We start from the raw sequence: 42,869 nt of genomic DNA, 5'->3' as shown, positions 1-42,869 counted from the left end.
CTTCCACTTCAATTAACTTTTCATTGAAGATTTTTCAAGCCAAAAAGGGGCTGCCTGAAGGTCAATTTTCGACTTTCTGGACAGCCCCTTTTAATTCATATTTTTGTTATAAATGAATACTTGATTATTAGTGGGAATCATTGTATAGTTGTCAAGATTATTATCTTACTTATAGAAGGGAACACCAATTCAAGATGAAACTTGGAGCCCGAATGATAAAAACGGGATTAGCCATCACCATGGCCATTTATTTAGCCATGTTTTTCAACCTGAGTACACCTGTCTTTGCTGCAATCGCAGCAACATTTGCCATTCAGCCATCGATCTACAGGTCCTATCAAACCATTATTGAGCAGGCTCAGGGTAATATAATCGGAGCATTCTTTGCCATCGTCTCGGTCCTTTTGCTGGGCAACAGCCCGTTTGTCATCGGATTTGTAGTCGTTATTGTCATCGCTGTAAACTTAAAGATGAAGAATGAAAAGACCATTCCCCTTGCCATCGTGACGGTTATTGTCATTATGGAAAGTCAGACACCTAATTTTATATCGTTTGCGATGGGCCGTTTTCTATTGATCATGCTGGGCGTCGTATCAGCTTTTCTTGTCAATCTGATTTTTATGCCGCCAAAATATGAAACAAAACTTTACTTCAGTATCTCTAATCTGACAGACGACATCATCAAATGGATCCGTATGATTATCCGGCATGCCTCTGATTATTCTGCCATCAAGGATGACATAGGGACAATGAAAGAAAACAGCTTTAAAATGGATCAGCTCTATCTTTTATACAAAGAAGACCGCACTTATTTTAAAAACAATCAATTTACCAAAGGCCGTAAGCTTGTACTCTACCGGCAGATGATTTTTACGACTAAAAAATCTCTCGAACTGCTAAGAAGTCTTCACCGCCATGAGAATGAAATGCTCTGCATGCCTGAAGATCTTCAACATCTGATCACGGAACAGCTTGACTGTCTGACCAATTACCATGAACAAATCCTTTTGAAATACACTGGTAAAATCCGTTCACAGCATTCTGTTGGCATGCTTGATGAGCTATGTGAGAATAAAAGTTCTTTAATGCAGTCGTTCATGAGTTATTATACGACTCCCCATAATGATCAATGGATGCAGCTGTTTCCTGTTTTCGCCTTAATAATCGATTACAGTGATCAATTGGAGCATTTGAACCGGCTCGTTGAGAGCTTCAAAAACCATCACACCGATGACAATGAGCTAACGATTAAAGAACAGAAAATAGATTAGAATATTAGTCCGTAAAAGAAGCCTGACATTTTCATGTCAGGCTTCCTCTATTAGTTTTTCATTCTTGGATCAAGCGCGTCACGAAGTCCATCACCCATCAGGTTAAAGCCCAAAACTGTAAGCATGATCGCTATACCCGGGAAGATAACGGTCCACGGCGCCTGGATGATAAAGTCCCTGGAATCCGCGAGCATTTTTCCCCACTCAGGAGTTGGAGGCTGTGCCCCAAGTCCTAAAAACCCTAAGGCAGCTGCCTCAATGATTGCTGTTGCAATGGCCAAGGTCCCTTGCACAATGATAGGCGCCATGCTGTTTGGAAGCACATGGTGTATCAAAATTCTGGAATCCCTCATACCAATCGCCTTAGCCGCTGTGATATACTCTTCTTCTTTTACACTCAGAACCCTCGACCGTACAAGACGTCCAAATATCGGCACATTAATGATGGCAATAGCGATAAGCGCATTTCTTAAAGATGGCCCCAATACAGAAACGACCGCAATAGCGAGAAGAATACTCGGAAACGCCAGCAGGATATCAAAGATCCTTGAGATGATTCCATCAATGAATTTTCCATAATAGCCTGCGATGATTCCAAGGGCCGATCCTACAATGACTGATCCGGCTACAGAGACGAAGCCCACCCATAATGAAATCCTTGCCCCGTATAAAACTCTGCTGAAGATATCCCGTCCGAATTCATCTGTTCCAAACCAATGCTCTCCCGAAGGCGCCAGATGCTTGTCCGCTAGATGCTGATCCGAAAAGCTATAAGGCGCCAAAACAGGAGCCAGAATAGCGATTAAAATAAAGAAAATAACAATTCCCAGTCCGACCATCGCTAATTTATTCTTCTTGAATGAACGCCACGCATCCTTCCAGGGAGAGATGACTTTGTCGTCACCTTGTTCCACTTTCGGCGGGTTTGTTAACGGTGGTGTTGTTCTTGCTAATTCAGCCATAATAAACTCCCCCTATCAGTATTTGATGCGCGGATCAATGGCCGCATACAAAATATCAACAAACAGATTGATGAGTACAAACAGTGTGGCCACTACCAGAATTCCAGATTGGATGACGGGATAATCACGCGACTGAATGGCTTCATAAATATATGTGCCAACCCCTGGCCATCCAAAGATGGTCTCTGTCAGAATGGCACCGCCGAGAAGCAATCCTGTCTGCAGACCGATTACCGTGACTACAGGAATCATGGCATTTTTCAATGAATGCTTGTACACTACCCAGAACATCTTTAACCCTTTTGCCTTTGCTGTGCGGATATAATCCGATCGCATAACTTCAAGCATGCTTGATCTTGTCATCCTTGCGATGATTGCCATTGGAATCGTGCCAAGTGCAATTCCCGGAAGGATTAAATGCTTAACGACTTCAATAAACTGATCAAATCTGCCCTCCAGTAATGTGTCAAGCAAATACAGATGTGTGATGGCCTCTACCGGCATCCTGATATTGTCCCTGCCTGTTGTCGGCAGCAAGTCCCATTTGATGGAAACAAAATATTGTTCCATCAATCCTAGCCAGAAAATAGGCATGGATACTCCGATCAATGCAATAAGCATAACTCCATAATCGAACCAGGAATTTTGGAACCAGGCAGAGATAATGCCTGCATTGACTCCGACGACCACTGCAATCAGAATTGCGACCAGTGAAAGTTCGATTGTAGCGGCAAGATACGGCCAGAGCTCCTCGCTGATCGGTGTTCTTGATTTCAGCGACATTCCAAGATCACCTTGAAAAAGACCGGTTAAATAATGAACAAACTGGGAGTACCATGGCTGATCCAGTCCCAATTGCTTTGTTAATGTTGCGATAGCCTGCTTTGAAGCCTGCTGGCCAAGGATCAATTGAGCAGGATTCCCCGGAATTGCCCTTATCATCATAAATACAATAAACGTCATCCCGAGAAGCACCGGGATAAGCAAACCAATCCTTCTAATGGTATAAGAAAACATGTCCACACCTCATTTACGCGTAGTTGTCGTTATAGCACCCTGATGTTTTTCTCCAAAACAAAAGGGGAGCATGCAAGATACTCCCCAATTTCTTCATTACTTCATGGAAACATCAACAAATGACTGAGACCCTTTTGGATGCGGGTAGAATCCTTTAATTGAACTTGTACCTGCAAGCTGTGGCTTAGCATGCACTAGAGGTACCCATGGAGCATCTTCATGGATGATCTCCTGTGCTTTTTTGTAAAGCTCTTCACGTTTTCCTTCATCTGCTGTTGATTGCGCTTCAATCAATAGCTTATGAACTGGCTCACTCTTATAGCGTGAATAGTTGTTAGAATCGATCGTGTCTTTATCAAGAAGAGCGTATAGGAAGTTATCTGCGTCTCCGTTATCCCCTGTCCATCCAATCAAGAAGGCAGGTGCCTCACCTTTACGGAGTTTTTCAAGGTACGTACCCCATTCAAATGTAACGATGTTTGCTTTAATTCCAACCTTGGCAAGGTTTGCCTGGATCGCTTCAGCAATCTTTTGTCCGTTTGGCATATAAGGACGTGATACCGGCATCGCCCAAAGGTCCATTTTGAAGCCTTTTTCGTATCCAGCTTTTTTCAAAAGTTCTTTTGCTTTTGCTTCGTCATATCCATAATCCTGGATATCCTTGTTTTGTCCTGCAATGGAAGAAGGAAGCGGCGTAGTAGCCGGTTCAGCTGTTCCGTTGTAGAAGTTTTTGATCAATTCGTCTTTGTTTACTAAGTGGCTGATCGCCTGGCGGACTTCTTTTTTGTTAAACGGAGCTTTTTCAACATTGAAGCCAAAGTAAGCAACGTTCATAGAAGGACGCTCAAAAATTTGAAGCTTGTTATCCGCTTTGATCTTATCAATATCACTCGGGTTTACTCCGTCAATCAAGTCAACTTCGCCTTTTGTAAGAGCATTTAAGCGTGAAGAGTTATCTTTGATGACTTTGAAGGTTACCCCATCAAGTTTTGGAAGCCCTTTTTTCCAATATTTATCGTTTTTCACAACTGAAATGGTATCCCCGCGTTTCCACTCTTTAAACTTGAACGGTCCTGTTCCTACAGGATGCTCGCCATATTTGTCGCCGTATTTGTCAATCGCAGCCGGGCTGGAAATGGCAAACGGGCTCATCGCAAGGTTTTTAAGGAATGGAGCTTGTGGGCGTTTCAATGTAAATTCAACTGTAGTGTCATCAATAGCTTTAACTTCTTTAATGACGTGGCCAGGATCCTTTTTATATCCACCGAACATGGATGCGTAATAAGGGAATTTAGCAGCATCACCGTTCATCCAGCGGTCAAAGTTCTTAACAACCGCATCAGCGTTGAAGTCAGTTCCATCTTGGAACTTAATGCCTTTTTCCAACGTAAATGTGTACTTCTTTCCGCCATCTTCAATCTTCCAGCTCTTCGCAAGTTCAGGAACAACATCTGTATTTTCTTTTTTGTATCCAGTTAGTGTTTCCATCACTTGCTCAGTAACGATGAAAGATTCACCGTCTGTTTCATGAGCAGGATCCAGTCCTACTGCATCACCGCCGCGCCCGTAGATCATGACGCCGCCACCGCTGGAACTTCCTTTTCCGCCGGTGCTTTCGCTTGAGGATTTACAGCCAGCCAGTCCTAAAGACAGGACCAGGATTAATGCAAGAGCTGTCAATATACTTCTCTTCATCTTCTTTCCCCCATTTTTTATATAGATTTTTGCCTCTATTTATGTGTACGAGCTGCCATCAATAAAGATGACAGGCAACGTAGTGGCCCTTCTCAGCTTCCTTAAATACCGGACGCTCTGCAGCGCATACATCCATCGCTTGAGGACATCGCGTATGGAACGCACATCCTTTTGGAGGGTTGGACGGGCTTGGGACATCACCTTTTAAAATGATGCGCTCCTTTTTTACTTCAACATCGGGAATAGGTACGGCAGAAAGCAAGGCCTGTGTATAAGGATGCATAGGATTGTCATAAAGCTGTTCGCTGTCTGACAGTTCTACGATCCTGCCGAGATACATGACACCGACTCTGTCGCTAATGTGTCGTACGACTCCAAGATCATGGGCGATAAAAAGGTAAGTAAGCCCGAATTCTTCCTGCAAGTCTTGCAAAAGGTTCAGTACTTGCGATTGGATGGATACATCCAGCGCCGAGACAGGTTCATCAGCGATGATCAGTTTAGGGTTAACAGCCAGTGCACGGGCGATGCCGATTCTTTGCCTCTGCCCACCGCTGAACTGATGGGGATAGCGTTTCGCATGATAACTGCTTAATCCTACGACTTCAAGCAGCTCCTTCACCCTTCTCTGGCGTTCTTTTGTGTCCTTTACTCCGTGAACGATCAGCGGTTCTTCCAGTATTTTTTCAACGGTATGCCTCGGATTAAGTGAAGCAAAGGGATCCTGAAAAACCATTTGCATCTCTCTTCGCATCTTGCGCATCGCGTTCGAAGAAAGCGCAGTCACATCTTGCCCTTCAAAATAGATCTTGCCGTCACTCGGTTCGAGAAGCCTGAGCAGCATGCGTCCGGTCGTAGATTTCCCGCATCCGCTCTCACCGACAAGTCCCAGAGTTTCACCTTTTTGAATGGTAAAGGATACACCGTCCACTGCTTTTACTTCTCCGACTGTTTTCCCAAGCACTCCGCCTTTAATCGGAAAGTGCTTTTTTAAGTTCTCAACTTTAACTAATGGTTCGGTCAACGATGTCTACCCCTTTCTGATCCTCATACAGCCAGCATCTTACTTTTTGGCCGCCTTCAAGGGTTTCAAGCGCTGGTGTTTCGCTCTGGCAGCGCTCATAGGCATGGGCGCATCTCGGAGCAAACTGGCACCCCGCTTTCACAGATCCGGGTTTTGGCACATTTCCTGGGATGGAATAAAGACGTTCTTTTTTATCCCTCATATCAGGAACAGATTGAATCAGGCCAACCGTATATGGATGTTTCGGACTCGTGAAAATCGTTTTTACATCTGCCTCTTCAACGACTCTACCTGCATACATAACGACAACGCGCTGGCACATTTCAGCAACTACGCCCAAATCATGGGTGATCATCATGATGGCTGTGTCGGTCTCATCGTTCAATTTTTTCATAAGCTCAAGAATCTGAGCCTGAATTGTCACGTCTAGCGCGGTGGTCGGTTCGTCTGCGATCAGCAGTTTCGGGGAACAGATCATGGCCATTGCGATCATGACACGCTGGCGCATTCCCCCTGACAGCTGGTGGGGAAAGTCCTTCATCAGTTCTTCCGCCCGTGGAAGCCCAACCATTTTAAGCATTTCAACGGCATGTGCCTTTGCCTTCTTTTTTGGCCATTTCTTATGTATTTGCAAAGCCTCGATCAGCTGGCTGCCGATAGTAAACACCGGATTTAGACTGGTCATCGGCTCCTGAAAAATCATTGCTATCTCATTCCCGCGAATCTGGCGCATCCTTTTCTCAGATGCTGAAGTAAGATTTTCCCCTTTAAACAAAATATCTCCTTCAACTTTCCCCGCAGGTGTTGGAACGAGTCCCATGACCGATAATGAAGTAACACTTTTGCCGCATCCCGATTCTCCTACAATTCCAAGTACTTCACCGGAATTGATCTGGAAATCGATGTGATTGACAACCGAAACTTCCCCATCATCCGTCTGAAAAGAAGTCCTTAATCCTTTTACTTCCAAGACTGGACTGCTCACTATCCCACCCCTTTCTTCGTGATGACATTTACTTACAGCGTGAACAATTTGTAGGACACTCTATTGAAATTATGACACTAGTCTAATAATTTGACAATATTAAAATTTCTAAAAATTTTTAATAATCTTGTCGTTTGTTAGGAAACCCGGGTCCTTTCTAACACAAAAAAAGAACGGAAGCCTTTGGCTGCCCCGTTCTTTTTTCTTATGGCATGTTATGCAATTGCAACTTTCTGCCCATCAATTACCAATTCAATCACCAAGCTGCTGAACCGTAAACAGGTTGTAGTACACTCCTCTTTTTTTCATTAACTCATAATGGGTTCCGCTTTCAGCAATCTCACCGTTATCGACAACTACTATACGGTCTGCGTGGGTGATGGTTGCTAGGCGGTGTGCAACGATAAAGGTGGTACGGTCTTTTGCAAGCTTTTCAAGCGATTCTTGAATGAGGTGCTCGCTTTCCAAATCAAGGGCGGAAGTCGCTTCATCAAGGATTAAAATCGGCGGATTCTTCAGGAAGACCCTGGCGATGGCAACCCGCTGTTTTTGCCCTCCTGAAAGTTTAACTCCCCGTTCACCAATTTTCGTATCATATCCTTGGGGCAGATTCATAATGAACTCATGCGCATTTGCTGCTTTTGCAGCTGCAGCAACCTCTTCATCAGATGCTTCAGGATTTCCCATCAGGATATTGGCCTTAACCGATTCACTGAACAAAATGTTATCTTGAAGGACCATGCCAATCTTATCCCTGAGCGAACGCACTTTGAAACTCCGGATATCTTCCCCATCGAGCAGGATGCTGCCCTTCGACACGTCATAAAACCTGGGGATAAGGCTGACAAGCGAGGATTTCCCGCCACCGCTCATCCCTACGAGGGCGATCGTCTGCCCTTGTTCTACTCTAAGATCGATTCCTTTCAGAACGTACGGTTCATCCTCATTGTACCGGAAATATACTTCGTTAAACGACAGCTCTCCTTTTACATCCGTAAGTTCCCTTGCTTTCGGCTGATCTTTAATATCATATTCCTCATCCATAAATTCGAAGACCCTGTCCATGGACGCGAGTGACTGTGTAAGGGTTGTCGATGAATTAACCAGCCTTCTGAGCGGATTATACAGCCTGTCCATATAGCCGGCAAATGCGACCACTTCTCCGACAGATATATGGCCTCCTATCGCCCTATATGCCGCAAAACCGATAACTAGAAGCGGTGCTATATCTGTAATCGTATTTACAACCGCAAACGTTTTGGCGTTCCAGGTTGTCTGATCCATCGCTTTGTTCAGAAAATGGGAGTTTCTTTTATCAAACTGAACTTGCTCATAATCCTCAAGAGCAAAGCTTCTGATGACTGACATCCCCTGGACTCGTTCATGCAGATGCCCCTGCACTTCCGCGAGCGCCTGCGAACGCTGTTTCGTCAGACCTCTTAGCCTTGTATAAAAATATTTAACGGAGAGGCCGTAAAACGGCAGCATCGCCAATGCGACAACCGTCAGCCATCCATCCATCGTTGCCATGATCACAATCGCAATCACAATCGTAAACATATCAAGCCAGACATTCATTAAGCCTGTGATGACAAAATCCTTCGTTTGCTCAACGTCATTGATTACCCTCGATATGATTTCACCCGACTTGTTATTGGAATAAAAACGTAAGGAGAGCCGCTGAATATGTCCATAAAGCTTATCCCTGATATCATATAGGATTTTGCTTCCGACCCATTGTGCGTAATACTGCCGATAATATTCGATCGGCGGACGAAGCACACCGAAAATGAAGAATGAACCTCCCATCAGCCAAAGCAGCTTGCTGAGTTTATCACCGCTCGTCAAACCCTGTCCATTTATAATCGTATCGACCACATATTTTAAAATAAGCGGGATGAGCAAGGGAATACCAAACTTTAAAATCCCAATTACAATGGTCCATCCAATTTGTTTTTTGTAGGGCTTTACAAAACCCAAATACCTTCTGATACTATCCAAAATTACACCTTCTTATATGAAATGCTGAAGCAGGCGTTTAGAGCCGATAGACGATGGAGTGCTCGCACAACAACACGCCTTTTGTGTTGAGGTGTGAGAACGAAGCGGCCGAGGCTCTGCCTGCTGAAGCTGGATCAAGAAATGCTGAAGAGCCCTTTTAAAAGCTTAAAACGCCTCTTTAAGGGATCGATATACGGCTTCCCCGCGCAGGCGTTTTTTACGATTACTATTATTATTGTCAGAAAAACCTGTTGAACGCTGGATTCAACAGGTTTTTTCTTATCTAAACTCCAAATACCTTTCGTACCATTGCTCTATAAAGCCTGGTTCGAATGGGCCTTTTCTCTGATTGATCATGGAAATTAATTCATTTAAATTCTTTTTAATAATGTAATCGAGTTCATGGGGATATTTCATCATTTGCCTGTGCAAGCTGTATTCATCTTCATCTAATAGAATATAGGACATGTCGGGAAAAACCTTAATATCCAGGTCATAATCGATATATTTTAGTGCCTCATTATCCCATATATAGGGTGTCCCCAGATTACAATAATAATAAAAACCGTCCTGCCGGATCATGCCGATTACATTAAACCATTGCTTGGAATTGAAATAGCAGATCGCCGGCTCTCTCGTCCGCCACTGCCTGCCATCTGATTCCGTTACAAGAATACGATCATTTCCTGCTATAACTACAGACGAACTCCCCTTGAGGATAACCGTATCTTCCCAGGTGCGATGGAGTGATCCGTTATGTTTATAGCTTTGTATATCAATAATACTTCCGGGTGTGGGAAAACTCATATGCCTCTCCTTTCCTTCGCATTTCCGGAAGCCAATGGGTTACCAGGTATGTGCGAACTCCTTTCCAATTTAAATTAGAACATTTAGGTAATTCACCAGCTTCGTTGTACAAATTCGTTCATTGTATCGTCTCATCACTATTCTAGCCCTGCCCGGCCTTCATCATCCCCAAGAAACAGTTACTTTACGTTATTTTCTCTCCTATAGTATATCGTTTTAAGAATAGTTTGGAAATGATAGTTACCCTGTTTATTGAAAAAAAGCTCGCCCATTTTTTCATTTTCCCTAGTCATTGTTCTTTTTCCCTTAGTATGTATCTTAAAAACCTTGTCTAAATTAGCCAGAAAACCAAAAATGCCCCCTGCGTATAGCAGGGAGCATTCTGGATAGAGGTTACTGTTGGTTTTGGTTACCTTGGCCTTTTTGTTGTTGAGATTGAGCGTTTTGCTGACGAACTTGTTGAGCGTCAGTTTCGCTTGCAAACTCAGCACCATATTGACCTTTACCAGCTTGAGACTGTTGGTTTTGCTTTTTAACTTGCTGTGCGTTTGTTTTGTTTTGCTGTTTGTCCATTAGTATCACCTCCACGAAAATTAATTTAACCCTCTGCGGATGTTTTTATGTGAACAAAAAATAATTTTTTATTGTATATTTCCAACGATTGCGGGCCCATGAGACAGGGTATAGGATTGCAAATGGTTTCAAAAACTAAAGGCGATTATTTTTTATGGTGCCTGGCACCTATAACGCCTTGGGAGGTCGATCTTATGTACGTAGGAAGAGATATGACAGAATTAGATATGGTTGCTAAAAAAGAATGGAAAGACAGTGAATTGGCATATTTCCATCAGTCTTTCCAGCAAATTGCCCCCTATCTGAATGAGGAAGGAACAACGATACATCGTGAAATTATTAAAGAAATTGAATCCAGAGGAGGCCTTTCGAACGATGAGGCCAGCTGGGAAAGAGGAACAACCCCGAAAGTGGATTAATGAAAAAAGCTGAGCCTGAATATTCAGGCTCAATTTTTTATTTACCAATTAAAAATTGCTGTAGGATTGCCCGCCGTCAACGTTTAACGTCGCTCCTATAACCCAGGATGCCCGGTCTGAAGAAAGGAACACAACCGTGTTGGCAATCTCTTCGACCGTACCAAACCGCTGTGCGGGTATGTGCTGCTGTACATACTGGTTGATCTGTTCCGGGTTTTCCTTTAACCGTTTCTGCCAATTTCCAGTAGGGTGCAGCACTGATCCGGGAGCGACACCGCTGATCCGTACTCCATGCTGGATCATTTCATCAGCAAACGATTTAGTAAATGAGATGAGAGCCGCTTTGCTTCCGTTGTAAGTCGGTTTGCCGCCGGATTCCCTTCCGAAAATTGAGGAAATGTTAATAATGGTTCCTTTTTCATTTTTAACCATGTATTCAGCCGCAAGCTTGCTCATTCCAACAGCGGATAAAAAATTAAGGTGAACCGCCTCTTCAAACTCCTCCATACTTGTTTCCATTACTGAAGATCCATTACTGCCTCCAGCATTATTGATTAAAATATCAATGCCGCCAAACTCCCCAATAAATTCACGTATAATTCGCTCCCTGTCCTCTCGGGATGTCACATCTCCCTTTAGAATGATGAGTTCGCCATCCAATTCAGATTTTGCCTGTTCAAGGGTTTCTTGGCTGCGCCCGCAAATACCTACAGATGCACCTTCTTCCAAAAACAGCTTGGCGATGCCCTTGCCTAAACCTTTTGAACCGCCAGTTATAAGTACCCGTTTGTTTTCCAGATATAGATTCATGCCGTCACCTCTTTTGCCAATTTGATAATTTTTTGATGTGATACTGGAAAAGGATAGGACTCCATCTCTTCCAGCGTTACCCACTTTAAATCCGCAGCATCCATTGCTTCATGGCTGCATTGTCCTTCAAAAAGCTGTATGTTCCATTTCAAATGGGAAAATACGTGTTCTATGTTACTCACTTGATCGCCGACAGCAGCAGAAATACCCCATTCAGCTTCAATGAAAACCTTCAGATCCTCTTTCTCGCTTACTCCCCTCTTATGAACAGGTACATTCGGAAATTCCCAAAGATTAGCAAGCAGCCCTTCTTTCGGTCTTTTATGAATCAGGTAATTCCCTTCTTGATTACGTAAGATGAGTGCAGCCATATCCACTTGTTTGATCTTTATTTTCTTTTCTTTTACAGGGAGTTCTTTCTGTCTTCCCTGATCAAAAGCCCTGCAGTGCTCCTGAACAGGACAGATCAGGCAAGCCGGTGATTTTGGCGTGCAAATGAGAGCTCCAAGCTCCATAAGCGCCTGATTAAACGAAGAAGGATCTTCTTTTGAAATCAATTTTCGAACAGCATCTTCAAACAGCATTCTTGTTTTAGCTTTTCCAATATCCTCATAGATGAGCAGGATCCTGGAGAGCACCCTCATCACATTGCCATCTACCGCAGGTTCAGGTACTCCGTAAGCAATACTTAAGATCGCTCCTGCCGTATACGGCCCAACACCCTTAAGCTTTGATATTTCATCGGCTGTATCGGGTATTGTCCCTCCATATTGCTCGGCGACTTCTCTTACTGCGGTTTGCAAATTACGAACACGGGAATAATAACCTAAACCCTCCCATGCCTTTAAAACCTTTTCTTCATCCGCTTCAGCCAGGTCGGTAAGGGTAGGAAATAAAGACAGGAAACGGTTAAAGTAAGGAATGACAGTATCCACGCGGGTTTGCTGCAACATGATTTCGGAAACCCATACTCTATATGGATCCTGATTCAATCTCCAGGGAAGATCGCGCTGATTCTCTTGATACCAGTTAATTAGATCCTGCTGGAAACCTTGAACTGGAAAGTCTTCAATATATGTTTCAGAACGATTCAACGTATTATTACTCACCTTTCTTTTTAAATGCCCAGCAATGGAGTTTGGACAGTCCGCCCGAAATCATCTGATCAAGCGGCCCATATACCGGATGGCCTTTTAAGAGCCTGAGCTGCTTTAAAGAGTGATATACCTCAGAACCTTCAACATCAAAACTTTCCACATAGAGAGAGTCTTGATCCAGCGCTTTGAGCCAGGAGGTATTGCGGGCGCCGTCTTTCATTAATTCAATCAGCACACTTTGCATATGAGCTTCATATTGTTCAATTATGTCAGGTTTTACTTTATACTCGATAAAAACCGTTAATTTTTGATTCATGATTGGTCCTCCAATTTTAAACAATTATCGCAATCATCTTATATGAGTTAGGAGGTGTGTATATTGGATACTGGAACCCATGTTGTAATGGGATTAGGGCTCGGCGGATTAGCCATGCTTGATCCGGCTGTCTCTGCAGATCCAATAACCGCCCATGCTGTACTCCTCGGTACATTGGTTGGTTCACAAGCACCAGATTTTGATACCATTCTAAAATTAAGAAACAATGCCGTCTATATCCGCAACCACAGGGGAATTACCCATTCTGTGCCTGCTCTTTTTATCTGGCCGGCCCTGTTGTCATTGATCATTTACCTGTTTGTTCCGTACTCAAACGGCCTTCATTTATGGCTGTGGACGTCATTGGCCGTATTTTTACATGTATTTGTAGATATATTTAATGCTTATGGTACGCAAGCACTCTATCCCTTCTCAAAAAAATGGATAGCACTCGGTGTAATCAGCATTTTTGATCCGTTTATTTTCATTATCCATATTGCCGGTCTGTTGCTTTGGTATATCGGCTTCGATCCTGGAATTATATTTTCTGCCGTTTATTTGATCATGGCAGGCTACTATTTCCTCAGAATCTGGAACAGGTACAAAATAGCACAAATCGTTCGGAGGAATATTCCTGAGACAATCGAAGTCATTGTTTCTCCAACGCTAAAATGGAGCCAGTATCATCTTGCTATTAAAACTAACCACCAGTTTTTCGTTGCCAATATTAAACATGGCCGTCTCAAGGTTCTTGACACGTTTGACCGTGTGGAAGTTCCTGACACTAAAATCATTCAGGCAGCGAGAGAAGACAAGAATATTTCAGCGTTCCTTTCTTTCTCCCCGGTTTATCGGTGGGAAGTTGAAAAAAACAACCATGGATATGAAGTGCGTTTTATCGATCTCCGCTATAGAAGCAAAGGGCATTATCCCTTTGTTGCACTAGTCCAGCTTGATGAGGATCTTGAAATCATTACATCCTATACCGGCTGGGTATACAGCGAGGACCGCTTGCGCAAAAAGATGGACTTTACTCCATCCAATCTTCTAAAAAATGAGTGATGAAGGAAATGTTCCTTCATCACTTTTTTTATGCTGTCACTGCTTTTTTTTTAAGTGTTTGAACTTCGGATTCATGGTCTGGTATTCATGCAGTTTGGGGACGTAGCTCGTAATCCATTGCACGACCATCTCTTCTGTTTTATTTTTGCCGCCATATTCATAGCCAGCCTTGGCTCTTGTTGACTCAAAATCCTCCCAAAGCCCTTCGATCCAGCTTCTTGCTTCCTCATAGGTCAAATTTTGATTCTTATCTAATAACTTGCGGGCAAGCCGGGCAAACCTATCCTCCATTTTTACTTCCTCCTTATCCATTATTTTGCCGTTACTGGCTCACATTAAAGGGTTTTATTCAAACCATACTAGGTGAGAACCGATTTTAAGGAGGGCTAATCGATGCGAAACAAAGCTAAAAACTTCCCTAATCGGATCTCCTTCTCAGGTGAGCCGAGAGCCAAAGAAGAATTTTCTTCAAAACGGCCAGATGGATCCATTCAAGACCGACCACAGGAACGAATGTTTTTATCCAATCGACACCGAGACGATCAATAGTTCTTGCGGTTATGATGGATGCCAGACAAAACGGCAATGCCAATAAGGCTTACATTCAAACACGCAAGCATTATTAGTGCCGGAAAAAGAAGCGGCTTTTCCCGCTTCTTTTTTCATTATTATTGCTGTACCAGCATCGCAATAGGAAATGCCTCAAGTTCATGGGATCCGTTTCGATAACCCCATGCGAAAATTCCGTTCATATACAATATTTTAAAGGTTGAACCCGGATCTCCTTGAATGGGATACGTTTCACCGGCTTCAAAGACAGATGGATCAAGCAGATAAGACTTTGCCATCGTGATTTTTCGTTCATAAACCGAAAACTCGCTGACCATCCCCATTTGCTCTGCTTTTTGAGCTTTGGCATGAAGATCCGCTATTTCGGCTGTCAGTTCAGTTTTTGTCATTTCGCTATATCTTTTTTCCATGGTGCGCCTCCGTTCTCCTGTGCTTTTAGTATAATAAACATTGGGTAAGAATCCAAACGTATCGGAGTGATGAATTTTTATGAAATCAGTGATTATAACGGGAGGCGGTTCAGGTCTTGGAGCGGCACTTGCTGAGGAATATGGAAAGCAATATAAAGTCATTTTGATCGGACGTTCATTAAAGAAGCTTAATTCTGTCGCTGACAGCCTGAATTCTCAAGGAATTAAGGCTGATTGCTATTCTTGTGACATTACCTCGATGGATGAAGTTCAGCATGTTTTCGGACCGTTATTTCAGCGTGAAGATGTACATATGCTCATCAACAATGCTGGTTCCGGAATCTTTGGTCCATTGGTTGAACTGAGTGTGGATGAGATTGAAACCATGCTGGATACAAATATAAAGGGGACCATTTTTACGACAAAGACTTCCTTGCCTTACTTTAAAGAGCGGAAAGAAGGAAAAATCATGAACATCATTTCCACTGCTGGTCTAAGAGGAAAAGTCAATGAATCGGTGTATTGCGCCAGCAAGTTCGCAGTAAAAGGGTTTACTGAAAGTCTCGTTAAAGAACTGGATGGCACAGGCATTCAAGTAACCGCTGTCTATATGGGAGGTATGGATACCCCCTTCTGGGACCATTCGGATCATGTGAAGGACAAATCCCGCTTCAAAACTCCAGAGCAGGTTGCCCTACAAATCGCGAAAGAAGACCAGGGAAAGCCCGAAATTTTTATTGATCGATAAGCTCGGACTCTAATATTTCATCAATTAAGGTAATCGGGAAGCCTTTGCCGTATAAATGCTGCTTCATCTTATTTTTATATTGCAGGCCGGAAAATTTTTTATACCGTCTGTGGGCTTTATGAGCATGTTTTAGCAAAGCTTCCCTTTCCTCTTCGTCAGAGCTCTCAAGATCAACCGTTCGAAGAGCCTCTTCTATCACTTCCCAGGAGTATCCTTTTTGCAGGAGCTGCTGGGAAATTTTATTTTTCCTCTCATTGCTCGATATCCCTTTGCTTTGATTTGATTTCTTTGCTGCAAACTTAATAGCTGATTCTACTTGTTCTTCGTATGGAAATTCTCTCAGGGCTGCTTCCATATGTCCTGATGAAACCCCTTTTTGGACGAGTTCCCTCGCTATAACGCCCGTCCCCTTGGATGTCGTATTCTTTCTCGTTCTAACAAACATCTTGGCAAATTCAGCATCATCCAGGTATTTGTATTCTTTTAGCCGTTTAATAACTTCTTGAATGACACTTTCCTCATATTCGTTCTTCTTCAAATAATCGTGTACTTCCTTCTCTGACCTCATTCGAAAAGATAAGAACTGCAAAGCCTTGTTAAATCCTTTTTTGATCTCATCTTCATAAAGTACAGAGCTTAATTCCTGTGTATTAATTTCCAATCCTTTTTTCAGCTTATATTTTATGAGAATATCCGTATCCACGCTGAAACCGAACTCTTCCCCGTTTCCCTGATCAATAAAAACATTGAAACGGTCACTGTTCTTTTTCTGTGTCGTGATCTTTGTAATTAAGGCCATTTTCCTCTTCACCTCATTTCCTTTATATTAACATAGCCCCTTCTGCCAATGCTGTTATAGAGGTTTAAAAAAAAGCCCGCATAAACAAATGCGGGCTTCCTTTCTAACAGCACCTTTTTGCGGATGCTCCGTATTTTTTGTTAAGAAAGTCTTTAAAGAACTCAGCCTCGGTAGGAGGAGCGACTTCCGGGTGATTCTTTTGAATGTGTTTGACATAGGAGTCATAGTCCGGTAGATTGGAGATTCCTTTGCTGATTTTTCGAATCACGCCTGCTCCGTCTCTGATCCTCTTGATGACGGAACGGAGATTATGCTGGTTCATTAAGACACCTCGCTTATATTGGTTTGCTTAAACGGCTCCTCACTTGTCGGAAGTTCTTCCTTTTTAAACCAAACTTTCCCCCATATTCTCATAGCATCAATCAACACTCCAAGAATAAGAAGCATGAAGATTCCAGTCAGCACTGCATTAAGCTGGTTGTTGAAAATAATCTGCTTGGCCGCTTCTGCTGTTGGAATAGTCGGCGGCAATTTCCCGGCATCCAGCGCTTGCTGAGTGACTTCAGCTTGTTTTAAAAAGCCGATTTTGGGAAGCGATGAGAAAATTTTCTGCCATCCTGCTGTAAACGTTACAATCATCAGCCAAGCCAGCGGAGCCAGTGTTACCCAGCAGTACTTGGTCTTGCCCATTTTTAGGATGACTGTCGTAGCTACGATTAAAGCGATCGCAGCGAGCATCTGGTTCGTGATACCGAATAACGGCCAAAGGGTATTGATCCCGCCAAGAGGATCGGTCACTCCCACGACAAGGAAGTAGCCCCAACTGGCAACAACAAGGGCACTCGTGATATAAACAGCAGGCATCCAATCTGTGCGGCCAAGCGGTTTATAGATGTTGCCCAGCAGATCCTGCAGCATGAACCTTCCTACCCTCGTTCCGGCATCAATGGTCGTTAATATGAATACTGCTTCAAAAAGAATCGCAAAATGGTACCAGAAGGCCATAAGTTCAGGGCCACCTACAATCTTAGAGAAGATATGGGCCATCCCCACAGCCAGCGATGGTGCTCCTCCTGTCCTTGAAAGGATGGAATCTTCATCCACCTGCTGGGCGATCGTGTTAATCTCATCAGCATTGACAGAGAAGCCCCAGGAAGAAATAGTGGTTGCTGCGGCGCTCACCTCGGTCCCAATCGCTGCAGCAGGAGAGTTAATGGCAAAGTATACTCCCGGTGATAAAAGAGTGGCTGCTACAAGAGCCATCACCGCTACAAAAGATTCTGTCAGCATCCCTCCGTAACCGATCATGTTAGCATGCTTTTCATTAGCGATCAGCTTCGGTGTCGTCCCGGATGATATTAAAGAATGAAATCCAGAAACTGCACCGCAGGCAATCGTAATAAAGAGGAACGGAAATAAGTTTCCTGAAAATACTGGTCCTGTTCCATCCACAAATTTTGTTAGAGCCGGCATTTTAATTTCAGGCATAACGATAAAGATGCCGATTGCCAGCATAGCTATAACTCCTACCTTTAAAAAGGTGCTCAAGTAATCCCTTGGGGCCAAAAGAAGCCAGACGGGAAGTACAGAGGCAAGAAAACCGTAAACAATCATCATGATGGCAATCGTTTTGCCTTCAAATGTAAACATTGGAGCCAGGGTTGCAGAGTCAGCCACCCACTGGCCGCTCAGCAAAGCAAAAATCAAAAGAGCAAATCCAATGAGGGAGGCTTCTCCTACCCTTCCCGGCCGGAGAAATTTCATATAGATTCCCATAAATAAAGCGATCGGAATCGTCATTGCAATGGTGTACATGCCCCAGGGACTCGCTTTTAAAGCGTTTACAACAACAAGCCCTAAAACAGCAATGAGAATGATCATGATTGCAAATACTCCGACAAGGGCAAGATAGCCTCCAACTGGCCCTATCTCTTCCCTTGCAATTTCACCGATCGATTTGCCTTTTCGGCGCATGGAGATGATTAAAATGACGAAATCCTGGACACAGCCCGCAAGTACGGCTCCCGCAATGATCCAGATTGTTCCCGGAAGATACCCCATCTGTGCGGCAAGCGTAGGACCTACAAGGGGTCCAGCTCCAGCGATCGCGGCAAAATGATGTCCGTAGAGCACCCATTTGTTGGTGGGCACATAATCCTTTCCATCACTGTATCTCTCTGCAGGTGTGGCCCGTTTTTTATCCAAACCAAAGATTTTATTCGAGATAAAACGGGAATAAAACCGGTAAGCAACTGCGTATGTAGCCAGCGATGCCACGACAAACCAAATGGCATTAATGTGCTCGTCCCTCTGCAGGGCAATAACCGACAGACTTAATCCCCCTGCAAGAGCGATCGCAATCCAAATAATTGTCCTTGTGAAAGGATTGCTTTTCTTTTTAATAGTGCTCGGCTGTGTTTCCATTATGCTCCCCCTTAAAAGATTGTTATAATTACAAGGACAATTATAACAAATATTCTTAATATTTAAAATAACTTGAAATTTCGGCTAAAGGAGGATATAGCATGAAGATTGCAATTACAGGAGGCACCGGACTGATCGGCTCGGCAGTAACAAACCTCCTTCTTTCCAAGAATCATGATGTATACATCTTAACACGGTCAAAAAAAGAGGCTGATGACTCAAAATTGCATTATGTGGAATGGCTTGGAGATTCCAGTGTTCCTGAAAAAGACCTTTCCGGTATTGACGCCTTTATTAACCTTGCGGGTGAAAGCATCAATGGCCGCTGGACGGAGGAAAAAAAGAAAAAAATTATGGAAAGCCGAATGAAAGCAACGGATGAGGTCCTCCGCATTCTTGACAAACTCCCTGAAAAACCTTCTGTACTGGTCAATGCTTCAGCTGTTGGTTACTACGGCACTGCTGAACAGGAGCGCTTTACAGAACGATCGGAACCGAAAAATGAAAATTTTTTATCAGAAGTGGCACAAAAGTGGGAACAAAAAGCGGAGAAGGCATCTGAGCTGGGAATCAGGACTGTATTCACTCGTTTTGGAGTAATCCTCAGTGAAAAAGGAGGAGCTCTCTCCCAGATTGAAATGCCCTATAGGTTCTTTGCCGGGGGCAGAATCGGATCTGGAAGGCAGTGGATATCATGGATTCATCTTGAAGACGCGGCAAGGCTTATTGCATATGCTATCGAATCAGACATTGAGGGTCCATTAAATGTTACTGCCCCTTTTCCTGTACAGAACAATGATTTCGGAAAAGAATTGGGAGAAACCATCAAACGTCCTCACTGGCTGCCCGCTCCCGCTTTTGCCATAAAAACTTTGCTTGGTGAAATGAGTGTTCTCATTCTTGAAGGGCAGCATGCCTATCCCGAAAAGGCACTTCAAGGCGGATTTCAATTCCGTTTTTCAAGGCTTCAGGAAGCATTAAAGAATTTACTGAAATAAGATACAATATAACTAGGAATAAAAAGAAAATTAGGTGAATGCAGATTGAAAATACTGATTAAAGGGGCAAAGATTTACCCGATTACCTCCCCCGTTTTGCAAAAAGGTGATATCTTCATCCAAAACGGAAAAATCAAACATCTTGCCCCATCCATCGAAGAAACCTCGGATATGGTAATCATCCATGCGGAAGGAAGCCACCTTCTGCCCGGGCTGATCGATGTCCATACCCACTTGGGGCTTTATGATGAGGGCACAGGATGGGCCGGGAATGACGCAAATGAAACAAATGAAGTACTCACTCCCCATATCCGGGCGATCGACGGCTGCCATCCGCTGGACAGCGGTTTTCAGGATGCCATCAAGCATGGCATAACATCGGTCCACATTATGCCCGGCAGCGCAAATGTGATTGGAGGGACAACTTCCGTCATTAAGACTGCTGGAAAGGATATTCGAAAAATGCTGATCAAGGAGCTGGCAGGCCTGAAGCTGGCACTCGGTGAAAACCCCAAAAGGATTCACAGCGGCAGGGAAAATAACTCCATTACACGGATGGGAATCATGGGAATGCTCCGGGAAGCTTTTTATCACGCAAAAAGCTCTTCTTTTACAGAGGATTTAAGGATTGCTCCCCTGTTAGCAGCTTTGAACCGTGAAATTCCTGTCAGAATTCACGCTCATCGTGCGGATGATATCCTTTCGGCTCTGCGGCTGGCAGATGAATTCAATCTTGATCTCCGTATTGAACATTGCACGGAAGGCCATTTAGTTGCCGAGGAGCTGTCTGGCCGAGGTCTCCAAGTTTCAGTAGGTCCAACCCTAACGAGAAGATCCAAGATTGAGTTAAAGAACAAAACTTGGGAAACCTATAAAATTCTCGCAGATCATGGTCTGGAAGTATCCATTACAACAGATCATCCCTATACGCCGATTCATTATTTAAATGTCTGTGCGGCTCTTTCTGTCCGGGAGGGGCTGAGTGAAGAAAATGCCCTGCGCGGCATTACCATCAACCCGGCCAAAAACCTGGGCGTTGCCAATCGAATCGGCAGCCTGGAACCCGGAAAAGACGCAGATATCAGCATCTGGACAGAGCATCCGTTTCATTTTTCATCTCTTCCGGTAATGACCATAATTGAAGGAAAAATTGTGTATAAAAATAACCAATATTTTCACAAAAAATAAACAAAAAAACTATTTTCTTTTTTAGAAAAATATCTTATGATTCAAGTATAAATGAATATGCAAAAACCATAGGGAAGGCAATTGGTGCGCCACCAGAATTTCTGGTCCTAGTGGGTTCGATTCCCACCCCGAATTAATTTTTATTCTTAATTCGAGGGTGGGATTTTTCTGCCCTCTAGGAGGGGTTAAATTGTTAAAAAAGCGTGATTTAAACGACTGTCATGTTCTTTTCAATTTAATGGCGCACCCGGATGTCTTTCCTTTTGTTCGTCAGAAAACCGACTCGCTTGAAGAATTTATGTTTCTGACCAAGCAGACGATTGAAGAAGAAGAACGCGGGGAAACGATTTCCAGAACCATTATGGATGAGTGGTATAATCCAATCGGAGCCATCAGCTTGTACGACGTTCAAGATGGCTGCGGATTTCTGGGCACCTGGATTGGGCAGCCGTATTTTGGCAAGGGCTACAATAAACTTGCTAAAGAAAGTTTTCTGTCCGAATTATTTTACGAAAAGGATATTCAGACGGTTTTTATGCGGATTCGCAAAACCAATCTTCGTTCGCAAAAAGCTGCAGAAAAAATTCCGTATGTCACAATGGCCAATGAATCACGGGCCGACGTCTATGAACAGCTCAACCGTGAAGAGGATCTTTATAACCTATATCAGATTGAGAAAGACAACTACATGCTTCATCAGTTAAGAAATCAAAATCAAACCGATGTTTATGAAGAAAATCATCTGAAAGAAGCTTAAATAATTGGCGCCGTTTGAGCCAAACTATAAAGGGGATGACTCAGTAAGTTTAACTTGCTGGGTTATCTTCTTTTTATTTTCTAAAAGGGGGAAACAGCCTTGAAAAGTAAAAAACGCCAAGCGGAAGAGCGGAACGCCGACCTGACCAAAACGCAGGAGATGCTCTATAAAGAAGAAATGAAATCAGCGGATGGAGCAGCAAAAAATGCTTTCCCTTCTTCCCAGCAAACAAGATAAAGTAAAAAATTACTTTTGAGGAGGCTTCACTCATGGATCATGAAAAGAATCAGCTAAACAACGCACAGGACGGCTTGACAGAAGCTGACCAGATGCAGCCTGAAGGTGTAGATGTTCAATACTCATCCGAGGTGGCTGACCAGGACGACCATGAAGCATTAGAACGTGCGGAAGAAGCAGATCGCCGCCAGCTTAATCAATAAAGACGTTAAATGGGCTGTCCAAGAAGTCTGTAAGCTGTTGATTTCCGTTCCAGGGTGCTCGCTTTCCGCGGGGCGTGCGNNTTCTGGACAGCCCCTTTTTCTAAAAAACTTTTATGGGGAACTTTATGGCTTGTGGGTAAGGTTATCCACAGGATGTTAATATCGTGGATAACTTTAATTGTTTTTAAAGACTTTGTTATTTTTTTGACGAATATTGTAGCTTTTATAATTTTTTCATTATTTTACATATGCACAAGCAGTGGATAACATTGTGGATTGTGTGAATATGTCAGAAAATATCGATTTATAAAATACTTTTCAACAAACATTGTGGATAACAGAGACCCTACCTTCCTGCATGTCTTGTAGGTCAGTATCTTTATGTATTAGTTCCATAATATTCTGCCTATTAAAAAAGAGAAAGGGAATGACTCCCTTTCTCTTTTATTTCTCCCAGACAAGTGAACAAACCACTTCGACATGAGCCGTATGAGGAAACATATCCACAGGTGTCAGGCTTTCAACTTTAAACCCTTCACTTATCAACATGTGGACATCTTTTGCCAAGGTGGATGGGTTGCATGAAACATAAACCATTCTCTTCGGCTTAATCTTCCCTACTGTTTTTAAGAAGGCCTGATCACAGCCCGTTCTGGGAGGATCAACCACAATAACGTCCGGCTGCCAACCTTCTTTCAGCCACTTCGGAAGAATTTCCTCTGCTTTGCCCGTCTCATAATGGGTGTTCGAAAATCCATGCCTTTTCGCGTTTTCTTTTGCATTTCGTATCGACTCATCGATGACGTCCATCCCTCTGACTTCTCGGGCATCTGGAGCAAGCCAGAGCCCGATCGTTCCAGCTCCGCAATACGCGTCCACAATTTTTTCTGTACCAGTCAGTTTCGCCGCTTTCTTCGCCTCATCATACAATTTTACCGTTTGCTTAGGATTCAGCTGAAAGAATGCACGAGCCGACAGATCAAATGACAATTCACCTAATTGTTCACCTATGGTTTCCGGTCCTTCCAATGGAATCGTTTGATCGCCGAAAATGATGGATGTTTTCTTATCATTCACGTTTTGAACGATGGAAGTAACGTTCGGAATCCGTTTCTTGATTTCTGACACAAGCAGTTCTTTTCGAGGAATCATTTTTTGAGCCGTTACTAAAACCAGCTGTGTTTCCCCTGTTTCAAAGCCTGTCCTTACGACGATCGTTCTGATGATCCCCGTGCGTTTTTTCTCATGATAAATGGAGATGTTCAGATCCTCCAGGATTTTTTTTACAGCATTGGTTATGCGAACCGTCTCGGGATGCTGTACCATGCACTGATCTAGATCGATAATGCGATGAGAATTTAGTCCATAGAGCCCCGCGATGACCTTGTCTTTATCTTTAGCTGCTTGAAGCTGGCTCTTGTTGCGGTATTCCCAAGGGTGTTCCATGCCAATGGTTGATTTAAGTGGCAGATCTTCCGGCTTTATTTTCGTATAGCGCTCGAAGGCCTGACGGACCACATCCTGCTTCTCTCTCAGCTGTCCTGCATAGCTGAGATGCTGAAGCTGGCAGCCGCCGCATTGTTCATAAATCGGACAAGGCGGAACAACCCGGTCTTTTGATTTTTTGCGGATGCTTTTGACTTTTGCTTCCGCCCGGTTGGGATAAACATGTTCAATCTGCGCTGTTATTTCTTCCCCAGGAAGAGCACCTGGAACAAAAACAACCGTGCGTTTATAAAAACCGACTCCCTCTCCATTAATGCCGAGGCGTTTAATTTTGAGTGGGATGGTTTGCCCTTTATTTAATGCTGTTTTTTGTTTATGGTTGGCTGTTTCTTTTGCCATAGCCATTCACTTCTCTCAAAATAATTTTTTCGATCCATTATAGCATTGTTTACACCTTGTTCCCACTAACATGTCCAAACAGATGAAAAAAAGCCTTGATCAAGGCTTTTTTGGTGTTTGCTTCAAAGGTTTATCCATCTTGCTTTTTGAAGCCAAATCATCCAGGCTCCTAAAAGTGTATCCCCGTTTCTTAAGATCATCTATCGCTTTTCCGAGAGCTTCAGCATTGTCTCTTGAAACAGTATGCAGCAAAAGTATACAGCCAGGGTGAATTTGTTTCATGATGTGGTTATAGGAGTATTGCCATCCTTGCTGGCGTTTAACATCCCAGTCAACAAACGCGAGCGACCAAAACACATGCGAATATCCCAATTGTTTGGATAGGGCGATTGAACGCTCACTGAATACACCTCTTGGCGGACGAAGATAATGCATATCTTTTTTTCCAGTTAGCTTTGTGTATTTATCCTTAACCGCTGTCAATTCTTCTTCCATACGCTGCCCGCTGATTGTCGTCATATCCGGATGATGATTGGTATGGTTTCCAACAATATGGCCTTCATTTGCCATTCGTTTAATCAGATCAGGGTGAGTGTTAATAAAATGTCCGGTAACAAAGAACGCCGCCGGAACTTTTCTGCTCTTTAGCGTGTCCAGGACATCGTCTGTGTAGCCGTTCTCGTATCCGTTATCAAATGTGAGATAAATATCTTTTTGATTGGGATTACCAATATACATGCCATCATATTTTTTCAACAGCAGCAAATAACGTTGATCTGTCGTCGGCGGTACTTCATTTCCTCTCTTCTGGAAATACCATTCGTACCGTTTATTAGAAGAATCCCCATGTGCAGCTTGTGCTGTATTGCTGGCGATCATGAGAAAAACAGCGGCAATTATTAAACGATTCCCCCATTTTTTCATGTCCGTTCACTCCTTTCCATGCTTTTTATATCATTACTTTTAGTTTCTTTGTCTGATTTAAAAGCATACAAGGTAGTATCTGCCATAGGAGAAAAGTGCAAGCGCCCTGTTCAGGTCCGACAAGCGCTGAAGCTAGACATTACATCTATGCCACAAAAAAAGCCCGCTCCAGGAGCAGGCTTCTTGTATCTATTTGAATACAGGTTCTTTAAACTGAGAAAGGCGTTCAAGCGATGAAGCTTCCACATCTTGATGAAGGCTGTTTCCATGAGAATCCATTGTAACAACCGCTGTGAAACCTTTCACGTTAATATGCCACATTGCTTCTGGAATACCGAATTCCATCAGGTCTACGCCTTCTACCTTCTGCATGCATTCCGCATAGTATTGGGCAGCTCCGCCGATGGCATTCAAATAAACACCGCCATGCTCGCCAAGCGCCTGAAGAGTCTTTTTGCCCATTCCGCCTTTACCGATAACCGCACGAATACCAAACTTTTTCATGATGTCGCCTTGATACGGCTCTTCACGAATAGATGTCGTAGGACCAGCAGCTTTTACGACCCAGTTTCCTTCTTCATCTTTAGCCATTACTGGACCACAATGGTAGATGATCTGACCGTTCAAATCAACTGGTGCGTCATGATCTGTTAAATATTTATGGATTGCGTCACGGCCCGTATGCATCATGCCATTGATGGTGACAACATCACCGACACGAAGTTCACGGATTTGTTTTTCCGTAATCGGTGCTTCGAGTGTTACTTGGCGGACTTCTGTTTTTTCTTCAAGGGCAGCTGCCGCTTCTTCTTTCATCTTGTCGAAGTCGACTTCTTCACCTTCTTGGTAGAGCCATTCTTGAATCTCACCGGAAACCGGATCAACTTTAACGCCTAGACGGCGGTAAGCCCAGCAATTGTAAGCTACAGATACAAAAAAGCTGGCAGGAATACGATTGATGACTCCAACTTTACAGCCAAGAAGCGTTGTTTCTCCACCGAAGCCCATCGTTCCGATTCCAAGCTTGTTGGCGTTTTCCATCACGTATTCTTCAAGCTTGCGAAGATTTTCGTTAGGATTTACATCTTCCGCAGAACGGAAAAGCATTTCTTTTGCCAGTTCATATCCGCTTGTACGGTCTCCGCCGATGCCGACACCGATGAAGCCAGCGCTGCATCCCTGTCCTTGTGCCTGATAAACGGAATGCATGATGCATTTTCTGATGCCATCCAGGTCACGTCCAGCACGTCCAAGGCCTTCCAGCTCCGCAGGAAGGCTGTATTGAATATTTTTATTCTCACAGCCGCCGCCTTTTAAAATTAAACGAACATCAATGTAATCTTCTTCCCATTGTTCAAATTTAATAACAGGTGTACCTTCACCCAAATTGTCTCCGCTGTTGTCCCCGGTTATGGAGTCAACAGAGTTCGGACGCAGCTTGGCATCACTGGTCGCTTCAGCAACTGCTTTTTTGATCGCCTTTTTCATTTCAATCTGGTTCACATTGACCGGAACTTTAATCTTAAAGGTCGGCAGCCCAGTATCCTGACAGATCGGCGAAACATTTTCATCCGCCATCTTAATGTTTTTTGTAATCGTTTCTAAAGACATCGCAGCACGGGTTCCTGCGTTCTCCCGTATCTTTGCTGCCGCAATGGCTCTACGTACGTCTTTCGGCAAGTTTGTGGATGTTTCCACGATCAGCTTATACATGCTCTCCTGAAACTTTTCCATGCTCTAACCCCTTTTATTATAGAAGAATAATTTTGTCCATTAAAACCATTTCCATTATAACAAAAAGAATAAAATAGCGCTTACTTTTCGTTTTTGATCTGCTCTTTTTCTTCCCAATGATTTCGGAACTGCTTGCACTTAAACTCCAGGTCATCCAGCATTCCTATGATCCGGTCGATTTCTTCTACTCCTGCTGTTTCTGCATCAATGGAATCAAGCACCTGCAGCAGCATGTCCACCCGCTGCACAATATACTCTTTCTGAGATGATCTATCTTCAATCGATTTACCCACATTAACCTCTCCTTTCCTTCATACTGTATCAAAGGATCATTTGTCTGCCAATTTAAACTTGAAATTTAGGCTCTTTTTCTTTACTTCTGATTGAGTTATCATATGGTGTATTTATAGGTTATCGCAGCCCTTTATTTTTACCCGTTTTATTTAAAAAGGAGTTTTTTATAATGATGATAAAAGAACCAATTTCCGTTCAATATGACCCTTGGGAAGCCTACATGGATGTGGAACAGTACGGTTCCATGAGGCTAACCAATATTGAAGTAACAACAACTACCCTCTGTAACATGAGATGCGCCCATTGTGCAGTCGGATATACCTTAAATGTGAAAGACCCTGAACCCCTGCCGCTCGATCTTCTTATCCGCAGACTCGATGAGATTCCGGATCTGCGTTCTTTCTCGATCACAGGCGGAGAGCCGATGATGTCGAAAAAATCGGTGGATCAGTATGTTGTGCCACTACTCCGATACGCATCATCACGAGGGGTTAGAACTCAGATTAATTCAAATTTGACGCTGGATCTCACCCGGTATGAGCCCATCCTTCCCTACTTGGATGTCCTTCACATTTCTCATAACTGGGGAACTCCACAAGATTTTGCTGAGATTGGTTTTGCCGTGATGGACCGCAAACCTTCCATGGAACAGCGAACAGCATTATTTGACCGGATGGTACATAATGCGCAGGAACTCACAAAACAAGGCGTCCTTGTGTCTGCGGAGACCATGCTGAACAAGAGCACTCTTCCTTATCTTGAAAAAATCCATGAACATATCCAGGAAATGGGATGTCAGCGCCACGAAATCCACCCCATGTATCCAAGCGACTTCGCAAGCTCTCTTGAAGTCCTTTCGCTGGATGAGACCCGCGCTGCCATCCACCGGCTGCTGGATTTCCGCAATCAGGACGTGTGGATGCTTTTTGGAACGCTGCCTTTTTATGCATGTTCAACCTCCATTGAAGATCAAAAGCTTCTAAAGCGCCTTTATGCAGAAAAGAACGTAACCGTCCGTAATGATCCCGATGGAAGGTCACGGCTGAACGTCAATCTGTTTGACGGAGAGATCATCGTAACAGACTTTGGCGACACTCCTTCACTCGGCAACATACAAAGCACTTCTTTTTTAGAAGCCTATGAAAAATGGAACAAAACCGACACAGCAAAATCGCTGAACTGCCATTGTCCAGCTGTAAAATGCCTGGGTCCCAACCTGCTGGTGAAAGATACGTATTATAAAGAAATGGACTTTTCACTCCGTTCTTCCAAAATATAACTTTTTAAAAAGTTATAAACTTTACATTAGTAAGTTTTGAGAGTATTATCAAAGGAAAGACTATATCTAACAGGCTTTTCAGCCGAAAAAGATCAATGCAATGAGGTGAATTGTTGTATGGATTACAATACCATGTGTCCCAAATATGAAGTTACTATAGATATTATCGGTAAAAAATGGACGGGGCTCATCATCCGTGTATTATTGGGTGGATCCCGAAGATTCAAGGATATAAAAAAGCAGATTCCTGAGATGAGTGACAGAATGCTCACAGAACGAATGAAAGAACTTGAAGCTGTGGGCATCGTTGCCCGTCATGTTTATCCCGAAACACCAGTTCGGATTGAGTATGATCTTACCGATAAAGGAAAATCCCTGCGCTCCGTAATTGATGCAATTCAAAGCTGGAGTGAAGAATGGGTTGAGAATTGCGAACTTCAAAAATAAAACAGCTCCTTTAGGGAGCTGTTTTATTTTACATATTGGAAGAATGGAATCTGAAAGAAACATGCTCTTGAACCGGGATCCAGGCTCCGATTCCCTGCTGGGTAACATTCTGTACCTCAAGCTTTCTTTTGCTTCCCTTCAATACGATGTAGACTTCTCCATATGTCACTCTTCCTCTTTCATTAACAGCTGGCGCATAGCTTGAAAGGTAACCGACCTGCTTAGGGGAAATATTATAGACATTACTTTTCCTTGTTCCTGCCCCCACATTGGTCTGAAAAGAAAGAGGAAGCTTTGTTTTCTCTCCTGCTGCAATCAGCATCATCTTTTTTACAGCATCACTATTCGGAATTTCAGCAGTCAAGCCGCCGGTAATCCGTTTATGTGCCTGCTGTTGATATCTGAGCTGAGCCATTGCTTTTCCGCCTCGGTTATCCAAACGATTAAGGTTGATCTGCTGGTACTCCCAATTGACGGTAGTTTCCGTGGACTGATAGGACAACGGCCATTGTCCAAGGAAAATTCTTGCTCTGTACCCGATGGCTAATTTTGATGGATTGATTTCCGACTCGTTCAGAATACGGATTAAATCCGGATTTGCAATGGATACATTGGATGTTTTCAGCATGGATTTAGCAAGCTTGCTTGGCTCGAGGTAAGGCAGATCCTGAGCGGAATTGGGATACGTATTTTCTTTTGATATGCTGACAACAGAGTTAGGTATCCTGGAAGGACTTGCTGCAGCAGTATCTGCTTGGGCCAGCAGGGAAAAAAGCATGATTATAACAAGGTATGTGCGGTTCCGTTTCATATGAATTGCCTCCTTTATACACCTATTTTTTTCTTGTTGAAGAAATTTATCCATAGTAGAGGAATAACAATTTTTAACACATAAAACAAACACTTCATGTTTTTCAAGTGTCTTTGTGTTTACTCTTTTAAAATTGGTGGAACTATGATAACAGATTCAAACCCAATCGGCACCCTTTCAACCATATCAGGCAATAAACCTCATTCACGTTATATATCGTTTCAGCGTGAAGGTATAACCCTCTTTACAGCAACCAGTAAACAAACACATAAAGTGGAAGAAATTCAGGAGAATCCAAATGTCCATGTCCTCCTGGGATATGAAGACTGGAATGATCCTTATATTGAGCTTCAAGGTACAGTTACCGTGCGTGATGGTAAGGAACTCAAGGAAGAATTCTGGCATGACATGATGAAGCATTGGTTTTCAGGCCCCGAGGACCCAAACTATATCATTCTGGAAATCAAGCCGTCTGTCTACAGGCTGATGAACGCGAAAGAGCGGGAACCCGTAGAGATGAAACTCTAAGGTATAATTCAAAAAAGCATTCCCTAGGTATATTCTCAAGGAATGCTTTTTCTTATGCGGTCAGTTCGAATGAATATGTGATATCGATACTTCCTTTTACAGATTGAACCATCGAACAGTTTTTCTCCGTAACCCGCAATGCCTTTTCAATTTTTTCCGAGGAAAGTTCCTGGCCTTTTATAATAAAATGCATATGAATGCTTTCTATGCGATCCGCCTCGTTCTTGTTGCGAACGACCTGCGTACGAATCGTAATATCCTGAACATCAATTCTCATCTTATCCAAAACTTTACGAAGCACCCCGCCGCTGCAAACGGCCACAGATGAAACCATCAGCTGATAAGGACGAAAGCCATACTCTTCATTGCCTGAAATATCGAGCGTGCCGTATTCAAATTGGGTTTGAAAACCGTTCTCCTTCATTTTAAATTCCATTAATATCACCTCTTATTTTTTATAGTGTAAACAATTTTAATTTGTTTTTACAAAGAATGCACTCAGCAAGGCAAGAAATAGATATTCATTGTAGAATAAGAGTAGAATTGAAAAAAGGATGTATTGCTTATGGCTGTATTAACAAAATCGAAATTTTCCGTGTTAGTCAGTATTGTCTTCATTTCGGGGTTTTCTCAGGGTATGCTCCTGCCTTTGATCGCTATTTTGCTGGAAGAGTCGGGAACCTCTTCTACCTTGAACGGATTAAACGCGACCGCCCTCTATATCGGTATCGTTCTCGCCTCGCCTTTTATTGAAAAACCGGTGCGAATGTTCGGCTACAAAAAAATCATTATAACCGGGCTTATTCTCGTCACCGTATCACTATTTTTATTTCCATGGTGGAAAGCGTTCTGGTTCTGGTTCGCTCTGCGCATGATCATCGGTGTCGGAGACCATATGCTTCATTTTTCCACCCAGGTATGGGTAACTTCCAACAGTCCTGCCGATAAAAGAGGCCGGAATATCGCACTTTATGGGATAGCTTTTGGTGCAGGTTTTGGGATTGGTCCAATGATGACCCGGCTGGCAGTGTATAGTGAAGCGCTTCCCTTTATAATTTCAGGAGGGTTCTGCCTGATCTCTCTGTTTGTTATGACCTTTATCCAAAATGAATATCCAGAAACAGAAAGCTTTAATGAAGCTGGTATGAATACGCTCAGCCGTTATCGTGAGGTAATACTTCTAGCCTGGGTCGCTCTGCTTCCAGCGTTCGGCTACGGTTTTCTTGAAGCCTCCTTAAATGGTTCCTTCCCTGTTTATGCATTACGACACGGCATACCGATCGACTGGGTATCCATCTTACTGCCTTCCTTTATTGTCGGAAGTCTGGTGTTCCAGCTTCCACTCGGATTATGGAGCGACCGATTTGGAAGAAGAAATGTTCTTTTAGTTTGTCTTTTCGTGGGCTTTGCGGCATTTACTGCTACATTGTTTGCAGGGGAAAATATGCCGTTATTTCTCCTCCTTTTTTTTATTGCCGGCATGTTCGTTGGATCTCTGTTTTCATTAGGGATTACCTATATGAGCGACTTGCTTCCCCTGCACCTTCTTCCTGTAGGCAATATCCTGGCAGGTATCGCGTTCAGTGCAGGAAGTATGAGCGGTCCGCTCATCGGAGGATGGTTCATAGATACCTTTAAATCAGGCGCTTTTGTTTATGCAATAAGCGGAATGCTGCTGGCTTTACTGGTGATTACCTTTATACATAGAGGAACAGGCATACGTTCTGCTGCTGAAAAAAACGTGTCATGAAAAGCCAATAAATAAAGCTGAGGTACTGCATACTATAGAAAGCAATATTTTTGCATTTCGATATTCCTTATACTATAATTGTAATTAAATAATAATTATTATAAATAATTTTTCTTAAAAAGGAGTTTATTGTTCATGAAATTACGCGACGAAATGCCTGAACTAAATGGTGCAACGGAATGGTTAAATGGTGAAGTAACAAAATCTGATCTAATCGGCAACAAACCAACACTTATTCATTTTTGGTCTGTAAGCTGCGGACTCTGTAAAGAAGCAATGCCAAACATCAATAAATTCCGTGATGATTACAAAAACGAACTAAACGTTATTGCTGTTCATATGCCTCGTTCTGAAAAAGACCTGGACATCGACCAAATCAAAGAAGTAGCAAAAGAACACGACATCACTCAGCCGATCTTTGTCGATAACCAGCACAACCTTACTGATGCCTTCGAAAACCAATATGTACCTGCTTACTATGTATTTGATAACGAAGGCAAACTACGCCACTTCCAAGCCGGCGGCGATGGCATGAAAATGCTAACCAAACGCGTCAACCGCGTACTAGGAAAAGAAACGAAGTAAGTTCGAGAAGCTGAGGTGCCTGGTTTAAAAGCGACATACGTTGGAACTCTCGAACTTCAACACGCTCCTTGTGTTTTGATGAGAGAGTGAAATGACCGAGCTTTTGGGCACTGAAGCTGGATCGAGAAAACCTAAAATCAAAACCCCTGTTGGAATTGGCCAACAGGGGTTTTTTATACTAAAAGGGCTTCCGGGGATCGCCCGCGTCTACCTTTTTCTTCTTAGAATATTATTTTCAACAATGCGGTAGATAAGTGCACACAGTTTAAACACCACAAGGCCGACCATCGTTCCGAATCCATTCAATAGGATGTCGTCTATATCAAAGATCCGGTGAGCGTAATTATATTGGATGACTTCAATTACAGAGCTCGTCCCAAATCCAATCACAAACATGAGCCACCATTTAGATAACGAACGGTTAATCAACGGTGGCAGAAAGCCCAGCGGAAAGAAAAGAATGACATTGCCAATTATATTTTTAAAAATCAGCCAGTAGTCACGGCTCTTCCACATTAATCGAATACTGTCAAAGAGCACAAGGTTCATTGATTTTCCATATACATAGTGGTTGTATGTAAACAATGTTGCATAAATCAGAATAGCCAAATACCCTAGGAACATAAGCCAACCGATATTTCTCCATCTTAGCCGGGCTTTTTTCTTGTTGAGCTTTTTGTTCTTCTTCATCATCATTCTCCATTCACGTGCTTAATCCCGGCCAATTGCATGACATTTCATTTGAGTCAGCTCAAAAAGCCCCGTCCATTATACCATATGATATCCGTATGTAATCATGCATGAAGATGTTAATTTGTCCAAAAAAAGCCGCCAATGAGGCGGCTTTTCATCGGAAATCTTATTTGGTTTTTGTCAATAAACCCTTCTCATATGCCTGGTCAATCTTGAACTTATGAAACGTAGCATTGATGACACCGCCAAGGATGACGACCATCCCCGTTAAATAAAACCATAGCATGAGTACGATAATGGCTCCCAGGCTCCCATATGTGGCTGAATAATTGCCGAAGCTGTCAACATAAAAAGCAAAGCAAAGTGAGACAAGCAGCCAGGCAACGGTAGAAAAAATGGCACCGCACCAGACTTCACGATATTTCAGCCGTTTGCAAGGCCCCATAAAGTACAATACAGAAAAAACAATAGCAATAACCACAAAACTGATAACCCATCTCAACAAGCTCCACATGCTCAGGAAGAACTGATCGAGTCCCAGATAAGAGAAGATAAATTCCCCAAGCATTTTTCCGAAGACAGGAAGAACCAAAGAAACAACGATAGAGATAATTAATCCAATGGTAAGAAAGATAGCCAAAATCCTTGCCATGATAAACGAACGGCATTCTTCCACACCATAGGCTTCATTTAATGCTTTAATCACTGCATTGACTCCATTAGAGGCTGACCAGAGGGAGGCGATAATCCCGAAAGAAAGCAGCTCGCCTTTTTTAGATTCAAGCACAGCCTTCAGGTTCTCTCTAATCAACTCCATCGATTGTCCAGGTACGACATTATTAAGAACTTTTACAGCGTCTTCCGGAGAAATAAAGATACCGCCAAGGGTTATTAAAAAGATGAGAAACGGAAAAAGCGACAGCAAAAAATAATATGCCAGCTGCGCAGCCAGATCAGGAACACCACTCTTTTTAAAACTGTGCATAAATTCAATGGCAAATGACTTTGGAGATATATTCTTAAGTTCATGGAACAATTTCATCTGTTTCACCTCGCTGCTTTAAACGATCCGTATACTGAAAAAAGAAGGGCAACTTAATAGCTGCCCTCATTTGGTGTAACCACATGCGGTTTGTTTTGAAGGTCGGAATAAGATGGAGCTGTAATCGAATCCTTTTCGCTTACTTCGCCCACAACATCTTTACCATGCTCTTTAACGTCCTGTCCTGCACCTTTCAACTTACTTCCTATTTTTACAAGCTCACTGCTTGCCCCTCTTACTTGCTGCATGGCTTCCATTGATGTATTTTTCACATCTTCCATTGTCGACATGAGCTGTTTGATATCATCCATCACATCGCTCACGGCTGAAGACGCAGATTGGAAAGTTTCTTTTACTCCGCCTGTGAGCGATTGAGGATTATCCTTTACATTTTTTGCAATAGTAACTGTCTGATCTTTTACATCTAACGTTTTACGTTTTACGGTTTGCCGGGTAGAGCGGTCAAGCATAGCAATTGCTGCTCCCACTGCTGCTCCAATGAGGAGTCCCTTCACAAGCTTGCTGTCATTTCTTTCATAAGTATCAAATGTTTTGTACGCCATAAAAACATCTCTCCTTTATATTAAAGTACCATTTAGTATGTTTTACATTCCCTATGGTTGGAACAAAAAAACATTTTTTTGTTTTTGTTTATTTTTTTAAAGTGATGGGTATCTTAACGGTACAGCACAATAACAAAACAAAATTTTAAAGGAGGAACACACGAGATGAGTTTTCTTTGGGCACTTATTATAGGTGGTATTATTGGTTGGTTAGCAGGAGTAATTACAGGACGTGACGTTCCGGGTGGAATTATCGGAAACATCATTGCTGGTTTTGTCGGTGCATGGCTTGGAGGATTAGTCCTTGGACATTGGGGTCCTGATGTAGCTGGATTTGCTATCGTACCAGCCATTATTGGAGCAATAGTCGTAGTATTAATCGTCAGTGCCATCCTTCGCGGTATGAGACGAAACGCATAACCATCAAAAAAAGCGGTACGCCAAATGGCGTACCGCTTTTTTTAGTTTCCAAAATCCTTTTTAAAAACATGGCTGACACAGTCATATCCCATCTTGCCTTCATAGAAGCGATGGGCATCTTTTCTGGCAATTCCTGATGACAGAGCCACGCAGTTGCAGCTGTTATGAAGAGCAAATGATTCGATAAACGAAAGAAGTTCTTTTCCATGGCCTTTTGATCGAATATGTTCATCTGTCACCAGATCATAGACCCATACATGCTTGCCATAATAAAGGTTTGTCTGAATAGCAAATCCTGCAACTGCTGCCAGTTTTTCATCATCAAAACAGCCAAACAACGTATATCCGCTGGTCTGCATCTTCTCATACAGAGCAAGAAATAATGGCTCAGTTAAATGCGGACGAAGCTGCTTCATCACAGAAAAGGCTCCCTTAACTTCTGTTTCCGTCGAAAGCTGGCGTATGATCCCCATTCTTCCCTCTCCTCTACAATTTTTCGCGGGCTTCAATATCTTCAAGTAATTTACGGCAGCCCTCTGACACCAAGTCATAAACCTCATCAAAGTTTCCGGTAAAATAAGGATCTGGGACATCTTGCATTTTACTGTCAGAAACATAATCCATCAGCCTTACCACGTGGTTCACCGGTACATTGCCGGCCATCCGTTGAAGATCTCCAATGTTTTTAGCATCCATCCCGATAACATAGTCATATTCCGTAAGATCTCCAGCAACAACCTGTCTTGCTTTCAATCCTTCAAAAGAAATGTTCTTCTTCGTCAATAAATTCCGAGTACCTTCATGCGGAGGTTCACCGACATGCCAGTTTCCCGTTCCGGCAGAGTCCACTGAAATCTTGTCATCCAAGCCTTTTTTTTGGACCATATCCTTGAATATCGCTTCAGCCATAGGTGAACGGCATATATTTCCAAGACATACAAATAAAACTTTAACCATAGTAATCCCCCCATCTCTTTATTGCTGCTACATTAAAGTATACCGTTATTTTTGTAAAAAAATAAGGAGAACTCATCACCCTGTACTATAATTACACTAAAAAGGAGATGAGCGAATGGCAAATCAACAAGCACTTGAACAGCTTGCTGAATGGATCAAGGGTTCATCGTATACCGTTCTGTTAACCGGGGCTGGAATGTCAACCGAGAGCGGGATACCGGATTTCAGATCCCAGAACGGATTATGGAAAAACTACGACCCCGCCTATGTATCGTCAGTTGAAGCACTACACCGCCATTATGATGTATTTCATGAATTTTACTCACTGCGGCTCAATGACATGGAACGATTAAAGCCTCATAGCGGATACAGTATCCTGTCAAAATGGCATCAGGAGTCTATGGTTCATGCGGTAGCCACACAAAATGTGGATGGCTTTCATAAAAAGTCCGGTGCACATCATGTTTTTGAACTACATGGTTCTCTTGATGAGATTTATTGTCATGAGTGTGGATCCGCTCATTCCCGTGAAAATTTCAGAAAAGGAGAACCCTGTGATTGCGGCGGCAGGCTCCGGCCAGGAATTGTGCTGTTTGGAGAACTTTTGCCTGAAAAAACATGGGAAAGCGCCCTGGCTTCCATTGAAAAGGCAGACCTTGTGATCGTCATCGGCACAAGCCTGCAGGTTTATCCCGTTAATCAGCTCCCTTCCTTAACCTCCGGAAAAACAGTTCTGATCAACAGAGAACCGACCACACTCGATCATCTTTTTACTATGGTCATACATTCCGGCGCAAAGGACACATTGATTCAATTGGATGAAATTATTCAGGATACATAAAAAAGGGGCTGTCCAGAAAGTCGAAAATTGACCTTCAGGCTGCCCCTTTTTGGCTTGAAAAATCNNGCCCCGCGGAAAGCGAGCACCATGGAACGGAAATCAACAGCTTACAGACTTCTTGGACAGCCCCTTTTCATTGTTTATCTGCTGTCGGGTACAGCTTTTACAAAAAAATTTCGGGAACGAGGTCCGTCAAACTCGCAAAAATAAATTCCCTGCCATGTGCCAAGCACTAAATCGCCATTATGAATAAAAACCATCTGTGAAGTTCCTACTGTACTCGCTTTTAAATGTGACGCTGTGTTGCCTTCCGCATGCCGGTACTTTGGATGCTCCCAAGGATAAACCTCATCCAGCCTCATCAGCATGTCCGACTTCACATCTGGATCAGCATTCTCATTGATTGTTATCCCCGCAGTAGTATGGGAACAATAGACATACAACAGCCCTTCCTGTACCCCTTGCTCTTGGACATAAGCACGGACCGTATCCGTTATATCGATCATTTCGTCCCGATGGTGTGTCTTTATTGTGAATTTTTGCAGCAAAACTGATCACCTCGCTATGTTTTTCCGTTATCTTATAACCATTACCATTCTGGTTCAGCATCAAACACCTGAATAAAGAAAGGATGCTAGTTTTGGAACATGCCGCTTTTAAAGAACTAACCACTATACGCAAAGAACTCATCAATCACCCATTATACAAAAAACTAAAAAAAATCCCATCATGTGTTTGCCGTTTGGGATTTCATGAGCCTCTTATTCCGTCCCCAGGATGCCACAGCCACACCCGAAATATGCCAGATTCATTAATGAAATTGTATTAGGTGAAGAAACAGATGAAGATGGCGAAGGCGGTTTTATCAGCCACATCGAACTTTACTTGAAAGCTATGAAAGAAGTGAAAGCCGATACCAATCCTATAGTGACTTATCTTACACGGGTAAAAGAAGGTGAGGATCCCCATTTGGCCCTTGGATCGGATGCGAGAATCCTGACAAACTTCAGCAAGCCAAAACGGCTGCCATGGAATCATTGGAAATGAGAATAAAACTATGGGATGGTGTCCTTCAAGAAATAGAAGAATGCAAAGCATAAGGAAGAGCTGCCGTGTGGACAGCTCTTTCCTCTTATTTGCGATTTACACGTGTACGGTCTCCGGCAATCTTTTTCCACTTTGCTTTTTCAGCCAGTGCGGCACGCTGGTCTTCTTTTCTTGCAAGGAAAGCCAGCTCTTTTTGCAGCTTAACATAACTGCTATAGCGGCCTTCATCCAAAGTCTCATTCTTAATGGCCTTTTGAACCGCACATCCTGGCTCGTTCGTATGACTGCAATCCCGGAACCTGCATTGTTCAGCAAGCCCTTCAATATCTGAAAAGCTGTGCCCTACTCCTTCTTCTGCTCCCCACAACTGCAGTTCACGCATTCCAGGAGTATCAATGACAATTCCTCCGCTTTTTAAAACGATGAGTTCGCGATGCGTCGTCGTATGCCGCCCTTTGTCATCGTCTTCCCTGATGGTTTTGACATCCTGCTTCTTTTCTCCATAGAGAGCATTCGTCATCGTGGATTTACCTACCCCTGAAGAACCCAGCAAGGCAACCGTCTTACCCTCTCCAAGATAGGCGGCAAGCTGCTCTAGCCCATCTTCATTCTCCGCGCTGATCGCATGAATCGGAACACCCATTGCAATCTCTTCCACTTCCCTGATTTTTTCCTCAATATCATCACACAGGTCAGCTTTACTGAGCACAATCACCGGATTTGCTCCGCTTTCCCAGGCCATCAGCAAGTATCTTTCTATCCTTCTTAGATTAAAATCCGTATTTAATGCATTCACGAGTAGAACTGTGTCCACATTTGCGGCTACTATCTGCTCTTCTGTCGTATGTCCTGCCGCTTTTCTTGAAAATTTGCTTTTCCGCGGAAGAATGGCATGAATGGAAGCCTTATGCTCTTCAGGCCTTGCCGTAATCACTACCCAATCCCCCACAGCCGGAAAATCCTGCCGTTCCGACGCCATATGGCGGAGCTTTCCGGTCACCTCGGCGAGAAGTTCCCCGTGCTCCGTGAACAATCGGTACATTCCCTTATGCTCAAGAGCTACCCTGCCAACCGTAAAGCTTTCCTTATCGAATGATGCGTATCCTTCTTCAAAAAATAGGTCCCAGCCTAATTGTTTTAAATTCAATTTGTTTTCCTCCAATGATTAAATGATTAATTTTATTTAAAATAAAAAAGACCGGCGCACCGGTCTTTTGGAGATCTGCATAATGACAGAATTCCTCTACAATTAAAAACCCGCGGGCTGTTCACAGCCCACGGGTAAAATCACTTAACCATTGAAATACTTCAAAGAAATTAAATGTCCATATTACCGGAGGGCTGTGATATGAAATTAACAACAGTAATGGCGTATTCAGTAACAATGCTCATATAACATACCTCCTTAAAGACTCTTTAATAATCTAACTATAGTATAAGTATGCAGGATTTGTAAATAGGTTATTCAAAAATTCAAAAAATAAACCTGAATGGCTGATGCCATTCAGGTTTATTCAAACTAACGTAATTATCTGTGACGGATCCAAACCGCACCAGCAGAGTTGTCCTTCGCTTCACCAATCACGTGGAACTGCAGTCCTAGATTAGGAACCTTGCGTCCTGCGTCATCGATGACACCGTCTTCTTCGCTGCCATTATAATCCGTCATATCGATGTATTGTTTAGAGTCATCGAATGATGTTACTCCATTAGAACCTTTGTAGTCAAAGATTCCTCTGGATGGAGAGTTGATGTACCAAGCCGGAGCTTTATCAAAAGAGAATGCAGCATCTGCTACTTGATAACGTGTAGAATTCTCAACTGAAGGCTTGCCATTCAACGTACCGACAATTGCTTTCGGATGAGAGTCTACTACTCCAAGGAACCCTTCACCTGGATGCGGTCCAGTCCAGTTATCAGAGAAGCTGTCATCCGCATACCATACGAGCATACCAGTGTTGTATTTTACTCCGCGCGCAAATTGAAGGGCCTTATCTGCACCAGCGTAGTTTCTCCACTCGATGTAGTAGTTGTTTTTCTTGAAGTCAATTCCGTCAGAAACTTTTGCACCAACTAATGTTAATTTAGGCGTTCCTTCTGCATCATCAGAAAGTACCACATTTCCGTCAACTGTTACAGATAGATTATCCATCGCAAAGCCGTTAAGAGCAAGACCGCCGTCAGTAACATATTCAAATTGAACTTTTACTTTTTGGCCTTTGTATTTTGACAAGTCATAAGTCTTGTCAATCCATTGCCCTTTTGTAGTATCAGCGCCTTTTTCTACATTTGTGTCACCAAGAATATCAATCGTATCAGCAGATCCATCGGCTTTAATAACTTTTACATTTAAATAGTCATAGCCTGCTTCAATTTCATACAGCGTTTTAAAATCTATTTTTGCATTTGTTGCGTTTGTCAGGTCAATATCAGGGGTGGTGATTGTCGTATGAAGATCATCACCTTTAGTGCTGTAGTAATATTTTTGCCCAAATGCCGGTTTAATCCCTTGAACCTTTTTATCAGGCAAGTTTACTTTCACGATGCCTGGATTATTTGATTTAGTTACAGATTGATCCACTTTCGTAAGAAGGCCGATCTTGTTGATCTTACTGTAATCAACTTGCTGAATGTTTGCCCAGTTTCCGCCGATTGAATTTTGGAAGAAATCTTTATTTTGAGGAGAAAAACTTGTTGGTGTGGTGCCAGCAATGTCACCATTCCAGCTTCCACCGCTCATGATTGACCAGGAAGCAACTGGTTCTCCATCACCTGTATACTGAGTATCATATTCATCAGGAAGACCCAAATCATGGCCAAATTCGTGAGCGAATACCCCTACAGCCCCATCTTCCGGCTCAACTGTATAGTCGAATGCTGCCATTTTCCCGCCCCAATAAGGTACAGTTGTAGTTGTTCCAGGAATTTCATACGGGCTGCTTCCGATTGTCCAACGATGCGACCAGATCGCGTCATTACCCAGTTTACCACCGCCTGCCTCTTGTCCAACCCCTGCATGGATAACCATCAAGTGATCGACTAATCCGTCCGGCTCATTAATGTTTCCATCTCCATCTAAATCATAAATGTCCAAATTATCATAATCTGATAGCTTAACACCATTTTGTGCAGCAGCATTTAAAGCATCCTTAATAAAGTCACGCGGTCCAAGGGGTGCCTTATTGTCATTACCGCCGCCTTCTTCTTTGGAAAGATCATCTCCGTAGTCAGCCGCTTTGCCCGGAACTGTCAGCCAGTCAGTAACTGTTCCATCTACAGTATAGCTTCCGCCTGATTGCTCCTCATAATATTGTTTGAACGTTTCAACTTTAGTGCCATTAAACAGTTCAAACGGCTTATCTCCAAAAAGCATTTGCTGATAATGCTCACGGTTGAAGTCTTTGGCATACATGTAACCAGGTTCCTGGTCCACATTATTATGTTTGAAGTCGGAGAACTCTGCTAAAAGTACAAGAACTTTGTCTTTACGGACAGGTCCGTTGTAAGCCTTTCCTTTAGCAGGATCTACTTTAACAAATCCGTTCGGCAACCCTTTTTGTACACTAGTATGACTATTGTTCAGTTTTTTAGTAAGCTTGTCCTTTTGTTTTCTCAAAAAGTCTTTTGACTTAATATCAAGATTCTTTTTGCTGTTATTAATTTTAAACTGGGCAGCACCTGTTTTTTTACTTTTTTGTGCTATGTACTTCTGTACAGCCTTTGCTGTTTCAATTTTTGTAGCATCCTTTGCAATAACACCATGGTCTTTCAATGCTTTTGCAAGTCTGTCCTGATCAACAACGTTTAAATCAATTGGTGCAGATGCAAGAGCTTTTTCTTTTGACGGCTGTGCATTGCTAGCAAATGCTGCAGGTGACATTAGACTCAATGAAAGCCCTGTGATCAAGAGCGATGAGCCTAATTTCTTAGACCAATTTCCCAATGTAACCCCTCCTGTTTTGAACAGCATGAATTTTCTGTAATCTTTCTTTCTAAATCTACCATATTACTCAGGTAAAGAGGATGTACTATATTACTAAAATGGCAAATTTTTCTCATAGTTTAATAGGACTAAAGAACCACAAAGCTCTTCTATTTAAAAATAGAAGAGCTTTATAGATTAATTATAGATTACTTATAAATAACAATTGCTCCTACAGAATCATCAGAAGCTTCCCCGTTCACACGAACCTTCAGACCATAGTTGTCTGCGTTGCGTCCGGCATCCGGCATAAATGGATTTTTGAAGGAGTTGCTGTCGTCAAAGAGAGATACCGCTGGTTGAGATGGTGATGTCAGCGTTTGTACTCCTGGATAATCGATATTCAGACCAGATGTTTTATCCAATCCAAACGCGGCATCTGCAATATGGAAGCGGGTGCTGGCTTCCACGCCAGTGTTCCACTTCAAGTCGTTGATGTGTGAATCTACGACACCAAGGAAACCGTCGCCAGGGTGAACGCCTGTCCAGTTATCGGTATATGTCGGATCCACATACCATACGACTAAACCGCCATCGTAGCTCATAAAAGAGCTTCCGCGTTTGATGTGGGCAAGCCCTTTATCCACACCTTGATGGTTTCTCCATTCGAGCAAGTAGTAGTGATCGCTGTACTTGTTTCCGTCTGACTTTTCAAAGCCTTTTAGCGTAAATGCAGAAGGATCTTTTTCAGCTCCATCATCTACCAGGGTTGTTCCGTCAGCAACTACCTTAATATTATCGGCAAAGAATCCTG

General features: G+C 42.9%; 48 protein-coding genes and 1 pseudogene (1 of these 49 only partly in view). 18 read left to right on the top strand and 31 right to left on the bottom strand.

Annotated features, from left to right (window positions below):
* Positions 1-194 precede the first annotated feature (194 nt).
* Positions 195-1,271, top strand: a complete 1,077-nt coding sequence (locus tag P4361_RS12810; protein WP_053355651.1) for an FUSC family protein — start codon at positions 195-197, stop codon at positions 1,269-1,271.
* Between the two features lie 50 nt (positions 1,272-1,321).
* Here P4361_RS12810 and P4361_RS12805 read toward each other — a convergent pair whose 3' ends face one another.
* From P4361_RS12805 to P4361_RS12770, 8 genes are all read right to left on the bottom strand, one after another.
* Positions 1,322-2,233: an ABC transporter permease gene (locus P4361_RS12805; RefSeq protein WP_062238522.1), complete on the bottom strand. Its 912-nt coding sequence runs from the start codon at positions 2,231-2,233 to the stop codon at positions 1,322-1,324.
* A gap of 15 nt (positions 2,234-2,248) precedes the next feature.
* On the bottom strand, positions 2,249-3,250 hold the full coding sequence (locus tag P4361_RS12800) for an ABC transporter permease (RefSeq protein WP_062238524.1): 1,002 nt from the start codon (positions 3,248-3,250) through the stop codon (positions 2,249-2,251).
* A gap of 96 nt (positions 3,251-3,346) precedes the next feature.
* Positions 3,347-4,945: an ABC transporter substrate-binding protein gene (locus P4361_RS12795; protein ID WP_328089660.1), complete on the bottom strand. Its 1,599-nt coding sequence runs from the start codon at positions 4,943-4,945 to the stop codon at positions 3,347-3,349.
* 58 nt (positions 4,946-5,003) lie between these two features.
* Positions 5,004-5,969 (bottom strand): dipeptide ABC transporter ATP-binding protein, encoded by a 966-nt coding sequence (locus P4361_RS12790; RefSeq protein ID WP_328089659.1) that lies wholly within the window; start codon positions 5,967-5,969, stop codon positions 5,004-5,006.
* Complete coding sequence (locus P4361_RS12785; RefSeq protein ID WP_369795860.1) at positions 5,950-6,957, bottom strand: ABC transporter ATP-binding protein; 1,008 nt, start codon at positions 6,955-6,957, stop codon at positions 5,950-5,952. Before P4361_RS12785 ends, P4361_RS12790 begins: the two co-directional genes overlap by 20 nt.
* Before the next feature lie 249 nt (positions 6,958-7,206).
* Positions 7,207-8,955 (bottom strand): ABC transporter ATP-binding protein, encoded by a 1,749-nt coding sequence (locus P4361_RS12780; protein ID WP_328089658.1) that lies wholly within the window; start codon positions 8,953-8,955, stop codon positions 7,207-7,209.
* 279 nt (positions 8,956-9,234) lie between these two features.
* Positions 9,235-9,762 (bottom strand): nucleoside tri-diphosphate phosphatase, encoded by a 528-nt coding sequence (gene ntdP / locus P4361_RS12775; protein ID WP_053355658.1) that lies wholly within the window; start codon positions 9,760-9,762, stop codon positions 9,235-9,237.
* Between the two features lie 393 nt (positions 9,763-10,155).
* On the bottom strand, positions 10,156-10,335 hold the full coding sequence (locus tag P4361_RS12770) for a gamma-type small acid-soluble spore protein (protein ID WP_256227018.1): 180 nt from the start codon (positions 10,333-10,335) through the stop codon (positions 10,156-10,158).
* 194 nt (positions 10,336-10,529) lie between these two features.
* Between P4361_RS12770 and P4361_RS12765 the strand changes: the two genes are divergently transcribed.
* Complete coding sequence (locus P4361_RS12765) at positions 10,530-10,754, top strand: hypothetical protein (protein WP_062238537.1); 225 nt, start codon at positions 10,530-10,532, stop codon at positions 10,752-10,754.
* Between the two features lie 48 nt (positions 10,755-10,802).
* Here the strand turns inward: P4361_RS12765 and P4361_RS12760 are convergent, their stop codons facing one another.
* From P4361_RS12760 to P4361_RS12750, 3 genes are read right to left on the bottom strand one after another with little or no spacing between them, the layout of a single operon-like run.
* Entirely contained in the window at positions 10,803-11,564 is a 762-nt protein-coding gene (locus P4361_RS12760) for an SDR family NAD(P)-dependent oxidoreductase (RefSeq protein WP_091007988.1), read from the bottom strand.
* A complete protein-coding gene (mutY, locus tag P4361_RS12755; protein WP_328089657.1) occupies positions 11,561-12,658 on the bottom strand; it encodes an A/G-specific adenine glycosylase in 1,098 nt (365 codons plus the stop codon). Before mutY ends, P4361_RS12760 begins: the two co-directional genes overlap by 4 nt.
* Before the next feature lie 7 nt (positions 12,659-12,665).
* Positions 12,666-12,977 (bottom strand): hypothetical protein, encoded by a 312-nt coding sequence (locus P4361_RS12750; RefSeq protein ID WP_328089656.1) that lies wholly within the window; start codon positions 12,975-12,977, stop codon positions 12,666-12,668.
* Positions 12,978-13,040: 63 nt separating this feature from the next.
* Here P4361_RS12750 and P4361_RS12745 point away from each other — a divergent pair, with 63 nt between their 5' ends.
* Positions 13,041-14,039: a metal-dependent hydrolase gene (locus P4361_RS12745; RefSeq protein WP_328089655.1), complete on the top strand. Its 999-nt coding sequence runs from the start codon at positions 13,041-13,043 to the stop codon at positions 14,037-14,039.
* 36 nt (positions 14,040-14,075) lie between these two features.
* Here the strand turns inward: P4361_RS12745 and P4361_RS12740 are convergent, their stop codons facing one another.
* Positions 14,076-14,330, bottom strand: a complete 255-nt coding sequence (locus P4361_RS12740) for a YfhJ family protein (RefSeq protein ID WP_328089654.1) — start codon at positions 14,328-14,330, stop codon at positions 14,076-14,078.
* Between the two features lie 102 nt (positions 14,331-14,432).
* On the opposite strand from P4361_RS12740, the gene sspK reads away from it, so the two are divergent.
* Entirely contained in the window at positions 14,433-14,588 is a 156-nt protein-coding gene (gene sspK / locus P4361_RS12735; RefSeq protein ID WP_053355666.1) for a small, acid-soluble spore protein K, read from the top strand.
* A 119-nt stretch (positions 14,589-14,707) separates the two neighbouring features.
* Here sspK and P4361_RS12730 read toward each other — a convergent pair whose 3' ends face one another.
* The gene (locus P4361_RS12730) at positions 14,708-15,019 is read right to left on the bottom strand and encodes a YfhH family protein (protein ID WP_328089653.1); all 312 of its coding nucleotides are present in this window, start codon (positions 15,017-15,019) and stop codon (positions 14,708-14,710) included.
* Positions 15,020-15,098: 79 nt separating this feature from the next.
* On the opposite strand from P4361_RS12730, the gene P4361_RS12725 reads away from it, so the two are divergent.
* Positions 15,099-15,767, top strand: coding sequence for an SDR family NAD(P)-dependent oxidoreductase (locus P4361_RS12725; RefSeq protein WP_328089652.1), 669 nt, complete (start codon positions 15,099-15,101; stop codon positions 15,765-15,767).
* Here the strand turns inward: P4361_RS12725 and recX are convergent.
* From recX to P4361_RS12710, 3 genes are all read right to left on the bottom strand, one after another.
* Positions 15,754-16,566 (bottom strand): recombination regulator RecX, encoded by an 813-nt coding sequence (gene recX / locus P4361_RS12720; RefSeq protein WP_328089651.1) that lies wholly within the window; start codon positions 16,564-16,566, stop codon positions 15,754-15,756. The genes P4361_RS12725 and recX overlap by 14 nt on opposite strands.
* A 103-nt stretch (positions 16,567-16,669) precedes the next feature.
* Complete coding sequence (locus P4361_RS12715; RefSeq protein ID WP_062238558.1) at positions 16,670-16,888, bottom strand: YbdD/YjiX family protein; 219 nt, start codon at positions 16,886-16,888, stop codon at positions 16,670-16,672.
* Positions 16,888-18,990, bottom strand: coding sequence for a carbon starvation CstA family protein (locus P4361_RS12710; protein WP_328089649.1), 2,103 nt, complete (start codon positions 18,988-18,990; stop codon positions 16,888-16,890). The genes P4361_RS12715 and P4361_RS12710 overlap by 1 nt, the downstream gene beginning before the upstream one ends.
* Positions 18,991-19,091: 101 nt before the next feature.
* Here P4361_RS12710 and P4361_RS12705 point away from each other — a divergent pair, with 101 nt between their 5' ends.
* From P4361_RS12705 to P4361_RS12685, 5 genes are all read left to right on the top strand, one after another.
* Positions 19,092-19,988 carry a TIGR01777 family oxidoreductase gene (locus P4361_RS12705; protein ID WP_328089648.1) on the top strand — a complete coding sequence of 299 codons (897 nt, stop codon included), beginning with the start codon at positions 19,092-19,094 and terminating at the stop codon, positions 19,986-19,988.
* A gap of 45 nt (positions 19,989-20,033) precedes the next feature.
* Positions 20,034-21,176, top strand: coding sequence for an amidohydrolase (locus P4361_RS12700; protein WP_053355673.1), 1,143 nt, complete (start codon positions 20,034-20,036; stop codon positions 21,174-21,176).
* A gap of 190 nt (positions 21,177-21,366) precedes the next feature.
* Positions 21,367-21,933 carry a GNAT family N-acetyltransferase gene (locus P4361_RS12695; protein WP_053355674.1) on the top strand — a complete coding sequence of 189 codons (567 nt, stop codon included), beginning with the start codon at positions 21,367-21,369 and terminating at the stop codon, positions 21,931-21,933.
* Between the two features lie 99 nt (positions 21,934-22,032).
* On the top strand, positions 22,033-22,170 hold the full coding sequence (locus tag P4361_RS12690) for a hypothetical protein (protein WP_156316260.1): 138 nt from the start codon (positions 22,033-22,035) through the stop codon (positions 22,168-22,170).
* Between the two features lie 32 nt (positions 22,171-22,202).
* A complete protein-coding gene (locus P4361_RS12685) occupies positions 22,203-22,373 on the top strand; it encodes a YfhD family protein (RefSeq protein ID WP_082316035.1) in 171 nt (56 codons plus the stop codon).
* A gap of 444 nt (positions 22,374-22,817) precedes the next feature.
* Here the strand turns inward: P4361_RS12685 and rlmD are convergent, their stop codons facing one another.
* From rlmD to P4361_RS12665, 4 genes are all read right to left on the bottom strand, one after another.
* Positions 22,818-24,218 (bottom strand): 23S rRNA (uracil(1939)-C(5))-methyltransferase RlmD, encoded by a 1,401-nt coding sequence (gene rlmD / locus P4361_RS12680; RefSeq protein WP_328089647.1) that lies wholly within the window; start codon positions 24,216-24,218, stop codon positions 22,818-22,820.
* A 99-nt stretch (positions 24,219-24,317) separates the two neighbouring features.
* The gene (gene pdaA, locus P4361_RS12675) at positions 24,318-25,142 is read right to left on the bottom strand and encodes a delta-lactam-biosynthetic de-N-acetylase (RefSeq protein WP_062238571.1); all 825 of its coding nucleotides are present in this window, start codon (positions 25,140-25,142) and stop codon (positions 24,318-24,320) included.
* Between the two features lie 189 nt (positions 25,143-25,331).
* Positions 25,332-26,876, bottom strand: coding sequence for a fumarate hydratase (locus P4361_RS12670; RefSeq protein ID WP_062238573.1), 1,545 nt, complete (start codon positions 26,874-26,876; stop codon positions 25,332-25,334).
* 80 nt (positions 26,877-26,956) lie between these two features.
* On the bottom strand, positions 26,957-27,169 hold the full coding sequence (locus P4361_RS12665; RefSeq protein ID WP_053355678.1) for an SE1561 family protein: 213 nt from the start codon (positions 27,167-27,169) through the stop codon (positions 26,957-26,959).
* 170 nt (positions 27,170-27,339) lie between these two features.
* On the opposite strand from P4361_RS12665, the gene yfkAB reads away from it, so the two are divergent.
* Both yfkAB and P4361_RS12655 read left to right on the top strand, forming a co-directional pair.
* Entirely contained in the window at positions 27,340-28,449 is a 1,110-nt protein-coding gene (gene yfkAB, locus P4361_RS12660; RefSeq protein WP_328089646.1) for a radical SAM/CxCxxxxC motif protein YfkAB, read from the top strand.
* Positions 28,450-28,566: 117 nt separating this feature from the next.
* A complete protein-coding gene (locus P4361_RS12655) occupies positions 28,567-28,896 on the top strand; it encodes a helix-turn-helix domain-containing protein (RefSeq protein ID WP_328089645.1) in 330 nt (109 codons plus the stop codon).
* A 28-nt stretch (positions 28,897-28,924) separates the two neighbouring features.
* Here P4361_RS12655 and P4361_RS12650 read toward each other — a convergent pair whose 3' ends face one another.
* Positions 28,925-29,707 (bottom strand): YfkD family protein, encoded by a 783-nt coding sequence (locus P4361_RS12650; protein WP_425590259.1) that lies wholly within the window; start codon positions 29,705-29,707, stop codon positions 28,925-28,927.
* Between the two features lie 144 nt (positions 29,708-29,851).
* On the opposite strand from P4361_RS12650, the gene P4361_RS12645 reads away from it, so the two are divergent.
* Positions 29,852-30,235 carry a pyridoxamine 5'-phosphate oxidase family protein gene (locus P4361_RS12645; RefSeq protein WP_328089644.1) on the top strand — a complete coding sequence of 128 codons (384 nt, stop codon included), beginning with the start codon at positions 29,852-29,854 and terminating at the stop codon, positions 30,233-30,235.
* Positions 30,236-30,287: 52 nt separating this feature from the next.
* On the opposite strand, the gene P4361_RS12640 is transcribed toward P4361_RS12645, so the two are convergent.
* A complete protein-coding gene (locus P4361_RS12640; RefSeq protein ID WP_328089643.1) occupies positions 30,288-30,671 on the bottom strand; it encodes an OsmC family protein in 384 nt (127 codons plus the stop codon).
* Between the two features lie 129 nt (positions 30,672-30,800).
* Between P4361_RS12640 and P4361_RS12635 the strand changes: the two genes are divergently transcribed.
* Both P4361_RS12635 and P4361_RS12630 read left to right on the top strand, forming a co-directional pair.
* A complete protein-coding gene (locus P4361_RS12635) occupies positions 30,801-31,985 on the top strand; it encodes an MFS transporter (RefSeq protein WP_328089642.1) in 1,185 nt (394 codons plus the stop codon).
* A 135-nt stretch (positions 31,986-32,120) separates the two neighbouring features.
* The gene (locus P4361_RS12630; RefSeq protein ID WP_328089641.1) at positions 32,121-32,570 is read left to right on the top strand and encodes a TlpA disulfide reductase family protein; all 450 of its coding nucleotides are present in this window, start codon (positions 32,121-32,123) and stop codon (positions 32,568-32,570) included.
* 207 nt (positions 32,571-32,777) lie between these two features.
* On the opposite strand, the gene P4361_RS12625 is transcribed toward P4361_RS12630, so the two are convergent.
* From P4361_RS12625 to P4361_RS12615, 3 genes are all read right to left on the bottom strand, one after another.
* Positions 32,778-33,260 (bottom strand): VanZ family protein, encoded by a 483-nt coding sequence (locus P4361_RS12625; RefSeq protein WP_256227038.1) that lies wholly within the window; start codon positions 33,258-33,260, stop codon positions 32,778-32,780.
* Positions 33,261-33,429: 169 nt separating this feature from the next.
* Positions 33,430-34,305 carry a YihY/virulence factor BrkB family protein gene (locus P4361_RS12620; RefSeq protein WP_328089640.1) on the bottom strand — a complete coding sequence of 292 codons (876 nt, stop codon included), beginning with the start codon at positions 34,303-34,305 and terminating at the stop codon, positions 33,430-33,432.
* Between the two features lie 53 nt (positions 34,306-34,358).
* Positions 34,359-34,868 carry a hypothetical protein gene (locus P4361_RS12615; RefSeq protein WP_062238585.1) on the bottom strand — a complete coding sequence of 170 codons (510 nt, stop codon included), beginning with the start codon at positions 34,866-34,868 and terminating at the stop codon, positions 34,359-34,361.
* A 165-nt stretch (positions 34,869-35,033) separates the two neighbouring features.
* Here P4361_RS12615 and P4361_RS12610 point away from each other — a divergent pair, with 165 nt between their 5' ends.
* On the top strand, positions 35,034-35,288 hold the full coding sequence (locus P4361_RS12610; protein WP_265408535.1) for a GlsB/YeaQ/YmgE family stress response membrane protein: 255 nt from the start codon (positions 35,034-35,036) through the stop codon (positions 35,286-35,288).
* Positions 35,289-35,329: 41 nt separating this feature from the next.
* Here P4361_RS12610 and P4361_RS12605 read toward each other — a convergent pair whose 3' ends face one another.
* Both P4361_RS12605 and P4361_RS12600 read right to left on the bottom strand, forming a co-directional pair.
* Positions 35,330-35,761, bottom strand: coding sequence for a GNAT family N-acetyltransferase (locus P4361_RS12605; protein WP_328089639.1), 432 nt, complete (start codon positions 35,759-35,761; stop codon positions 35,330-35,332).
* Between the two features lie 13 nt (positions 35,762-35,774).
* A complete protein-coding gene (locus P4361_RS12600; RefSeq protein WP_328089638.1) occupies positions 35,775-36,245 on the bottom strand; it encodes a low molecular weight protein-tyrosine-phosphatase in 471 nt (156 codons plus the stop codon).
* A 115-nt stretch (positions 36,246-36,360) separates the two neighbouring features.
* Between P4361_RS12600 and P4361_RS12595 the strand changes: the two genes are divergently transcribed.
* The gene (locus P4361_RS12595) at positions 36,361-37,086 is read left to right on the top strand and encodes an NAD-dependent deacylase (protein ID WP_328089637.1); all 726 of its coding nucleotides are present in this window, start codon (positions 36,361-36,363) and stop codon (positions 37,084-37,086) included.
* Positions 37,087-37,226: 140 nt separating this feature from the next.
* Here the strand turns inward: P4361_RS12595 and P4361_RS12590 are convergent, their stop codons facing one another.
* Entirely contained in the window at positions 37,227-37,634 is a 408-nt protein-coding gene (locus P4361_RS12590) for a secondary thiamine-phosphate synthase enzyme YjbQ (RefSeq protein ID WP_425590258.1), read from the bottom strand.
* A gap of 204 nt (positions 37,635-37,838) precedes the next feature.
* Between P4361_RS12590 and P4361_RS12585 the strand changes: the two are divergent.
* A pseudogene (locus P4361_RS12585) lies at positions 37,839-38,133 on the top strand (DUF3050 domain-containing protein).
* Between the two features lie 85 nt (positions 38,134-38,218).
* Here the strand turns inward: P4361_RS12585 and rsgA are convergent.
* From rsgA to P4361_RS12570, 3 genes are all read right to left on the bottom strand, one after another.
* Entirely contained in the window at positions 38,219-39,280 is a 1,062-nt protein-coding gene (gene rsgA / locus P4361_RS12580) for a ribosome small subunit-dependent GTPase A (RefSeq protein WP_328089635.1), read from the bottom strand.
* Between the two features lie 381 nt (positions 39,281-39,661).
* Positions 39,662-42,013 (bottom strand): immune inhibitor A domain-containing protein, encoded by a 2,352-nt coding sequence (locus P4361_RS12575; protein ID WP_328089663.1) that lies wholly within the window; start codon positions 42,011-42,013, stop codon positions 39,662-39,664.
* Between the two features lie 251 nt (positions 42,014-42,264).
* A protein-coding gene (locus P4361_RS12570; RefSeq protein ID WP_328089634.1) for an immune inhibitor A domain-containing protein crosses the window boundary here: on the bottom strand, positions 42,265-42,869 show its end. 1,795 nt of this gene lie beyond the right edge of the window; 605 of the gene's 2,400 nt are visible here — the last part of the coding sequence; the start codon falls outside the window, past its right edge — the gene reads right to left on this strand; the stop codon is at positions 42,265-42,267.

Source organism: Fictibacillus sp. B-59209 (assembly GCF_036216745.1).
GTDB lineage: Bacteria > Bacillota > Bacilli > Bacillales > Fictibacillaceae > Fictibacillus_C > Fictibacillus_C marinisediminis.
The sequence above is the reverse complement of the archived record's forward strand: the minus strand, read 5'-3'. Positions and strand labels throughout refer to the sequence as shown.

Coding starts and splice junctions, on each gene's coding strand:
- pdaA (WP_062238571.1), bottom strand. CDS start 25,142: ATGAAAAAATGGGGGAATCGTTTAATAATTGCCGCTGTTTTTCTCATG.
- P4361_RS12715 (WP_062238558.1), bottom strand. CDS start 16,888: ATGAACCAGCATAATCTCCGTTCCGTCATCAAGAGGATCAGAGACGGA.
- P4361_RS12595 (WP_328089637.1), top strand. CDS start 36,361: ATGGCAAATCAACAAGCACTTGAACAGCTTGCTGAATGGATCAAGGGT.
- ntdP (WP_053355658.1), bottom strand. CDS start 9,762: ATGAGTTTTCCCACACCCGGAAGTATTATTGATATACAAAGCTATAAA.
- P4361_RS12605 (WP_328089639.1), bottom strand. CDS start 35,761: ATGGGGATCATACGCCAGCTTTCGACGGAAACAGAAGTTAAGGGAGCC.
- P4361_RS12770 (WP_256227018.1), bottom strand. CDS start 10,335: ATGGACAAACAGCAAAACAAAACAAACGCACAGCAAGTTAAAAAGCAA.
- sspK (WP_053355666.1), top strand. CDS start 14,433: ATGCGAAACAAAGCTAAAAACTTCCCTAATCGGATCTCCTTCTCAGGT.
- P4361_RS12685 (WP_082316035.1), top strand. CDS start 22,203: ATGGATCATGAAAAGAATCAGCTAAACAACGCACAGGACGGCTTGACA.
- P4361_RS12810 (WP_053355651.1), top strand. CDS start 195: ATGAAACTTGGAGCCCGAATGATAAAAACGGGATTAGCCATCACCATG.
- P4361_RS12740 (WP_328089654.1), bottom strand. CDS start 14,330: ATGGAGGATAGGTTTGCCCGGCTTGCCCGCAAGTTATTAGATAAGAAT.
- P4361_RS12750 (WP_328089656.1), bottom strand. CDS start 12,977: ATGAATCAAAAATTAACGGTTTTTATCGAGTATAAAGTAAAACCTGAC.
- P4361_RS12600 (WP_328089638.1), bottom strand. CDS start 36,245: ATGGTTAAAGTTTTATTTGTATGTCTTGGAAATATATGCCGTTCACCT.
- P4361_RS12805 (WP_062238522.1), bottom strand. CDS start 2,233: ATGGCTGAATTAGCAAGAACAACACCACCGTTAACAAACCCGCCGAAA.
- yfkAB (WP_328089646.1), top strand. CDS start 27,340: ATGATGATAAAAGAACCAATTTCCGTTCAATATGACCCTTGGGAAGCC.
- P4361_RS12635 (WP_328089642.1), top strand. CDS start 30,801: ATGGCTGTATTAACAAAATCGAAATTTTCCGTGTTAGTCAGTATTGTC.
- P4361_RS12610 (WP_265408535.1), top strand. CDS start 35,034: ATGAGTTTTCTTTGGGCACTTATTATAGGTGGTATTATTGGTTGGTTA.
- P4361_RS12725 (WP_328089652.1), top strand. CDS start 15,099: ATGAAATCAGTGATTATAACGGGAGGCGGTTCAGGTCTTGGAGCGGCA.
- P4361_RS12645 (WP_328089644.1), top strand. CDS start 29,852: ATGATAACAGATTCAAACCCAATCGGCACCCTTTCAACCATATCAGGC.
- P4361_RS12710 (WP_328089649.1), bottom strand. CDS start 18,990: ATGGAAACACAGCCGAGCACTATTAAAAAGAAAAGCAATCCTTTCACA.
- P4361_RS12575 (WP_328089663.1), bottom strand. CDS start 42,013: ATGTCACCTGCAGCATTTGCTAGCAATGCACAGCCGTCAAAAGAAAAA.
- P4361_RS12620 (WP_328089640.1), bottom strand. CDS start 34,305: ATGAAATTGTTCCATGAACTTAAGAATATATCTCCAAAGTCATTTGCC.
- P4361_RS12615 (WP_062238585.1), bottom strand. CDS start 34,868: ATGGCGTACAAAACATTTGATACTTATGAAAGAAATGACAGCAAGCTT.
- rlmD (WP_328089647.1), bottom strand. CDS start 24,218: ATGGCAAAAGAAACAGCCAACCATAAACAAAAAACAGCATTAAATAAA.
- P4361_RS12800 (WP_062238524.1), bottom strand. CDS start 3,250: ATGTTTTCTTATACCATTAGAAGGATTGGTTTGCTTATCCCGGTGCTT.
- P4361_RS12670 (WP_062238573.1), bottom strand. CDS start 26,876: ATGGAAAAGTTTCAGGAGAGCATGTATAAGCTGATCGTGGAAACATCC.
- P4361_RS12630 (WP_328089641.1), top strand. CDS start 32,121: ATGAAATTACGCGACGAAATGCCTGAACTAAATGGTGCAACGGAATGG.
- P4361_RS12760 (WP_091007988.1), bottom strand. CDS start 11,564: ATGAATCTATATCTGGAAAACAAACGGGTACTTATAACTGGCGGTTCA.
- P4361_RS12730 (WP_328089653.1), bottom strand. CDS start 15,019: ATGGAAAAAAGATATAGCGAAATGACAAAAACTGAACTGACAGCCGAA.
- P4361_RS12795 (WP_328089660.1), bottom strand. CDS start 4,945: ATGAAGAGAAGTATATTGACAGCTCTTGCATTAATCCTGGTCCTGTCT.
- P4361_RS12640 (WP_328089643.1), bottom strand. CDS start 30,671: ATGGAATTTAAAATGAAGGAGAACGGTTTTCAAACCCAATTTGAATAC.
- P4361_RS12625 (WP_256227038.1), bottom strand. CDS start 33,260: ATGAAGAAGAACAAAAAGCTCAACAAGAAAAAAGCCCGGCTAAGATGG.
- P4361_RS12650 (WP_425590259.1), bottom strand. CDS start 29,707: ATGAAACGGAACCGCACATACCTTGTTATAATCATGCTTTTTTCCCTG.
- P4361_RS12705 (WP_328089648.1), top strand. CDS start 19,092: ATGAAGATTGCAATTACAGGAGGCACCGGACTGATCGGCTCGGCAGTA.
- P4361_RS12655 (WP_328089645.1), top strand. CDS start 28,567: ATGGATTACAATACCATGTGTCCCAAATATGAAGTTACTATAGATATT.
- P4361_RS12765 (WP_062238537.1), top strand. CDS start 10,530: ATGTACGTAGGAAGAGATATGACAGAATTAGATATGGTTGCTAAAAAA.
- recX (WP_328089651.1), bottom strand. CDS start 16,566: ATGGCCTTAATTACAAAGATCACGACACAGAAAAAGAACAGTGACCGT.